General features: G+C 65.1%; 50 protein-coding genes and 1 other RNA gene (1 of these 51 cut by a window edge). 38 read left to right on the top strand and 13 right to left on the bottom strand.

Annotated elements, in window-relative coordinates:
* Positions 1-25: 25 nt before the first annotated feature.
* Together BRA471DRAFT_RS28380 and BRA471DRAFT_RS28375 are read left to right on the top strand one after the other, a co-directional pair.
* Entirely contained in the window at positions 26-808 is a 783-nt protein-coding gene (locus BRA471DRAFT_RS28380) for a DUF899 domain-containing protein (protein WP_035974356.1), read from the top strand.
* 5 nt (positions 809-813) lie between these two features.
* Positions 814-1,086 (top strand): hypothetical protein, encoded by a 273-nt coding sequence (locus tag BRA471DRAFT_RS28375; RefSeq protein WP_007613632.1) that lies wholly within the window; start codon positions 814-816, stop codon positions 1,084-1,086.
* A 31-nt stretch (positions 1,087-1,117) separates the two neighbouring features.
* Here the strand turns inward: BRA471DRAFT_RS28375 and BRA471DRAFT_RS28370 are convergent, their stop codons facing one another.
* Together BRA471DRAFT_RS28370 and BRA471DRAFT_RS28365 are read right to left on the bottom strand one after the other, a co-directional pair.
* The gene (locus tag BRA471DRAFT_RS28370; protein ID WP_007613630.1) at positions 1,118-1,537 is read right to left on the bottom strand and encodes a cytochrome c family protein; all 420 of its coding nucleotides are present in this window, start codon (positions 1,535-1,537) and stop codon (positions 1,118-1,120) included.
* Between the two features lie 111 nt (positions 1,538-1,648).
* Complete coding sequence (locus BRA471DRAFT_RS28365; protein ID WP_007613629.1) at positions 1,649-2,356, bottom strand: L,D-transpeptidase; 708 nt, start codon at positions 2,354-2,356, stop codon at positions 1,649-1,651.
* Positions 2,357-2,630: 274 nt separating this feature from the next.
* Between BRA471DRAFT_RS28365 and BRA471DRAFT_RS28360 the strand changes: the two genes are divergently transcribed.
* From BRA471DRAFT_RS28360 to BRA471DRAFT_RS28350, 3 genes are all read left to right on the top strand, one after another.
* Positions 2,631-3,683: a glycosyltransferase family 1 protein gene (locus BRA471DRAFT_RS28360; RefSeq protein ID WP_007613628.1), complete on the top strand. Its 1,053-nt coding sequence runs from the start codon at positions 2,631-2,633 to the stop codon at positions 3,681-3,683.
* Between the two features lie 35 nt (positions 3,684-3,718).
* Complete coding sequence (locus BRA471DRAFT_RS28355; RefSeq protein ID WP_007613627.1) at positions 3,719-4,408, top strand: methyltransferase domain-containing protein; 690 nt, start codon at positions 3,719-3,721, stop codon at positions 4,406-4,408.
* Positions 4,409-4,662: 254 nt separating this feature from the next.
* Positions 4,663-5,322: a hypothetical protein gene (locus tag BRA471DRAFT_RS28350; RefSeq protein WP_007613626.1), complete on the top strand. Its 660-nt coding sequence runs from the start codon at positions 4,663-4,665 to the stop codon at positions 5,320-5,322.
* A gap of 221 nt (positions 5,323-5,543) precedes the next feature.
* On the opposite strand, the gene BRA471DRAFT_RS28340 is transcribed toward BRA471DRAFT_RS28350, so the two are convergent.
* Positions 5,544-7,208 (bottom strand): aminotransferase class III-fold pyridoxal phosphate-dependent enzyme, encoded by a 1,665-nt coding sequence (locus tag BRA471DRAFT_RS28340; protein WP_007613625.1) that lies wholly within the window; start codon positions 7,206-7,208, stop codon positions 5,544-5,546.
* 35 nt (positions 7,209-7,243) lie between these two features.
* Here BRA471DRAFT_RS28340 and asd point away from each other — a divergent pair, with 35 nt between their 5' ends.
* Positions 7,244-8,107 (top strand): archaetidylserine decarboxylase, encoded by an 864-nt coding sequence (asd, locus tag BRA471DRAFT_RS28335; protein WP_007613624.1) that lies wholly within the window; start codon positions 7,244-7,246, stop codon positions 8,105-8,107.
* 67 nt (positions 8,108-8,174) lie between these two features.
* Positions 8,175-8,738 carry an NUDIX hydrolase gene (locus tag BRA471DRAFT_RS28330; protein ID WP_007613623.1) on the top strand — a complete coding sequence of 188 codons (564 nt, stop codon included), beginning with the start codon at positions 8,175-8,177 and terminating at the stop codon, positions 8,736-8,738.
* A 185-nt stretch (positions 8,739-8,923) separates the two neighbouring features.
* On the opposite strand, the gene BRA471DRAFT_RS28325 is transcribed toward BRA471DRAFT_RS28330, so the two are convergent.
* Both BRA471DRAFT_RS28325 and BRA471DRAFT_RS28320 read right to left on the bottom strand, forming a co-directional pair.
* Positions 8,924-10,393: a FecR domain-containing protein gene (locus tag BRA471DRAFT_RS28325; protein ID WP_035975200.1), complete on the bottom strand. Its 1,470-nt coding sequence runs from the start codon at positions 10,391-10,393 to the stop codon at positions 8,924-8,926.
* Positions 10,394-10,665: 272 nt separating this feature from the next.
* A complete protein-coding gene (locus BRA471DRAFT_RS28320) occupies positions 10,666-11,454 on the bottom strand; it encodes a DUF2147 domain-containing protein (RefSeq protein ID WP_007613621.1) in 789 nt (262 codons plus the stop codon).
* Between the two features lie 194 nt (positions 11,455-11,648).
* Here BRA471DRAFT_RS28320 and BRA471DRAFT_RS28315 point away from each other — a divergent pair, with 194 nt between their 5' ends.
* The 7 genes from BRA471DRAFT_RS28315 to BRA471DRAFT_RS28285 all read left to right on the top strand — a co-directional run bounded on the left by BRA471DRAFT_RS28315 (position 11,649) and on the right by BRA471DRAFT_RS28285 (position 19,707).
* Positions 11,649-12,497, top strand: a complete 849-nt coding sequence (locus tag BRA471DRAFT_RS28315; RefSeq protein ID WP_007613620.1) for a DUF2147 domain-containing protein — start codon at positions 11,649-11,651, stop codon at positions 12,495-12,497.
* 306 nt (positions 12,498-12,803) lie between these two features.
* Positions 12,804-13,994: an extensin family protein gene (locus BRA471DRAFT_RS28310; protein ID WP_007613618.1), complete on the top strand. Its 1,191-nt coding sequence runs from the start codon at positions 12,804-12,806 to the stop codon at positions 13,992-13,994.
* 320 nt (positions 13,995-14,314) lie between these two features.
* On the top strand, positions 14,315-15,613 hold the full coding sequence (locus tag BRA471DRAFT_RS28305) for a M20 family metallopeptidase (RefSeq protein WP_007613604.1): 1,299 nt from the start codon (positions 14,315-14,317) through the stop codon (positions 15,611-15,613).
* The gene (locus BRA471DRAFT_RS28300; RefSeq protein WP_007613602.1) at positions 15,610-16,449 is read left to right on the top strand and encodes an ABC transporter permease; all 840 of its coding nucleotides are present in this window, start codon (positions 15,610-15,612) and stop codon (positions 16,447-16,449) included. The genes BRA471DRAFT_RS28305 and BRA471DRAFT_RS28300 overlap by 4 nt, the downstream gene beginning before the upstream one ends.
* Before the next feature lie 29 nt (positions 16,450-16,478).
* On the top strand, positions 16,479-17,489 hold the full coding sequence (locus tag BRA471DRAFT_RS28295) for an ABC transporter substrate-binding protein (RefSeq protein WP_007613596.1): 1,011 nt from the start codon (positions 16,479-16,481) through the stop codon (positions 17,487-17,489).
* Between the two features lie 62 nt (positions 17,490-17,551).
* Complete coding sequence (locus tag BRA471DRAFT_RS28290) at positions 17,552-18,931, top strand: amidase family protein (protein WP_035975194.1); 1,380 nt, start codon at positions 17,552-17,554, stop codon at positions 18,929-18,931.
* A 47-nt stretch (positions 18,932-18,978) separates the two neighbouring features.
* Positions 18,979-19,707 (top strand): Crp/Fnr family transcriptional regulator, encoded by a 729-nt coding sequence (locus BRA471DRAFT_RS28285; protein ID WP_007613593.1) that lies wholly within the window; start codon positions 18,979-18,981, stop codon positions 19,705-19,707.
* 36 nt (positions 19,708-19,743) lie between these two features.
* Here BRA471DRAFT_RS28285 and BRA471DRAFT_RS28280 read toward each other — a convergent pair whose 3' ends face one another.
* From BRA471DRAFT_RS28280 to BRA471DRAFT_RS28265, 4 genes are all read right to left on the bottom strand, one after another.
* Entirely contained in the window at positions 19,744-20,121 is a 378-nt protein-coding gene (locus BRA471DRAFT_RS28280; RefSeq protein ID WP_007613591.1) for a response regulator, read from the bottom strand.
* 15 nt (positions 20,122-20,136) lie between these two features.
* A complete protein-coding gene (locus tag BRA471DRAFT_RS28275; protein WP_007613589.1) occupies positions 20,137-20,535 on the bottom strand; it encodes a response regulator in 399 nt (132 codons plus the stop codon).
* A gap of 555 nt (positions 20,536-21,090) precedes the next feature.
* Positions 21,091-21,426, bottom strand: coding sequence for a DUF6665 family protein (locus tag BRA471DRAFT_RS28270; protein ID WP_007613587.1), 336 nt, complete (start codon positions 21,424-21,426; stop codon positions 21,091-21,093).
* Positions 21,427-21,470: 44 nt separating this feature from the next.
* Positions 21,471-22,106, bottom strand: coding sequence for a TetR/AcrR family transcriptional regulator (locus tag BRA471DRAFT_RS28265; protein WP_007613585.1), 636 nt, complete (start codon positions 22,104-22,106; stop codon positions 21,471-21,473).
* Between the two features lie 196 nt (positions 22,107-22,302).
* On the opposite strand from BRA471DRAFT_RS28265, the gene BRA471DRAFT_RS28260 reads away from it, so the two are divergent.
* From BRA471DRAFT_RS28260 to BRA471DRAFT_RS28240, 5 genes are all read left to right on the top strand, one after another.
* Positions 22,303-23,622 carry an HlyD family secretion protein gene (locus BRA471DRAFT_RS28260; RefSeq protein ID WP_007613584.1) on the top strand — a complete coding sequence of 440 codons (1,320 nt, stop codon included), beginning with the start codon at positions 22,303-22,305 and terminating at the stop codon, positions 23,620-23,622.
* 210 nt (positions 23,623-23,832) lie between these two features.
* Complete coding sequence (locus tag BRA471DRAFT_RS28255; protein ID WP_007613582.1) at positions 23,833-25,419, top strand: DHA2 family efflux MFS transporter permease subunit; 1,587 nt, start codon at positions 23,833-23,835, stop codon at positions 25,417-25,419.
* A gap of 490 nt (positions 25,420-25,909) precedes the next feature.
* Positions 25,910-27,709 carry an ABC transporter ATP-binding protein gene (locus BRA471DRAFT_RS28250; RefSeq protein WP_007613580.1) on the top strand — a complete coding sequence of 600 codons (1,800 nt, stop codon included), beginning with the start codon at positions 25,910-25,912 and terminating at the stop codon, positions 27,707-27,709.
* 59 nt (positions 27,710-27,768) lie between these two features.
* A complete protein-coding gene (locus tag BRA471DRAFT_RS28245; RefSeq protein WP_007613578.1) occupies positions 27,769-29,175 on the top strand; it encodes an MATE family efflux transporter in 1,407 nt (468 codons plus the stop codon).
* Positions 29,176-29,264: 89 nt separating this feature from the next.
* Positions 29,265-30,533, top strand: a complete 1,269-nt coding sequence (locus BRA471DRAFT_RS28240) for an O-antigen ligase (RefSeq protein ID WP_007613570.1) — start codon at positions 29,265-29,267, stop codon at positions 30,531-30,533.
* Here BRA471DRAFT_RS28240 and BRA471DRAFT_RS28235 read toward each other — a convergent pair.
* Both BRA471DRAFT_RS28235 and BRA471DRAFT_RS28230 read right to left on the bottom strand, forming a co-directional pair.
* Positions 30,530-31,273, bottom strand: a complete 744-nt coding sequence (locus BRA471DRAFT_RS28235; RefSeq protein WP_035974350.1) for a sulfite exporter TauE/SafE family protein — start codon at positions 31,271-31,273, stop codon at positions 30,530-30,532. The genes BRA471DRAFT_RS28240 and BRA471DRAFT_RS28235 overlap by 4 nt on opposite strands.
* Before the next feature lie 275 nt (positions 31,274-31,548).
* Entirely contained in the window at positions 31,549-32,919 is a 1,371-nt protein-coding gene (locus BRA471DRAFT_RS28230) for a PLP-dependent aminotransferase family protein (protein ID WP_007613567.1), read from the bottom strand.
* A gap of 79 nt (positions 32,920-32,998) precedes the next feature.
* Between BRA471DRAFT_RS28230 and BRA471DRAFT_RS28225 the strand changes: the two genes are divergently transcribed.
* Together BRA471DRAFT_RS28225 and BRA471DRAFT_RS28220 are read left to right on the top strand one after the other, a co-directional pair.
* Positions 32,999-33,433 (top strand): DUF983 domain-containing protein, encoded by a 435-nt coding sequence (locus BRA471DRAFT_RS28225; RefSeq protein WP_007613565.1) that lies wholly within the window; start codon positions 32,999-33,001, stop codon positions 33,431-33,433.
* A 77-nt stretch (positions 33,434-33,510) separates the two neighbouring features.
* Entirely contained in the window at positions 33,511-34,224 is a 714-nt protein-coding gene (locus BRA471DRAFT_RS28220) for an alpha/beta fold hydrolase (protein WP_007613563.1), read from the top strand.
* Positions 34,225-34,387: 163 nt separating this feature from the next.
* Here the strand turns inward: BRA471DRAFT_RS28220 and rnpB are convergent.
* Positions 34,388-34,868: RNase P RNA component class A (gene rnpB / locus BRA471DRAFT_RS35860), an RNA gene on the bottom strand.
* Between the two features lie 149 nt (positions 34,869-35,017).
* Here rnpB and BRA471DRAFT_RS28215 point away from each other — a divergent pair.
* Together BRA471DRAFT_RS28215 and BRA471DRAFT_RS28210 are read left to right on the top strand one after the other, a co-directional pair.
* Positions 35,018-35,371, top strand: a complete 354-nt coding sequence (locus BRA471DRAFT_RS28215) for a YciI family protein (RefSeq protein ID WP_007600836.1) — start codon at positions 35,018-35,020, stop codon at positions 35,369-35,371.
* Positions 35,372-35,393: 22 nt separating this feature from the next.
* Positions 35,394-36,626, top strand: a complete 1,233-nt coding sequence (locus tag BRA471DRAFT_RS28210; RefSeq protein WP_007613553.1) for an RNA polymerase sigma factor — start codon at positions 35,394-35,396, stop codon at positions 36,624-36,626.
* Positions 36,627-36,740: 114 nt separating this feature from the next.
* Here the strand turns inward: BRA471DRAFT_RS28210 and BRA471DRAFT_RS28205 are convergent, their stop codons facing one another.
* Positions 36,741-37,523 (bottom strand): N-acetylmuramoyl-L-alanine amidase, encoded by a 783-nt coding sequence (locus tag BRA471DRAFT_RS28205; protein WP_035974348.1) that lies wholly within the window; start codon positions 37,521-37,523, stop codon positions 36,741-36,743.
* 525 nt (positions 37,524-38,048) lie between these two features.
* On the opposite strand from BRA471DRAFT_RS28205, the gene rsmH reads away from it, so the two are divergent.
* The 15 genes from rsmH to ftsZ form a co-directional block, all read left to right on the top strand.
* Positions 38,049-39,038, top strand: coding sequence for a 16S rRNA (cytosine(1402)-N(4))-methyltransferase RsmH (rsmH, locus tag BRA471DRAFT_RS28200; RefSeq protein WP_007613550.1), 990 nt, complete (start codon positions 38,049-38,051; stop codon positions 39,036-39,038).
* A gap of 3 nt (positions 39,039-39,041) precedes the next feature.
* Positions 39,042-39,434: a hypothetical protein gene (locus BRA471DRAFT_RS28195; protein WP_007613549.1), complete on the top strand. Its 393-nt coding sequence runs from the start codon at positions 39,042-39,044 to the stop codon at positions 39,432-39,434.
* Positions 39,431-41,185 carry a penicillin-binding protein 2 gene (locus BRA471DRAFT_RS28190; protein ID WP_007613547.1) on the top strand — a complete coding sequence of 585 codons (1,755 nt, stop codon included), beginning with the start codon at positions 39,431-39,433 and terminating at the stop codon, positions 41,183-41,185. Before BRA471DRAFT_RS28195 ends, BRA471DRAFT_RS28190 begins: the two co-directional genes overlap by 4 nt.
* An 84-nt stretch (positions 41,186-41,269) precedes the next feature.
* A complete protein-coding gene (locus BRA471DRAFT_RS28185) occupies positions 41,270-42,742 on the top strand; it encodes a UDP-N-acetylmuramoyl-L-alanyl-D-glutamate--2,6-diaminopimelate ligase (protein WP_007613545.1) in 1,473 nt (490 codons plus the stop codon).
* Positions 42,739-44,118, top strand: coding sequence for a UDP-N-acetylmuramoyl-tripeptide--D-alanyl-D-alanine ligase (murF, locus tag BRA471DRAFT_RS28180; RefSeq protein WP_007613542.1), 1,380 nt, complete (start codon positions 42,739-42,741; stop codon positions 44,116-44,118). Before BRA471DRAFT_RS28185 ends, murF begins: the two co-directional genes overlap by 4 nt.
* Positions 44,119-44,282: 164 nt before the next feature.
* Complete coding sequence (gene mraY / locus BRA471DRAFT_RS28175) at positions 44,283-45,386, top strand: phospho-N-acetylmuramoyl-pentapeptide-transferase (RefSeq protein ID WP_007600847.1); 1,104 nt, start codon at positions 44,283-44,285, stop codon at positions 45,384-45,386.
* 7 nt (positions 45,387-45,393) lie between these two features.
* The gene (gene murD, locus BRA471DRAFT_RS28170; protein WP_007613540.1) at positions 45,394-46,794 is read left to right on the top strand and encodes a UDP-N-acetylmuramoyl-L-alanine--D-glutamate ligase; all 1,401 of its coding nucleotides are present in this window, start codon (positions 45,394-45,396) and stop codon (positions 46,792-46,794) included.
* Between the two features lie 197 nt (positions 46,795-46,991).
* On the top strand, positions 46,992-48,143 hold the full coding sequence (gene ftsW / locus BRA471DRAFT_RS28165) for a putative lipid II flippase FtsW (protein WP_007613538.1): 1,152 nt from the start codon (positions 46,992-46,994) through the stop codon (positions 48,141-48,143).
* A 183-nt stretch (positions 48,144-48,326) separates the two neighbouring features.
* Positions 48,327-49,427 (top strand): undecaprenyldiphospho-muramoylpentapeptide beta-N-acetylglucosaminyltransferase, encoded by a 1,101-nt coding sequence (gene murG, locus BRA471DRAFT_RS28160; protein ID WP_035974346.1) that lies wholly within the window; start codon positions 48,327-48,329, stop codon positions 49,425-49,427.
* 122 nt (positions 49,428-49,549) lie between these two features.
* On the top strand, positions 49,550-50,953 hold the full coding sequence (gene murC, locus BRA471DRAFT_RS28155) for a UDP-N-acetylmuramate--L-alanine ligase (RefSeq protein WP_007613535.1): 1,404 nt from the start codon (positions 49,550-49,552) through the stop codon (positions 50,951-50,953).
* Between the two features lie 4 nt (positions 50,954-50,957).
* Positions 50,958-51,878, top strand: coding sequence for a UDP-N-acetylmuramate dehydrogenase (murB, locus tag BRA471DRAFT_RS28150; protein WP_007613533.1), 921 nt, complete (start codon positions 50,958-50,960; stop codon positions 51,876-51,878).
* A gap of 22 nt (positions 51,879-51,900) precedes the next feature.
* The gene (locus tag BRA471DRAFT_RS28145; RefSeq protein WP_007613532.1) at positions 51,901-52,887 is read left to right on the top strand and encodes a D-alanine--D-alanine ligase; all 987 of its coding nucleotides are present in this window, start codon (positions 51,901-51,903) and stop codon (positions 52,885-52,887) included.
* A 350-nt stretch (positions 52,888-53,237) separates the two neighbouring features.
* Positions 53,238-54,266: a cell division protein FtsQ/DivIB gene (locus BRA471DRAFT_RS28140; RefSeq protein ID WP_007613531.1), complete on the top strand. Its 1,029-nt coding sequence runs from the start codon at positions 53,238-53,240 to the stop codon at positions 54,264-54,266.
* Entirely contained in the window at positions 54,263-55,585 is a 1,323-nt protein-coding gene (ftsA, locus tag BRA471DRAFT_RS28135; protein ID WP_007613530.1) for a cell division protein FtsA, read from the top strand. The genes BRA471DRAFT_RS28140 and ftsA overlap by 4 nt, the downstream gene beginning before the upstream one ends.
* Positions 55,586-55,672: 87 nt before the next feature.
* Positions 55,673-56,543: the 5' end (the start) of a cell division protein FtsZ gene (gene ftsZ, locus BRA471DRAFT_RS28130; RefSeq protein ID WP_007613529.1), read on the top strand. The gene runs 935 nt beyond the window's last position; the window shows 871 of its 1,806 coding nt (coding positions 1-871); it begins with the start codon at positions 55,673-55,675; its stop codon lies off the right edge, out of view.

Genomic DNA, 56,543 nt, shown 5'->3' with positions numbered 1-56,543 from the left:
GCCGCCCGGGAAAAGTTGGAGAGCCATGATGACATCAGCTGACAACTCAGGAAATAACGGACAGGCCGCCATGCAAACACCGCCGGTGGTGTCGCCGCAGGACTGGGAGGCCGCCCGTCAGCAACTGCTCGTGAAGGAAAAGGCGCATACCCGTGCCCGCGACGCCCTGGCCGCCGAGCGCCGGCGCATGCCGTGGATGGAAGTCACCAAAACCTATGCGTTCGAGGGGCCCGGCGGCAAGGTCAGTCTGCACGACCTGTTCCAGGGCCGGCGGCAGCTGATCGTCTATCGCGCCTTCTTCGAACCGGGTGTGTTCGGCTGGCCGGATCACGCCTGCCGCGGCTGCTCGATGGTGGCCGACCAGGTCGCCGATGTCGCGCATCTGAACGCCCGCGATACCACGCTGGTGTTCGCCTCGCGCGCACCGCAGGCCGATATCAGCAGGCTGAAGCAGCGGATGGGCTGGACCATGCCATGGGTCACCGTCACGGACAGTTTCGATGCGGATTACGGCGTCGACGAATGGCACGGGACGAATGTGTTTTACCGCGACGGGACGCGCATCTTCCGCACCTACTTCGTCAAGAGCCGGGGCGACGAGCAGATGGGCGGTACCTGGAATTATCTCGACATCACACCGCTGGGACGGCAGGAGGTCTGGGAGGATTCACCGAAGGGCTATCCGCAGACGCCGACCTACAAATGGTGGAACTGGCACGACAGCTATACCGAAGGTGCCGCGCCCGACAAGAAATGGGTCGAGGTGTCGACCGCCGGAGAGAAGGCGCTGCGCGAGGCGGGCGGCTGAAGGACGTGACTAGTCCCGTCAACGCAACTGCCGGCGCGAGCCGCAACGGCGTGGTGGTCGCGCGCCACTTCGCCAGATGGTTGGGGCTAGCGGCGACGCCGACCTTCGCGATCATGGCCGTGCTGACGGCCATGCTTGATGGGCCGGCGGACATGCTGTGTGCCGCCGGGCATGGGGCGATGCTGGGCGGGATGGTGCCGATGTATCTCTTGATGAGTGCGTTTCATTCGGCGGCATGGCTGAGGCTGATGGCGGAGGGGCGGGGCGGCGCGCGGTGAGATGAATACGGCTCCGCCTCAGGCGGAGCCGTTACTGCGACCCCGCCGCCTGCAAATAAGCAACGATCCTGCCCGCTTCCTCCGCCGAGACGCCGCCATAAGGCTGCATCTTGTTGCCGGATACGACTTCGTCCGGCTTGACCATGAAGCGGGTGAGTTTGTCCTGGTCCCAGACGAAGCCGGCTTCTTTCATCGACGAGGAATAATTGTAGTCCAGCAGCGAGCCGGCCTTGCGTCCGACGATTTTGTTGAGGTTGGGGCCCAGACGATTGTCGCCCTCTTTCACGGAGTGGCAGGTGCGGCAGGAATTGTTGTAGGCCTGCTGGGCTGCGTCGTCGCTCGCCGGCTGCTGTGCGAGCGAGGCGGGCGCGAACAGCAGCAGCGTCAGTGCGCTGGCGCCAGCGATCGCACGCAGGCATGTGCCTTGCGGCGTTTGCGGACGTGATTGCATTTGCGCCTCCATCGGGGATCGCGCCGCAGCACGCGCGCGTCGGGATGCCGAGGGCCAACGAAAACGGCCCCGGTGGGTTCCGGGGCCGTTTGCGTCACAATGTCCTGTCGCTTACCGCGTCGCGGCGCCGAGATCCGCGCGGCGTTCCGTCATCGGCAGCACGATGACCTTGGTGCCGACGTTGACGCGGGAGTAGAGGTCCGCAACGTCGTCATTGGTCAGGCGGATGCAGCCGGAGGAGACGTGCTTGCCGATGGTGTCGGGGGCGTTGGTGCCGTGGATGCGATAGATGGTGCCGCCGAGATACATGGCGCGGGCGCCGAGCGGATTGCCGGGACCGCCGGCCATGTGGCGCGGCAGATAAGGCTGGCGGGCGATCATCTCCGGCGGCGGGGTCCAATCCGGCCACTCGGCCTTCTTTGTCACCGACTGCGTGCCGGACCAGGTGAAGCCGTCGCGGCCGACGCCGATGCCGTAGCGCATCGCCTGGCCGTTGCCGAGGACCAGATAGAGGTAGGTGTTGGGCGTATCGATGATGATGGTGCCGGGCGCCTCACGCGTCGCGTAGGAGACGGTCTGCCGACGGAAGCGGGCCGGCGTTTCGACAGCGTCCTGATCTTCGGACGGCGCGGCCTGATAGGGCGTGGCTTGATAAGGCTGATACGGCTGCGGCGCTGCGATCGGCGGCAGCGGTTGGAAGAAGGGGAAGAGCTGCACAGGCGCGGCCTTGGCCGGGCCGGTGAACGCGATCGCGGTGACAGCCACTGCGCCAAACGCAACGGCGCGCGAATAAGTCCTCAACGTCTCCAGATTGATCATTGGTCGCCCCTGTCTGCGCGGTGTTTCTTGGTCACCCCGGCACCGTTTCGGTGCTCTGTTGCGCAAATCACTAACGGAAAGAAGTTTCGGGACGTTTGCGCGGAAAACCGAAAACGGCTTCATGGCGGCAAGGATTGTTTCATGACGGTTTCGTGGCTGCGCAGACCCGTTAACGAACAAAACAGCGGGCCGACACTTCCATGACGTCACACGCCTGAAATATCCGTGGTTGATGGTCCAAAGCCGAGAATCATAAAAATCTCGGGATTTCCCCATGCGGGTATTAATCGCGACTGACGCCTGGCATCCGCAGGTCAACGGTGTGGTCCGGACGCTGACCTCGCTGGCTGGCGCGGCCAAGGCATTGGATGTCGAGATCGACTTCCTCACGCCGGACGGCTTTCGTTCGTGGCCGTTGCCGACCTATCCGGGGCTGCGCATTGCGCTGCCGAGCGGCAAGGAGATTGCGCGGCGGATCGAGAAGGCGGCGCCCGAGGCGCTGCACATCGCGACCGAAGGGCCGATCGGCTGGGCGGCGCGGGCTTATTGCCGTCGCAACCGGCTCGCCTTCACCACGTCCTACACCACGCGCTTTCCCGAATACGTCTCGGTGCGGACCGGCATCCCCGCGAGCGTCGGCTATGCCGTGCTGCGCCACTTCCATGATGCCGCCGCCATGACCATGGTGGCGACGCCCTCGCTGCGGCAGGAGCTCTCCGAGCGCGGCTTCAAGCGGCTCGGCTTCTGGACGCGCGGTGTCAACACCGAGCTGTTCCATCCCGACTCGCCGGCCAAGCTCGATCTGCCCGGGCCGATCTTCATGACGATGGGCCGCGTTGCGGTGGAGAAGAATCTCGAAGCGTTCCTCTCGCTCGACCTGCCCGGCACCAAGGTCGTCATCGGCGACGGACCGCAGAAGGCTGCGCTCGAAAAGAAATATCCGGACGTTGTGTTTCTCGGCGAGAAGAAGGGTGCGGATCTCACCGCGCATCTCGCCGCCGCCGACGTGTTCGTGTTTCCGAGCCTGACCGACACGTTCGGCGTGGTGCAGCTCGAAGCGCTCGCCTGCGGCACGCCGGTTGCGGCGTTTCCGGTAACGGGTCCGAAGGACGTCATCGCCGATCATCCGATCGGCGCGATCGACCACGATCTGCGCGCCGCGTGCCTGCGCGCGCTCACCATGTCGCGCGAGACTTGCCGCAATTTCGCGCTGGAGCGTTCCTGGGAAAACAGCGCGCGCCAGTTCGTCGGCAACCTCACCTCACTTCAGCCCAGTCGCGTCCTGCGCGCCTCGCCTCGCATGGCGCGGCGGCCGGTGCGCGGTTGACCCCAACGTTTCGAACCACAGCGAGAACCTCATCGATGGCTAAGATCATGAACCTTGACGGCACCCAGCAGCTCGACCTCACCCGTGGCACTGTCGAGCAGGCCTATGATCGCTGGGCGCCGGTCTACGACCTCGTGTTCGGAGGCGTGTTCGCCAAGGGCCGGCAGGCCGCGATCGCCGCCACGAACAAGATCGGCGGCCGGGTGCTCGAGGTCGGCGTCGGCACCGGCATCTCGCTGCCGCTCTACGCGCCGCATCTGCGCATCTTCGGCACCGACATCTCGGAGGCGATGCTCGACAAGGCGCGCCAGCGCGTCGCCGAGGGCAAACTGAACAACGTCGAAGGCCTCGCGGTGATGGACGCCGAGAAGCTCGAATTCCCCGATAGCTCCTTCGACGTCGTGATGGCGCAATACGTCGTCACCGCCGTGCCGAATCCGGAAGTCGCGCTGGACGAATTCGCCCGCGTGCTGCGCCCGGGCGGCGAGCTGATCATCCTGACGCGCGTCAGCGCCGATACCGGCATGCGCCGCTTCATCGAGCAGAAGCTGCAGCCGGTGGTGCGTCCGCTCGGCTTCCGCACCGCCGAGTTCGCCTGGTCGCGTTACGCCAAATGGCTGGCGGGTGCCGCCGGCATCGAGCTCGCCGAGCGCCGCCTGATTCCGCCGCTCGGTCATTTCTCGCTGGTGCGCTTCCGCAAGATCGACGTCGCCAAGGCGGCTTGAAGAAGGCGGCTTGACTGTTGCTCCTCATGGTGAGGAGGCGCGCAAGCGCCGTCTCGAATCATAGAGGCCCGGCTATCACCAGGCGGGCCTCGCCCTTCGAGACGCTTGCTTCGCAAGCTCCTCAGGACGAGGGGATAGAGCGTAACCCGTGCGTCACCGCGTCGCTGCACATCGTCACATGACAAAATGATGATGTCACACGGCCTACATCGAATCTCTGTAAATCCTGAACCCGAAAGCATTTGGGGGAGAGCATGATCAAGAACTATCTCGAGCAGCTGCGGATCCAGCGCTGGGACGACCATCGCTACTATCACCACAGCCGCATCAATCAGGCCCTGCACTTCGTCAGTGCGCTGAGCTTCCTGTTCGCCTATGTCTGGCTGTTCATCGATCCCATGGTATCGGCGCTGGTCGGCTGGCTGGTCTCGATGACCTCGCGCCAGGCCGGTCATTTCTTCTTCGAGCCGCACGGCTACGACCAGATCAACCAGGCGACGCACGAGCACAAGGAAGAGATCAAGGTCGGTTACAATCTTCAGCGCAAGGTGGTGCTGATGTCGATCTGGGCGCTGTCGCCGCTGGTGCTCGTCGTCGATCCCACGCTGTTCGGGCTGTTCACGCCCTGGGCGGGCGCGACCGACTTCATGCGGCAGGTCGCCAAGATCTGGCTCGTGGTCGGCGGCGGTGGCCTCCTGTTCCGCACGGTGCACCTGTTCTTCATCCGCGACGTCGAGACCGGCCTCGTCTGGATGACGAAGATCCTGACCGATCCCTTCCACGATTTGATGCTCTACCGCAACGCGCCGCTGGCGCTGATGCGTGGTGAGCTGATGGATCCCGGCCTGCACCTCAACCCCGAGCACACGCTGGGCCTGATCGGCGAGCCCACGCTCGAAGAGCAGCACGCCTGAACGCGCCGTTCTCACCAAGTCCTCCGATGTCTGATGGTTGCGTCATGCCCGGGCTCGTCCCGCCTGCGCGGCCGAAGCCGCTTCGGCGAGGCGAAGGCCCGGGCATCCACGTGTTGGAGCTCTCGCGCAGAAGCGCGTGGATGGCCGGGCATAGGCGAGCGGAAGCGACGCCGTCCTTCGGACGGCTGCGCCCGGCAACGACGCCATCGGCGGAGTTGGCCTCAGCGCCCGAAGCGCTTGGCCAGCATCTCTTTCAGGATCTGCCGCTTGATGGTCTTGTTGGTGAGGACGCCATCGTGCCACCAGAAGCCGTCGGCCTTCATCTTCTCGGCCGCGCGGACGAAACGCTCGGCGACCTCGGCGAAGTCGGCATCGGTGTAGTTCAGGCTGAAGATCAGCCGGCCGGTGCCGACCCAGCTCAGGGACAGGCCTTCGGCGCGCAGGTAATATTGCAGCATCCAGTTGTAACGGGACGGCGTGGTGTATTTCACCGTCCAGATCGACGAGAAGTTTGCGAACCGCACCGGCAGGTCGGCCTCCGTCATCATCCGGTTGAGCTTTTCCGCGCGCTCATTCCAGGTCTCATCCAACCCTTCATAGACGGCACGGAAGTTCGGGCTGGCGAGCCGGCTCAGAAACTCGTCCATCGCCGTCATGACGTAGGGATGCGAGTTGAAGGTGCCGCGGGCGAAGCAGACGTCGGCGGGACGATCGTCGCGGAAGCGGCGCATCAGCTCGCGTCTGCCGCAGACCACGCCGACCGGCAGGCCGCCGGCGAGGCTCTTGCCGTAGGTCACCATGTCGGCGCGCACGCCGAAATAGTCCTGCGCGCCGCCGGCGGCGAGACGGAAGCCGACGAAGACCTCGTCGAAGACCAGCACGATGCCGCGCTCGGTGCAGACGTCGCGCAGCTTCTTGAGCCATTCGGTGTAGGCGGCGCGGTCGAAATTGCCGCCGCGGGAGGAATCAACCAGCGAGGAATCGCCGGGCGCGTTGCCATTCGGATGCAGCCCCTGCAGCGGATTGACCAGCACGCAGGCGATGTCCTTGCGCGTCCGCAGCACGTGCAGCGTCTTCTCCGACATCTCGGCGAGGGTGTAGGTCTCGTGCGCGATGATCGGATTGCCGACGCCGGGCTGCACGTCGCCCCACCAGCCATGGTAGGCGCCGGCGAAACGAACGAGATGGGTGCGCCGGGTGTGATAGCGCGCAAGCCGCACCGCCTGCATCACGGCTTCGGTGCCGGACATGTGGAAGGACACTTCGTCGAGGCCCGAGATCTGGCACAGCCGCGCCACGTTATCGAGGATGACGGGGTGGTAGGGGCCGAGCACCGGTCCAAGCGCGTGCGCGCGCTTCTCGGAGCCCTCGATGCATTCCTTGTAGAAGTCGTTGCCGAAGATGTTGACGCCGTAGGACCCCGTGAGGTCATAGGAGGTGTTGCCGTCGACATCCGTGACGGTGACGCCGCGCGAGGACTCCACGAAGGTCGAGGTGCCCAAATGCTCGCGAACGAGACGCGAGAACTGGAACGGCACGCGGTAGGTCTCGGTGAAGTGCAGGTCGGAGATCTTTTCCGCCGCTTCCTTCGTCATCGCGCGGCCCTTGGGGTAGCGCTCGGCGTAGAGTCGCGCGAGACGGAAGAAGCCGTCCTTGCGCAGGCCTGCGATGTTCGCCGGCGCGCCGTCGCAGGCGAAGTACGCATCGCCTTCGAATTCGTAGAACGGAAGCAGCCTGGCCACGCGGCGCGACATCTTGGAGTGCCCGGCGAGCGAGCGGTGCTTGGCACGGGACAATGCGATCCGCGCCTTGATCTTCGGGAAGGCGGCGGCAGCGGACGCTGCGGCGGCCACGGACAGAGAAAGAATCGGGAGTGTCGTTTCCATGACAACAAGCGCTAATACTGCGAGCTGACAGATTCATGACAGTCAAAGCCCTCATCGCCTCTTTCACCCAGCAGGAAGACCTCAACTTCCTGTTGACCAACCGCATCCCCCGCGCCGCGCTGACCCGCTTCATGGGCTGGTTCTCCAAGATCGAGAACCCGCTGGTGCGGGACGGCTCCATCGCGCTGTGGAAGCTGTTCTCCGATCTCGATCTGTCGGAGGCGCGCAAGACCCATTTCAGGAGTCTGCACGACTGCTTCACCCGGGAGCTCAAGCCCGGCCTGCGGCCCTTTGATCCGGACCCCTCGATTGTCGCCAGTCCGTCCGACGGCATCGTCGGCGCTCACGGCCGGATCGCCGACACCGAGCTGTTCCAGGTCAAGGGCGCGCCGTACTCGCTGCTCGATCTGCTCGGCGATTCCGTGCTGGTCGACCAGCACCGCAACGGCTCCTTCGTCACGCTGCGGCTGACCTCGAGCATGTATCATCGCTTCCATGCGCCCTTTGACGCACATATCGAGCGCGTCACGCTGATCCATGGCGACGTCTGGAACGTCAACCCGATCGCGCTGAAGCGGGTTGAGCGTCTCTTCTGCAAGAACGAACGCGCGGTGATCCGCACGCGTCTATCAACTGGCGAAGCCGTGACGCTGGTCCCGGTCGCCGCGATCCTGGTCGCAAGCATCCGTCTGCATTTCCTCGACATGGTGCTGAATGCGCAGACCAGGGGGCCGGTCAATTTTCCCTGCGACGTCAACGTGAGCAAGGGCGAGGAGCTCGGCTGGTTCGAGCACGGCTCGACCATCATCATCCTTGCGCCCGGCGATTTCACCTTCTGCGACGGCATCGCCGAAGGCACGCGCATTCGCGCGGGTCAAGCGTTGCTGAGAAAAAACTAGCCTTCAATCCGCCGCGTCGGCCGCCTATATCGTCGGTGGGGACGTTTCTACGACTACGGATTGGGTGATGGCACGGGCGCCGGTCATGGCGGCGGGTGGTATTGTGCTGCGGCGGGGGGCGCCGCCGCTGGTCGCCGTCGTGCGCCAGCGCAAGCGCAACGAATGGGTTTTGCCCAAGGGCAAGCTCGACGACGGCGAGACGCCGAAGCAAGCCGCGCATCGCGAGGTGCTGGAAGAGACCGGTCACGAGGTCGCCATCCACGAATTTTTGGGCACGCTCGTCTATCAGTCGGGCGGACGTTCCAAGGTCGTACATTTCTGGCGGATGGAGGCCGGGGACGGTCCGGTCCGCAAGCTGATGAACGACATCAAGGCAGTCGACTGGCTGACGCTGGAAGACGCGCTCGCGCGCCTGTCGCGCGAGTACGAGCGTGTGTTCCTGACCCAGGTTGGCCCGATCGCGCTTGCGGCGGCGGGGCTTGCATCGTCGTCCGCGCCCGAGCCGACGCTGGCAATCAAGGAGGTCGACGCAGCTTTGCAGACACTGACACCGGCTGAAGCGGCCTCGGTGGGCGAGTTGCGGCACGGTCTGTTGCAGAAGATGAAAGCCTGGCTGCGCGGCGAGGCGTGAGTTCTCTTCACCTCGCCCGCTTGCGGGGAGAGGTCGGAATTCAAGCACAGCTTGAATTCCGGGTGAGGGGGATTCTCCGCGAGTCTCTCTGTCACTATTTTCGCGGAGGCAGCCCCTCACCCCAACCCTCTCCCCGCAAGAGCGGGGCGAGGGAGCGCACGGACATCGTCGGCGCACTTTGCGTTCTATCGCCGCTCCTTCTCCTTTGGAGCTGGCGCTGGCCTTCGCGGCGCTGCGGGGCGTTGTGCGGCGGGGAGACGTTGCTGGAATCCGCCCGGGCGCTGCAGGCCCGGCTGTTGAGCAGCGGGCGGCTGGCCGGGCTGCATGCCGGTGCGCGGCAGTTGCGGCTGCGGAGCGGGCTGCGGTTGCGTTCCGGCCGGCTGCGGCGGCGCGACTCCGCCGGGCTGCGTCGGAATCTGTCCACCGCGTCGCGGCGGGGTTTGCGGGGTGCCGTCAGGCTGCGTGCCTTGACCGGCGCGCGGTGGGCCCGCCGGACGTCCCGCGCCTTGCTTCTGGCCTTGTTGCTGTTGACCTTGACCCGCGCGCGGCGTCCCCGGTTGCACCGCGCCGCCTTGACCCTGTCCTTGGCCCTGCCGCTGCGGCGGCTGGGCGCCTTGACGGCCTGGCGCGCCCGGCTGCTGCTGGCCTGGACGGTTGTTCTGACCGGGCTGACCGTTCGGCCGCTGCGGCTGTTGCGGCTGTTGCGGCTGTTGTCCTGGCGCCGTGTTCGGCCGCAATTGTTGCTGTTGCGGCGGCTGGAACGGCCGCGGAATGCGCGGGCTCGCGGTCGGATTGGCGCGCCGGAAGTCGCGCTGCTCGGTGACGATCTGCCGGCCCGTGGTCTGCGCCAGATGCACCTGGCTGACGAAGCCGCGGTCGCGCGCGATCTGCTGTGCGGGAATCGTGATCGGCACCGCGGCAAAGCGCATAACGCCGGCAGCGGCGGCGCCCGGCCGGATCGCAAAACCGCTCGCGCCTTGCGTCAGCGCGCCGAGCCGCGTCCCGCTCGTGCGGTCGTCGACGTCGATGTGTCCGACCCGGCCGTCGGCGTCGGGATAGAGCTTGATGTTTACGTTGTTGGCGTTGTTCGCGGCCGCGCCTTCCGGCACGTCGACGACGCCCGTGGTGCCGCGAATGCCGAGCGTCGCCGTCGGCGTCGTGATCTTCATGTCGCCGGTCTTTGCCACCGCCGCCGCGACGAAGGCGACGGTGCCCTTGCCGATGTCGAAAATGCCTGCGTTGTGCTTGCCGCCGTCTTCATAGACGTAAGTGTCGATGGTGATCTTCGTGCTTGCGGAGAGGTTGAACGTGGTCGCGTCGTCGAAGGTGATACCGAGCGAGGAGTTCGACGAAGTCTGCACGACGTCGTTGAGATAGATGTCGTCGCGCACCCGCAGCGGATAGGAATTTTTGTCGCGGATCACGGTCGCGATGCCCGTCACCGTCGCGACGTTGCCGATCGGGTCGACGGCGGCGGGCTGCGCCTCGGTCGCGGGAGCGGGTGAAGCCGATGGCGTCGGCGAGGGGGCGGGCGACGGCTGCGCTTGTGGTTGCGCCTGCGCAAGCTCGATCGCATCGAATGCGAACGCAACGCTCGCGCCGGCCGGCAACGCCAGCAGCACAAGCGCGAACAAGAAGCGGCGCCAGGCCACGATAAAAGTCACGAGGAGGTCCCGGTGAGAAACGCGAGGCGAGATCGACCGATATCATCCTGATGCAGGTGAACGGCGGATGAATGTCTATCGCACGGCGGCGGTGAACGTTCAAACGGTACGCGATGCTAGCTTGTGGCCAAGCCTGCCCACCGTCATGGCCGGGCTTGTCCCGGCCATCCACGCCTTGAAGCGCGGGACTAAGAACGTGGATGCCCGGGACAAGCCCGGGCATGACGAAGAATGCGGATGTGTTGGAGACGACACCTTTGGCTTCAGCTCACGCGCTTCCAGGTCTGGCCGCCGCAGAACATGCCGCCGAAGGCGCAGCCCTGCACGCGCATTGCATTCGGGCCCTTCATCGCGATCGTCGAGTCGTAGTTGCGGCCGGAATCGGGATCGTGGATGCGGCCGCTCCACTTCGCGCCGTCGGGCTTCATGTTGATCAGGATGCGCTCGTTGGTCTTCGCGGCGTAGCCGCAGAGATTGACGCCGCACTGTTCGACGCGAACATTGCCCTTGTTCTCTTCGGTGGCCCAGACGCCGATCGGCGTGTTGGCAACTGCGACAGGCGCGGCGGGCACCGGGGCCGGAGCAACCGCGACCGGCGCGGGCGCAGCAGCGGGAGCCGGAGCGGGAGCTGCAGCGGGCGCGGTCTGTGTCGTGGCGTCGTAGCCGGCGGACGGAGCAGCGGCAACTGTCGTGCTTGGTGCCGCGATAGCGGGCGCTGCCGGTGCGTTCGCCTGCACGGGGGCCTGCTGCACGGGCTGCTGCTGCACCGGAGCCGGCGCGGGCTGCGCGGTCGTGGCCGGAGCCGGAGCCGGCGTGGTGTCGATGTCATCGTCCTTCGAGCCCAAGCCCTTGAGGTTGATGTTGTTCAGCTTGATCGGCTTGTCCGAGAGGCCCGGCGCCACGATGGTCACGCAATTGAGCGAGGCGCAGTTGCGCGGCGTCTCGATGCGGATGTGCTGGCCTTCGATCTGGAACGAGATCGCATTGCCGGCATGCGCGGCGGCGGTGGACGCGAGGAAGAGGGCAGTGGCGGCGATGGTGAGCTTGTTCATGACAACCTCCGAAGAATGTGTGGGTCCCGATGGACTGAAGTCGCGGGTGGGTGAAGCGTGGTTCGACCCTACGCCGGGCTGGTCGGACGTTCTGTGATAGACGTCACAACGGCTCGCCGCGGATGGGTGACGCAGCGCACATTCAGCCGCGATTCCATCCGGGTAAGCTCGTCGCCACACAGAGGGAGGCGCCGATGATGCGGCTTGTGACTTCGCTTGGCACATTGATCGCGCTGATGGCGATTGCGCCCGCAGCCGAGGCCGGCTCCTACGCGTTCTCGATCGGCGGTCATCGATTCCAGGTCGAGTCGCCCAGGAATTGCCGATCGGCTTCCTGTGTCTCGGTTTCCTCCCATCGCAGCTTTCGGCCGAACGTCGATACGACACCGGCGCCGACGCCGGTGCTTCCGCCGCCGCAGCCGCTCTATCCCGTGGCTCCGGTCAGGCCGGCGCAAGCCATTGTGGTCGCGCCTCCACCGGCGCCGGCGGCTCCTGTCCTTGCCGCAACGACGTCGCAGCCAATTGTCCCGCCGCAGGCCGCAAGCTCCAATCCGCCACGGGTCGAGCTACCGCGGATGGATCCGCCGAAGATCGTCGCGCTCGATCTGCCGCGCATGGAGGCGCCGGTCGTCGCGCCTAGGCCGGAGCTCGAGCAGGCCGTGGCGAGCCCGGAGCGCGGTGACGATGAGCAGGCCTATTTGCCGCTCGGCGAATGGGAGAGCGCAGGCGCCAAGGGCACGGTCCGCATCGAACGCTGTGGACCGGCACTGTGCGGCTTCGCGCTGACTGAAGCGTCGACCAGGGGTGAGAGCGTGCTTGTCAACATGAAGCCGAAAACGCACGACGTCTGGACCGGCAACATCTACAGCCGCTCGAGCGGCAGCACCTATTATGCGAGGATGACGCTGAAGAACTCCGGCAAGCTTCACGTCGAAGCCTGCGCACTGGGCCACTTCTGGTGTTCCGGCAACAACTGGACGCGCGCCGAAGAGCGGCCGGAGAAGCTGATCACGACGTCGCGGCAATGGAGCGCGCGGTCGTAAGGGAAGCGTTCGGTACCTCCGGCTGAAGCCGCTAGATCATGCCGAGCACGATGGCGCCGACAAAGGCCATGGCGAGGTACGCGATGATAACGCTCAGTCTCCCGGCGAACGTCATGAGGTCGCTCCCGCTGTCGCGCCGCCTTGCGCGAGAGCGTCATGGTTAACAGAAAGTCTCTTTTCGAAAAAGTCAGCCTTGCTGTCACTCGTCACCGGCAGGCGCTCCTGCCGGCGCGGGCTGACATGGTTAAAGAATACTGAAATCAACACGTTGAAGAGTCTTTAAGTAAATTCACCGAACGTGCGTGCATGACGCGCGGAGTTCGTTTGTATCTCGTCGGCTCCATCGTCCTTGTTTCGTTAGCGGGTTGCGGCCGCGGCTTCTTTCAGGCCGAACGTGAACCGTGGCGGGCCGAGGCCGAAGCCGCATGCCTGAAATCAGGCGCGGTGAAAGAGGGGCCGGATCTCGTCCGCATCGACCCGATCTCCGGGCCGGGCATGTGCGGCGCCGAGTTTCCGCTCAAGGTCGCCGCCCTCGGCGAAGGCTCGAGCAGTTACGGCTTTGCCGACGAGGAATTGCGACCGCCCGGGAACGTCGGCAGCCAGCCGCGCTGGCCGGTGACGCAGCCGCGATCGAATTACCCGCAAAGCCAGAGCTATCCGCAACGCTCGAACTATCCCGAGAGCGCGGTGCGACAGCCGTCCGGCTATGGCGCGCCGTCCGGCCCGGTGTCGTTGAACGCACCCGGCGTGGCGCAGCAGGAAGACGAGATCGATCTGCCGCCCGAGGGCACCGATGCGGTGGGCGCGTCGCGCTACATGAATGCGCCGAGCTATCCGGCGCGGCCGGCGCCGTACTCGCAGGCGCCCGCGCAGCAACCGCCGCCGCGTCTTGGTCCGGCACGGGGCGATCCCGTCACCGCCGTAGGCCCCGTTGCGATCAAGCCGGTTGCGACGCTGGCCTGTCCGATCGTCTCCGAGCTCGACCGCTGGCTCGCCGACACCGTGCAGCCCTCGGCGATGCGCTGGTTCGGCACCCGCGTCGCGGAGATCAAGCAGATCTCCGCCTATTCTTGCCGCGGCATGAACGGCAATTCGCACGCCCATATTTCCGAGCACGCCTTCGGCAATGCGCTCGACATCGCCGCCTTCGTGCTCGCCGACGGCCGCCGCGTTACCGTGAAGGATGGCTGGCGTGGCATGCCGGAAGAGCAGGGCTTCCTGCGCGACGTGCAGTCGGGCGCGTGCGTGCATTTCACCACGGTGCTGGCGCCGGGCTCGAACGTCTATCATTACGATCACATCCACGTCGATCTGATGCGCCGCGCCAGCCGCCGACTGATCTGCCAGCCCGCCGCCGTCTCCGGCGAAGAGGTCGCCGCGCGGGCGGGCGGGCGCAATCCTTATGCGAATGCGCGCGATCCCTCCGTGACCGGCTCGCTGGGTACGCGCAAGAGCATGGCGCGAAAACACGAAGAGGACGAGTACGCCGACGATTGAGGCTTGCGCACGATGCGTAGCCTGGATGGAGCGAAGCGCAATCCAGGGACGGCGTTCCCGCATTCCGCTTCGCTCCATGCGGACTACGACCCCACGCCGGCCGGCCTCGCGCTGAGCCCTGCCTGTTCAGCGGACGCCGCGTCTTCGGCAGAGCGCATCTCGGACGCAAAAATTTGCGCACACGCAAATCTCGCCTAAGCCATTGAAGTCAGAAAGACAATTGTGCTGCCGCGGGCGTTTTCGGCAGTTGGCACAGTCGCTGCAATGAGGAGGCTGCCACGAAGCGGCGCTGCCGGCGCCGTGAGCCAGCGGATCCCGTCATGCAGATGCCTGTCACCCCTCCTTATTCGGATCTCGAACAGCGCGTGCTGTCGCGCATCACGGAGGAGCGCTGGCTTGAACTCGCGTCCGAGCTGATCCGCACCGGCCAGCCCCGTTCCGGCAATCCGCTGGATCCCGATTTGCCGCCCGCCGAAGAAGAGGCGATCTCGATGCTGGTCGCGGGCAAGCTCGAAGCGCTCGGCATGGAGGTCACCAAGCACAGCGCGCAGCCGCACCGGCCGAACGTGCTCGGCGTGCTGAAGGGACGGGACGGCGGCCCCTCGCTCATTCTCAACGACCATCTCGACACCTATCCGGCGGTCGAGCCCGAGAAATGGCACATGACGGATTTCGATCCGTTCAAGGCGACGCGCCACGGCGATCTGCTCTATGCGCGCGGCACGTCCGACACGCGCGGAAACCTCGCTGCATCCTTGCTCGCAGTGCAGGCCCTGACCGAAGCGGGTGTGAAGTTCGATGGCACCTTGATGTGCTGCTACACCGTCGATGAGGAGCGGAACGGCACCGAAGGCTCCATCTACATGCTGAACAAGGTCGGCCTGACCGCCGACTACGAGATCACCGCCGAGCCAACCGCCTGGGGCGACGTCAACACGGACTGGGGCATGAACCTGTCGGTGGCCAATTCCGGCCACTGCCTGATCGAGCTCACCGTTCACGGGATCAAGTCGCACATCTGGCGACCGGACATCAGCGTCAACGCCATCATGGAAGCGGCGAAGCTGTTGCCGAAACTGAAGGACATGGCGTTCACGCATGTCCCCAGCAAGTTCATGGGACACACGCCGCCCTGCTGCGCCGTGGTGCGTATTCGGTCCGGCCTGCCCGGCGAGATGCAGTTCTCGCCGGATGCCTGCACCATCACGCTCGCTGTGGTCGGCATCGTGCCCGGCATGACGCTATCGAGCGTGATTGGGGACATCGAGCGTCTCGGACGGGAGACTTTTGCGGGTGTGAACGACGTCAAGGTCGAGGTGCGCCAGGTGCCCGGCTCGCTGTTCGTCAACGCGACCGAACCGGTGCCGGTCGAGGAGGAGCCCTGCCGCTCGTTGCGGGCGGTTTACCGGCGTCTGATGGGCCGCGAGCCCGGGGTCAACCGCAAGAACGCCTTCAACGACACGATCCGCTTCCGCGAAGCCGGCATCAATGCGGTGACGTTCGGTCCCGGAGAAGACGGCTGGGCCGTGGACAACGAGAACATCTCGATCACCAAGTCGGTGATGGCGACGCGGATCTACGCGCTGACCATCATGCAGATCCTGGGAGTGCGGACATGAGCGTCGAGGCGACCCACATGACGATTCCAATCTCGCCGGATCGCACGCGACGCGGCAGCTTGCGGCTGCGGCTTCCGAAGGTCTCGCGATCGGTGCTGCTCTCGACGCTGACAGTCGCCGTGCTGCTGGCCGGCTGGGCCATCGTCACGGAGATGGGCTGGGCCAACGAGCTGTTCCTGCCGAAGCCGCAGGCGGTCTGGGCCGCGTTCGTCAAGACGATGACGAAGGGATATCAAGGCGCGACGCTGCTTCAGCATCTCGGCGCAAGCCTCTATCGTATCCTCACGGCTTTCACGCTGGCCTGCCTGATCGGCATCCCGCTCGGCGTCCTCATGGGCGTGTCGCGCAACGCACGCGCGCTGCTCAATCCGTTGATCGAGTTTTACCGGCCCCTGCCGCCGCTCGGCCTCTATACGCTGCTGGTGATGTGGCTCGGCATCGGTGAGAGCTCGAAGCTGTCGCTGCTGTTTCTTGCCGGTTTGCCGGGCATCGTCATCTCGACGATCCAGGCCGTCACCAGCGTGGACCCGGTCTATGTGCGCGCCGCCCAGTCGCTCGGCGCGACCCGGCGCCACCTGCTCTTCCACGTCTATTTGCCGGCGGCGGGACCGCTGATTCTCGCCGGCATGCGCATCTCGCTCGGATTCACCTACACCGTTCTCGTCGCCGCCGAAATCGTCGCGGCCTCCGCCGGCATCGGCTGGATGATCTGGGACGCCGCAAAATTCCTGCTCTCCGACGTCGTGATCATGGGGCTGATCGTGCTCGGTCTCACCGGCGTCGTGCTCGACCTCATGATGCGCGGCATCGCGAAACTGTTGATGCCGTGGGCCTGAATTCAATTCTAATCGTAGGGGAGACCTCCATGATGAAGAGACTGATTGCGACGCTCGCGGTTACCACGTTGGCGCTCACGGCCGCAGTCCGCGCCGAGGACAAGCCGGCGAAGGTGACCGTCGGCTATCTGAACCTCGTCAATGCCCAGCTGGTCACCAAGCATCTTGGCCTGCTCGCCAAGGAGATGCCGGGCGTCGACATTAAATACGTCAAGATCGGCGGCGGCGGCGACATGCTGCGCGCGATCGCCGGCAACGACGTCGATTTCGGCGGCCTCGGGAATCCGCCGACCGCGATCGGCGCGACGCGCGCCCTGCCGATCAAGGGCATCCTGGTGATCAACATGCTCGACTACGTCGAGTCACTGGTGGTTCGCACCGACAAGAACATCACCTCGCTCAAGGACCTCAAGGGCAAAACGGTGGCGGCGCCGTTCGGCTCCACGACACACTACCTCCTGCTCCAGGCGCTCAAGGACGAGGGTGTCGATCCCGCCTCGATGAAGATTCTGGACCTCGCGCCGTCGGACATCGCGGCGGCCTGGCTTCGCGGCGACATCGACGCGGCCTGGTTCTGGGAATCGAATCTCGGCAAGGCTGTGAAGAACGGCGGCAAGATCCTCGTCACCTCGGGCGAGATGGCCAAGCGCGGCTACCCGACCTGGGACATCGGCGTCGTCATGAACGCGTTCGCGGAAAAGTATCCGTCCTACGTCGACAAGTTCATCAAGGCCGAATGCGAAGGCATCGATTTCTGGCTGAAGAACCCGGAGAAGACGGCCGAGATCATCGCGGAAGAGCTTTCGCTTCCGATCGAGGACGCGCAGCGAATGATGAAGGGCACCGGGATGGTCCCCTGCAACAAGCAGCTCACGGAGGAGTATCTCGGCACATCCGCGAAAAAGGGCAAGTTCGTCGACACGCTGATCTCGACCGCCGATTTCCTGGTGAAGCAGGAGCGCCTGCCGAAGCTGCTGCCGCGCGCCGACTTCGAAGCCTTCATCCAGCCCGCATATCTGGAGAAGGTGATCGGCCGCTAGGGTCGGTGCCGGCGGGCTTGTCCCGCCGGCACATTGCCAATTCCCGCAAGCACGTGACCGACATGAATCTCGCACCTCGCCACCTCCGTGCCGCCTACCGCAGCGGGGAGCTCAAGCCGTCCGACGTCGCCGCGCATGTGTTGTCGCGCCTCGAGGATGCCGACCAGAGCGGCGTCTGGATCTCGACGGCAAATCCCGACGGCGTCATGGCAAAGGCCCGCGCGCTCGATGCGCGCATTGGCGAGATCGGCGAGCTGCCGCTCTATGGCCTCGTGTTCTCGGTCAAGGATTGTATCGATGTGGCCGGCGAGCAGACCACCTCGGCCTGCCCGGAATTCGCCTACACCGCGAAAGATACGAGCCCGGTCGTCGCCGACGCCATCGCCGCCGGCGCGATCTATCTCGGCAAAACCAATATGGACCAGTTCGCGACCGGCCTCGTCGGCGTGCGCTCGCCCTATGGCATCGCCCGCAACCCGCACAATCCGGACTACATCCCCGGCGGCTCCAGTTCGGGCGCCGCGGTGTCGGTCGCGACAGGCACCTCGTCCTTTGCGTTCGGCACCGATACCGGCGGATCGGGCAGGGTGCCGGCGTCCTATTGTGGCGTGACCGGCTTCAAGCCGGCGCCCGGCGCCTTCAGTCAGCGCGGCATGGTCTACGCCTGCCGCAGTTTTGATACCGTCTCGCTCTACACGCGCGATCCGCGCGATGGTCACGACGTCTATCGCGTGTTGGCGCGGCGCGATGCCGAGGATTGTTTTTCGCCGGTGGATTTCGCCGGATGGACGGAGCAGGCATCTCCGGCGCGGCCCCTCAACATCGCAACGCCGCGTCCGGATCAGCTCAGCTTCTTCGGCAATGCAGAGACGGAGGCGCTGTTCGGCGATGGGCTGCGCAAGCTGCGGCAGCTCGATCTGTCGGTCGCATCGGTCGATTTCGCGCCGTTCATTTCGGTCAACGATTTAATGTTTTTCGGACCTTTCCTCGCCGAGCGGGACGTCTCGGTCGGCGCATTCCTCGACGCCAACCCGGACGCGGGCGTGAAGATCGTCCGCGACCTCGTCATCGGCAGCCGGAAGTTCACGGCGGCCGACGCCTATCGTGCGCTCTACAAGGTCAAGGAGGTCCAGCGATCGCTGCGCGATTTCTGGCAAGATCACGATGCGCTGGTCGTGCCGACGGTCGGCACCGTGCTGAGCATCGATGACGTCGCGCGCGATCCGCTGACGGCCAATTTCAACAACGGCTATTACACCAATTACGCCAACCCGCTGGGCCTGGCCGCCATCGCCGTTCCGAACGCCGTCACCGCAGCCGGCGTGCCCTATGGCGTCACGTTCCTGGCACCGGCCGGCCGGGAGCGCCTGCTCACCGATCTGGCTTGCGCTTTCACGGAGGCTGCGGCCGAGCCAGAACATCTGCGCCGCGTTGCAATCTGAGCGGAGACCTCCTAGCCTTCGAGCCGTCACTCGAAGGGAGACCGATCGTGGAGCGCAGCGATGCGCATGAGGTGGCCGATCCAGCTGAGCCGCGCGCCGAACTGTCACGGCCCGGGACCGGACGTTATGTGCTGAAGGCGTTGGACAAGCCCGATCTGGAGCTGGTGATGCGAACCGGCAGGCTCGCGACCTACCAGAACCGCGAATATCTGCTGCGGGAGGGCGAGCCCGCAAACGGCGTCCACATCATCCTGAACGGGATCGTCGAAAGCACCCATGCCGGCACGCAGGGGCGCGAACTGATGCTGTCGACTTGGGAGGCAGGCGACTTCGTCGGCGCGCCCTATATCCTCGGCGATCATCGCCACAGCTGGTCGGCCCGCGCACTCGGGCGGGTCGAGGCACTGCATCTCGACCAGGACGCGGTGCGCCGGTTGATCGCGCAGTCGCCGTCGTTCGCCATCGCGCTGATCGAGTGCCTCGGCTTCAAGGGCGAGACCTATTCGATGCTGGCGCAGACGCTGGCGGGACAGAAGGCGGCGGAACGGTTGGTGCTGCTGCTGGTCAAGCTGTGCGAGAACGCAGCCCAGGACGAGAGCGGCCCGATCTCGCTCGGCCGCATCACGCAGGCCAATCTCGCGCGCATGATCGGCGCGACGCGCCAGTCGATCAGCCTGATCCTCAGCCGCCTCCAGGACGACGGCATCATCTGGACCGGCCCGACCAAGATGGTCGTCAACGATCTCGCCGCGCTCCGCAAGCAGGTGACCGACTAGGCGTGTACTCATACGATACCAGGCCGGCGCAATCGGCTAGATCGGCCCCAGGCTTTTGCTCGGCACTTGCGACATTGCTGCATCAATGGCGGTTTGCAACTCTGCCAACAAGCAAGGCTTTGTCACAACTGGAGTGCCCCTGAATGCATCCGGCACTCCCGACGATCCGTATCCGCTCACGAAGAAAAACGGCTTGCCTCGTCCCGCAAGTGCCGAGGCGATTGGCTCGATGGTGTCGCCGCCGAGATTGATGTCCAGGATCGCGAGATCGAACTCAGCATCCGTCGCTAGAACGGCACCTTTGGCGACGTTACCCGCTTCCGCAACAACTGAATGACCCGCCTCTTCAATCATCTCAACCAACATCATTCGGATGAGGGCTTCATCTTCGATGAGGAGAACTGAAGCAGACACGGATATCGCCGTTTCTCAGGCGGGACCCGTCTGCTGCGAGACCGCGTTCAGGAGCTGAGAAACAGCCGAAACGACTTGCGCAGGCGCAAATGGTTTCTGAAGCAGAATGCTGTTTGGTACACCGAGTACCGGCCACTTATCGGCCGCGCCGCCTGTCATGTAAACCACGGGAAAGTGCGGGTCGATCTCACGGGCGGCTCTCGCGACTTCCCAGCCGTCAAGGCGACCCAGCAGATTGACGTCGGTGACGAGAGCTCGGTAGGGCTGACCACCCTTCAGAAGCGTGACGGCTTCCTCGCCCGTTTTCACGGTCGCGATTTGAAAGCCTCCCTCCGAGAGAGCCTCTTCGACGATAAGTTGGATCGTATCCTCGTCTTCGATCAACAGAATGGATGGAAGTTCCGTGGTGTTCACATCTTCCCCCTGCTTCACCCGCAACGTTACAAAGTGCACACAAGGGTCTTTGTTCCATTCACGGAACGCGAAAAGCGAACCAATTCAAGCGACACCCGGCACTCAGACTAGTACGTGCCATTCCGCCTGCGGCACCAATTTCTCTTCGAAATTTAATGCAGGAACATTCCTGACATTGCCAAGTTTTCCCGATACCCTTCCCCAAGGGTGACCCCAATGGCCCCAGCTCAATGCCCCCCAAGCCCCCCGCGAGCTGGGGCCTATTTTTCCCTGCACTTGAGCTGATGCCGGGAAGAACAGCCACTTCTTAAGTTGAGGATTATTCGCGACCACGCCTCGACGACGTGTTGCCGACACACGGAGGACCTCAGCTGGCCTAGCCCCGAGTTGAGGTCCTTTTATCAGGCTCGTGCACTGTTATACCGAACTCGGAACGAATATTCGGCCCTTGAATCATTCCAAGTCAGCTAAGTGTCGGATGCCCCATCGTGTGGCGCTTCAACCAGCAGCTCACTGAGTGCACGCCCTAGCGCCGGGCGCCGTAGCAAATCATTTTCACGCCGACTTGGACGGTGCCGGGACCAGGCCCATGCACAGCTGCACCTCGGCCGGGACATTGTAGGTCCGCATGATGTGGCGGCTGTCGCGCAGGCCGGTCGCCTCACGCTGCACCACGAACATCCAGAGTGCGTGGCCGGCTTCTAGCACCAGCTTGCGCCTGGCCGGCTGCATCGCGGCCGGCACCTCGGGGAGGGCATGGGCGGCGTCGAACTCGCGCAAGCGCGCGAGCGCCTGTTCGAGCGTGCGGCCCATCCGTCCGAGCGCGGAGGCCTGTTCCTGGACAATTTCGTAATGGAGAATATCGACCGGCGGGCGAAGATCACGGGACATGAGCCCCAATATAGGACCGACGGAACGGCGTGCAACGCGTGCCGTTACTTCGCCCGATACGCCGCCAGGAACATCCGCGTCGCGCTGTCGACGACTTCGCTCATGCGCTCTTCCGACGGTGCGGGTGCAGCCTGGAAGACGAAGGGCAGGAACAGCGAGGCCTTGCACAGTTCCATGAATTGCGACGCCGCCAAATCGCAATCGTCGATCGCGAGATCGCCGGTGGCGACCTGGGCCTTGAGATAGTCGGAGAGGCGGTTGATGGACTTGTCCAGCACCCGCGCATAGTAGCGGCGGCCGAGATCGGGCATGCGCTCGGCGATCGCCATCACGGTGCGGATCGCCGATCCGCCGCCGGGCCGGCACAGCAGACGGTTGTAGGCCCGGCCGAAATCCTTCAGCGTGGTTTCAACATCGCGTGCCGGATCGAAATTGAACGCGACCTGCCCGTGCTGGAGCGCCTCCTGCTCGAGGATGGCTTCGAACAGCGCGCATTTGTCCGCGAAGTAGACGTAAAGCGTCCCCTTCGAGACCTGCGCCGCGCGGGCGATCTCGCCCATGCTGGCACCGTCAAACCCGAGATCCATGAACACCTTGCGGGCTCCGTCCAGGATCTGGCGGCGTTTGGAGCTGTCCTCCTCCTGGATGACGTGCAGATGTTCGCGGCCGGCTACAACCATTGGTTCAGGGTCTCGGCAAGTTTTTGCATCGGTCCAGGATCATGAAACCGAAATAAAGGATTCGGGCCAGTAGGGTCCAACCGGGAATATTATCTATATTGACCGAACCGTTCGGTCAATGATATTTGGGATAGGCGAGAGGGAACCGGCCGTACGGCGGTTGTCCCTCTTCGCGCTTTTTTTTGGGGAGGCCTTCATGGCCGTAGTGAGAGACCAGGCTGCGCGCGTCCTTCGCCCGGACGCCGTGGAGACGCCGGCGCCCGCGGGTGGTGACGCTGCCACCGAGACGTCTGTGGCTCTCGCCGAGCAGTTGCGCTCTCATGTGGCTGAGGAAACCAAGCGCCGCCCCAGCGAGGCGCCGGAGACGCCCGTGACCGACAAGCCGGCCGCAGCCCCAGACGCGCCCGCCGCCGCCGGCGCGCCGAAGTCCGGCAAGCGCAAATTCGTGATGATGGGAGTAGGGCTGCTTCTGGCGCTCGCGGCCGCGAGCTATGCCGGCTATTACACGCTGGTCGGCCGCTTCTACGTCGCGACCGACGACGCCTATGTCCGCGCCAACAACACCATGCTGGGCGCGCGCGTTGCCGGCCACGTCTCCTCGATCCTCGCCGGCGACAACACGACGGTGCGCGCCGGCGACATCGTCTTCCGTATCGACGACGGCGACTACAAGATCGCGGTCGACGCCGCCGCGACCAGGATCGCGACCCAGCAGGCCACCATCGATCGCATCGGCCGCCAGGTCGCGGCGCTCGACAGCCAGGTCGCACAGGCCAAGGCGCAGCTCGTCTCCGCCGAAGCCGGCCTCAAGCGCGCCGACCTCGATTATGAGCGCCAGCAGGCGCTGAGCAACAAGGGGTTTGCCTCGCGCGCCACCTTCGAGAGCTCCGAAGCCGGACGCGACCAGGGCGCCGCCGCGGTCAAGGCTGCGCAGGCCGCCTACGATGTCGCGCTCAGCAATGTCGACGTCGCCAAGGCGCAGCAGGCCGAAGCGCAGGCGCAGCTCGCCGAGCTCAAGACCACGCTGGCCAAGGCCGAGCGTGATCTCGCCTTCACCGCGGTGCGCGCGCCGGTCGACGGCACGTTCTCGAACCGCCTCGTCAGTGCCGGCGATTTCGTCGCGGTGGGCCAGCGGCTCGGCAACGTGGTGCCGCTCGATAACGTCTATATCGACGCCAATTTCAAGGAGACCCAGCTCAAGCGCATCCGCCCCGGCCAGCCGGTGACGATCAAGGTCGACGCCTACGGCATGCGCAAGTTCTCCGGCGTCGTCGACAGCATCGCGGCGGGCTCGGGCTCGGTATTCACGCTGCTGCCGCCTGACAACGCCACCGGCAACTTCACCAAGATCGTGCAGCGCGTGCCGGTCCGCATCCGCGTGCCGAAGTCGGTCGCGAAGCAAAACCTGCTCCGAGCCGGGATGTCGGTCACTGCGACGGTCGACACTAACAAGGGCGCGACCGACGCCGACAGCGAGGTCGATCTCGACGACGCCACCATGATCCATCCCCAGTAGGATTGCTGGCGATGGCGCTTGGCAGCACTCCAGCCCCGAACGACGCTGCGCTCCCTCTCCCGCCTGCGGGAGAGGGTTGGGGAGAGGGTGTCTCCGCAACGGGACAATCCCCAAGCGGAGAGAGCCCTCACCCGGCGCTCCGCGCCGACCTCTCCCGCAAGCGGGAGAGGTGCACCAACCCCGCGGCTTGCAGCGATCAGAGCTGACACCATGGCGAACGCCACGACCGCTTCACCTGCCATGATGGCGGACCCCGCTTCGGAGCGCATCGCGCCGAAGCGGCTGTTCGCTTTCATCATCATGGTGTTCGGGATGTTCATGTCGATCCTGGACATCCAGATCGTCTCGGCATCCCTGAGTGAAATCCAGGCCGGCCTGTCGGCAAGCTCCAGCGAGGTCTCCTGGGTCCAGACCGCCTATCTGATCGCCGAAGTGATCGCGATTCCGCTGTCGGGATTTCTGTCGCGCGCCTTCGGCACGCGGCTATTGTTCGCGATCTCGGCGGCCGGCTTTACCGCATCGAGCCTGCTCTGCGGCTTCGCCACCACCATCGAGGAGATGATCCTCTGGCGCGCGCTGCAAGGTTTTCTCGGCGCCGGCATGATCCCGACGGTGTTCGCCTCGGCCTATACCGTTTTCCCACGCACCAAATTCCATATCGTCGGTCCCATCATCGGGCTCGTCGCGACGCTGGCGCCGACCATCGGACCGACCGTCGGCGGCTACATCACCGACCTGATGTCCTGGAATTGGCTGTTCTTCATCAACATCGTGCCCGGCATCGGTATCACCATCGGCGTGCTGGCGCTGGTCGATTTCGACGAGCCGCATTTCGAATTGCTCGATCGTTTCGACTGGTGGGGGCTGCTGTTCATGGCCGGCTTCCTGGGCACGCTGGAATACGTGCTGGAGGAGGGCCCGCAATATGAATGGATGCAGGACCCCTCGGTCGCGATCTGCGCCTGGATCTGCGGCATCTCGGCGATCGCCTTCTTCTGGCGCGTCTTCACCGCGGCCGAGCCGATCGTCAATCTACGCACTTTTTCCAACCGCAATTTCGCGATCGGCTGCGTCCTTCAGTTCTGCATCGGCATCGGCCTCTACGGCCTGACCTACATCTATCCGCGCTATCTCGCCGAAGTGCGCGGCTATAGCGCGCTGATGATCGGCGAGACCATGTTCGTCTCGGGAATCACCATGTTCCTGGTCGCGCCGGTGGTCGGCCGCCTCATGGCAAAGTACGACATGCGCTACATGATCGCGTTCGGGCTCGTCGTGTTCGCGCTCGGCTCCTACCAGATGACCTGGATCACGCGCGACTACGATTTCTACGAGCTGTTGATTCCGCAGATCCTGCGCGGCATCGGCATGATGTTCGCGATGGTGCCGACCAACAACATCGCGCTCGGTACGCTTGCGCCGGACCGGGTGAAGAACGCCTCGGGCCTCTTCAACCTGATGCGCAATCTCGGTGGCGCCGTTGGTCTCGCCGTCATCAACACCGTGCTCAACGACCGCACCGACCTGCACATCACGCGCCTGCAGGAGCGCGTGACCTGGGGCAACGCGACCGCGACCGAAACCCTGACCATGTTCATGCAGAAGTTTCAGGGGCTTGGCGATTCCACGCTGATGGCGATGAAGCAGCTCAGCCAACTCGTGCATCGTCAGGCCGTGGTGATGGGCTTCGGCGATGCCTTCTTCATCCTGACGCTGTTCTATCTCGGCCTCACCCTGCTCGTCACATTGTTGAAGAGGCCAGCCTCGCCGTTCGGCGCCAGCGGCGACGCGCATTAAGCCAGCCACTCATTCGGTGTCATCGCCCGCGAAGGCAGGCGATCCAGTATTCCGAGAAGGCTGTGATGGAGCCGAGGCGCCGCGGCGTACTGGATGCCCGCCTTCGCGGGCATGACGGTGGAGATTGAGCCGGCGGCGACGCGGGCCAAGGCACCTCGCACCAATTTGCAACACTCGTGCGTGATCTCGCGCGAGCCCCGTTGCAAATCACCAATGACACATCTATAAAGCGCAGCTCATTCCATCGAACCGGGAGGATTTGCATGATTTCGTCGCATTCGCAGATCGCACGCCCGCGCTCGATGATGTTCTGGCTCGGTATGTGCTCGGCCTCCTAGAGGCCTCTTCCGCCAGCTTCGATTGGGCTTTCAGTCCCGATCGCTTCGCTTCCCAGATCAAAGCCAACTTTAAGTGACGCCGTCTCGGCCCTCGCGGCCGGCCTGCGTCCATCAATGGAGCCGGCCCGCGCCATAAGCGGCCGGATGATGCCATGACCGCTCTGTCAAAACGGCCCGCGGCGATACGCGTGGTGCTGCCATTCGTGTTCCGGCACTGGCTGAAGCAGCCGGGGCGTACCCTCATCGTCGCCGGCGGCTTGCTGGGTGCGACCATCGCCGACCTGTTCATGCCGGTCTTCTCCGGCCATCTGGTCGACGCCCTGACCCGCGGCCCGTCCGATCCCGCCGCACGGCACGCGGCGCTGATGGCCCTGGGCGGTATCGTGGCGCTGGGCGCGGCGTCCGTGGTGCTGCGGCTGACCGGCCTCCAGGCCATCGTGCCGTTCTCGCTGAAGATCATGTCCGAGGTCGCGCAGGAAGCCTTCATGCGCGTGCAACGCTTCTCGACCGACTGGCACGCCAACTCCTTCGCGGGATCCACGGTGCGCAAGGTCACCCGCGGCATGTGGGCGCTCGACCTGTTGAACGACACCATCTTGATGGCGCTGGCGCCGTCGCTGCTGGTGCTGATCGGTTCGATGATCCTGCTCGGCCTGCACTGGGCCTCGCTTGGCGCGGTGATCGCGCTGGGCGCGCTGGCCTATGTCACGATGACGGTGCTGTTCTCGATGCGCTACATCGCGCCGGCCGCGCGAATCTCCAATGCCTGGGACACCAAGGTCGGCGGCACGCTTGCGGATGCGCTGACCTGCAACGCGGTGGTGAAGTCCTTCGGCGCGGAGGCGCGCGAGGATGCGCGGCTTGCCCGGGTCGTCAACCGCTGGCGCGTGCGCGTGCGGCGGACGTGGCTGCGCTACAACTACACCAATCTGGCGCAGCTCTCGGTGCTGCTGGCCCTGCGCGCCTCCGTGATCGGCGGCGCCGTGCTGCTGTGGATGTCGGGGCGGGCCTCGCCCGGCGACGTCACCTATGTGCTGACGAGCTACTATGTCATCCATGCCTATTTGCGCGACGTCGGAATGCACATCAACAACCTGCAGCGTTCGGTCAACGACATGGAAGAGCTGGTGGCGATCCACGACGAGCCGATTGGGATTGCGGACGCGCTGGACGCGCGGCCGATCGCGATCCAGCGCGGCGAGCTCGTGTTCGACGACGTCACGTTCCACTATGGCGGCCATCACGCGCCGCTCTATGACGGACTGTCGGTCACGATCCGCGCCGGTGAACGAGTCGGTCTCGTCGGCCGCTCCGGCTCCGGCAAGACCACCTTCGTCAAGCTGGTGCAGCGGCTCTACGACGTTACCGGCGGCCGCGTTCTGATCGATGGGCAGGACATCGCCAAGGCCACGCAGCATTCGCTGCGCAGCCAGATCGCGATCGTGCAGCAGGACCCGATCCTGTTTCACCGCTCGCTCGCCGAGAACATCGCCTATGGCCGGCCCGGCGCCAGCCTGGAGGCGATCGAGCAGGCGGCACGGCTGGCCAACGCGCACGACTTCATCGTGCGGCTGCCCAAGGGCTACGGCACGCTGGTCGGCGAGCGCGGCGTCAAGCTCTCCGGCGGCGAGCGGCAGCGTGTGGCGCTGGCGCGCGCCTTCCTCGCCGATGCGCCGGTGCTGATCCTGGACGAAGCGACCTCGAGCCTCGATTCGGAATCCGAGGCGCTGATCCAGCAGGCGATGGAGCGGCTGATGCGAGGCCGGACCTCGATCGTGATCGCGCATCGGCTGTCGACGGTGAAGAGCCTCGATCGCATCCTGGTGTTCGACCGCGGCGAGATCGTCGAGCAAGGCACGCATGCCAGGCTCGCGTCCAAACCTGGCGGCATCTATCGCGGCCTGTTCGAGCGCCAGGTGGTGGAGCTCGGACAGATCGCAGCAGCGGAATGAGTGGTGCGCGGTCGGTGGGACGAAAGTTCCGCCGTCGCGCCGCCAGAGGATGGAATGACATGAAGGACCTGACACGCGGCTCCATCGTGAGCCACATCCTGAGCATGGCGCCCCCGATCGTGGTTGGCATGATCACGATCATGATCTGCCAGCTGGTCGACCTGTACTTTGTGTCGGGACTGGGCGATGCGGCAATCGCGGGCGTCGCCGCGGCCGGCAATGCCGGCTTTCTCGTCAATGCGCTGATGCAGGTGCTCGGCGTCGGCACGGTGGCGCTGATGGCGCACGCCGTGGGGCGCAAGGATCGCGGCGACGCCAACCTCGTCTTCAACCAGTCGGTCCTCCTATCGGTGCTGTTCGGGCTCCTGACCCTGGTCGCGGGCTTCGCATTGTCGCGTCCGTATATGCGCGCGGTCGCGGCCGATGAGGCCACGGTCGAAGCCGGCGCGGTTTATCTGCTCTGGTTCATGCCGGCTTTGGCGCTGCAGTTTGCGTCGCAGGTCATGGCGTCTGCGTTGCGGGCGACGGGCATCGTGCGACCGAGCATGGTGGTTCAAGCGCTTGCAGTGGCCATCAACATCGCGCTGGCGCCGGTCTTGATCTCGGGTTGGGGCACCGGGCACGCGCTCGGTGTTGCCGGAGCGGGCCTCGCAAGCTCGATTGCCGTCTTCATCGGTGTGCTTATGCTGCTGGTGTATTTCCTGAAACTGGAACGCTATGTCGCCTTTAATCCCGCGCAATGGCGGCCGCAGCTTCGAGAGTGGAGGAGGATCCTCAATGTCGGCCTGCCTGCAGGCGGTGAGTTCGCGATGGTCTTCATCATCATGGCCGTGGGCTATTACGTGCTGAGCGTTTTCGGCTCGGCGGCACAGGCCGGATTTGGCATCGGGACGCGTCTCCTCGGCCTGATGCAGATGCCGGCGCTTGCCATCGCCCTTGCCGCAGGGCCGATCGCCGGCCAGAATTTCGGCGCCGGCAATGGAGCGCGCGTGAGGGAGACCTTTGTCAAGGCGGCGCTTGTCGCGACCGCCGTGATGATTGTTTTCTTGATCCCGGCGCAGCTCGTGCCTGGTCTATTGCTTACCGGCTTCTCGAAGGATCAGGAGACGATGGCGGTTGCGTCGCTTTTTCTGCGCATCGTCTCGCTCAACATGGTGGCGCAGGGGCTGATCTTCACCTGCTCCAGCCTGTTTCAGGGGCTCGGCAACACCAAGCCGGTGTTGTTGACCTCGGCAACGCGGGTCCTCACCTATTCCCTGCCGTCGATCTGGCTCTCGACGTGGCCGGGCTTCCGGATGGAGCATGTCTGGTACCTGTCGATCGCGACGACCACGCTGCAGGCCGCCCTGAGCTTGTGGCTGTTGCGCCGCGAGTTCAGAAAGCGCCTTTCGCTGCCGGCACAGGAGAAGGTTGCGGGGTCAGAAAGTCCCGAGACGATAGCGCCTCTCGCCCGCGAGCCTGCGTAGCGACAGATTGAGCAGCGCCCGCGCTTGTCCCCGCCCCACCGCTCCGGCAAACTTGCGGCGCCGTGGGGATGGCGGCTGCAAGGGGCCAAATGACCGAGGTGTTGAACGAGCGGCGGCCCAATTCCTGGCTCTCCGCGATCTGGGCGGCACGCTATCGCACGCCGGCCCGCTTCGTCGCGCTGATCGCGCTGCTGCTGCCGTGGACCACGACCGGGCTCATTTTCGCGCTCATTCCCTGGCTGATCGCGTTCGCGTTCGTCGATCTCCGCGAATTTCCCCGTTCGTTGCTTCGGCCGGTCAGCCTGCTGCCGATTGTGCTGGTCGCGCTCGCCGCCATCGGCGCGCTCTGGTCGGATGCGCCGTGGCCTGATCGAATCCATGCGATCGGCCCGGCGGCGAAGCTGCTGGTGATTCCGCTTCTGATCTACCAGTTCGAGCGCTGGCCGTTTGGCGGCTGGGTGTTTTCCGCGTTCCTGGTGTCCTGCACGGCGCTGATGCTCTATTCCTTCGCCGTCGCCGTCGATCCCGCACTGTCGCTGAAACTCTATCTGTCGCGCGGGCCTTACAAGGTCGAAAGCGGGATCGCTGTGCGCAATTATATCGACCAGAGCCAGGAGTTCGCACTCTGTGCGATCGCGCTGGCCTACCCGATCGTGGCGCTGCTGCGAGAGGGCCGTTACCGCATCGCGGCGCTGTTCGTGGCGCTCGCGATCGGCTTCCTCGCCAACATGATGTTCGTCGTGGTCTCGCGGACGGCGCTGGTGACGCTGCCGATCCTGATCGTGGTCTTCGCCCTCTTGCATCTGCGCCGCCGCACCGCGCTGCTCGCCGCGGGCGTGATGGGGATGTTGGCCGTGCTGCTGTGGACCGTCTCGCCGCATCTGCGCGCGACGCTCGCCAAGTTCAGCGGAGACTACGAAGTCAGCATCGTCGGCAACGACGTCAGCGGCATGGGGTCCCGACTGGAGTTCTGGCGCAAATCGCTGGCGTTCACCGCGGACGCGCCGCTGCTTGGTCACGGCACCGGCGCGATCCGCGGCCTGTTCGAGCGCGCGGCTGCCGGCGAGAGCGGGGTTCGGGCGGAAATCGTCGGTGATCCCCACAACCAGACGCTCAATGTCGCCGTCCAGTGGGGCGCGTTGGGCGTCCTGGTCCTCTACGCGCTCTGGTTCGCGCATCTCTCGCTGTTTCGCGGAGAGGGTCTGGCTTGCTGGGTCGGCCTCCTGGTCGTGGTGCAGAACATGCTGTCCTCGCTGCTCAATTCGCATCTGTTCGATTTCGCCGAGGGCTGGATCTACGTGCTTGGCGTCGGAATTGCCGGCGGCATGGCGCTCGCCGCGAAGACGATACGGAGTTAGTGCGTGCCCAAACTGTTCCAGACGAGGCCGAGGCCCGACAGGAACAAGAGACCGAGCACGACATCGCCGAAATGCTTGTCGCTCAGCGCGTGATAGACGCGCGCGCCGGCCCATGCGCCGATCAGCGTGCCCGGAAATGCGATCACCGCGAGCCAGACCACCTTGAACGCGACGAGGCCCGAGGCGGTCTGCAACACCAAAGCGGCGGCGAGCACGGTGAAATTGAAGAGCTGGAAGATGCCGCGCCGCTCGTGCTTGTTCCAGCCGCGGATGTTCGCCCACAGGATCGGCAGCGGCCCGGACAGTCCGGCAAGGCCACCCAATATGCCGCCAGCAAAACCGATCGCGCCGTCGGCAATGCGGCCGCCGAAGGTGAGGGCGAGCGGCTGCTTGTTGAGATAGAGAGCGGTCGAAAACACCAGGATCAGCACGCCGACGCTCAGTTTGAACACTTTTGGATCGGCGGAGGCGACCAGCATGGTGCCCAGCGGCACGCCGATCAGTCCTCCGATCAGGAACGGCCAGACCAGCGCGAGATCGAAACTTTTCCACATCGACGGCAGCGTCGAGCTCTGCGCGATCACCGAGCAGATCAGCACCAGGGGCACCGCGAGCGAGGGCGGCAGTACATAGAGCCAGATGCCGAGTGCCATCAGCGCCGTGCCGAAACCGGCAAGGCCCGAGACGAAGCCCCCGGCCAGTGCGCCGAGCAGCAGCAGCGCGTAGGTGAGCATTTCCAACAGATTGTCCCTGTCGCCTGGGCGATCCCGAACTGTTGATCGCCATTGCTCGCATAGCACAGCTGCGGCCGTGCAGGTCAATTTCAAAACCGTACGCAAGCGTGATCCTCAGCAGCGCTGCGGTCGATCGGCCAGTCTCCCGAATGAGACTATGGAGAAGGATGATGACCCGCACGAAGATTGCCGTCGCGCCGAGCGAAGCCTATGCGGCCTATCCGTCCCCGTCGCACCAATCCTGCGCTCGCGGCATCGCCGTCAGCATCGATAAGTATTTGCTAGACGATCTGTCTGCTGTCGGCGGGCCTGTGCAGCGCGCTCACGAGGATGCGCAGCGCTTCCGTCAATTCCGCCCTGTTGCGCGCCGCGCCAAGCGAGACGCGTGCCGCATGCGGCAGCGTTCCGTCGACGGTGAAGGCCTCGCCGGCGACGACTGCCAGTCCATTCCGCAGCAGATGCGCCGCGACGTCGGCACGGCCCTCCGGCAGCCGCAGCCAAAGATGGTGAGCGGCGGGCTTGGCCTGGAACTCAAAGCCTTTCAGCGCCCGTTGCGCGAGCTGCTGGCGGCCGATCGCCTCGCTCCGGATGGCGGTGATGATGCGGTCGGCAATGCCGGTCTCGATCCAATGCGTCACCAGCGCGACCATTAGCGGCGCCGGCATCTGCACCGTTGCCTGCAAAGAGTTGCGCATCTCCCGCTGCGAGCTGCTGTCGGGCGTCGTCAGATAGGCGACCCGCAGCGCCGGCGCGATGCATTTCGACAGCGTGGTCGCAAGATAAGTCCGTTCCGGAATGAGATTGGCGATCGGCGATGCCGACCGATCGAGCAGCCCGTAGGCGTCGTCCTCGATCAGAATAGTATCGGCATCGTTGATGATCTTGGCGATGGCGCTGCGCCGCTCGGGGAGCAGCGTCGCGGTGGTCGGATTGTGCAGCGTCGGAATGAGATAGACCGCTTTCGGCTTATGCGTGCGGCAAGCCTTTGCCAGCGCGTCGGGCAGGATGCCGCCGTCATCCATGGCGACGCCGACAAGCTTGACGCCGAGCCGCGCGGCGGCGGCCCTGATGCCGGGAAAGGTGAGGGCTTCCGTCAGCACGACGTCACCTGGACGCGCAAGATGTGCGAGCAGGTTGAACAGGATCGTCTGCGCGCCGGGAAAGATCACGAGCCTGTCGGCATGCGCATGTGGCACGCGTGCGCGCATCCAACGCGCCGCGACCTCGCGCTCGTGTGCGCTGCCGCCGGGCGGCTGGTAGTTGAGATGCGCCGTCAGGCCCGATTGCGCGCGGATGGCTTCCATCCCGGCGATGATGCGCTCGTCGAGCTGCGCTTCGAGTGGCTGCGGCGGCACGTTCATCGAGAGGTCGATCGCGACGGGATGCGGCAGATCGCCCGCGCGGCGCGCGCTGGTCTCCGACACGAACGACCCCTGGCCGACCCGGGCTTCCATGATGCCGCGGCGCCGCGCCTCGGTGTAGGCGCGCGTCACCGTGGTGAGGTCGATGCCGAGCGCCTTTGCCAGCGCCCGCTGCGTCGGCAATTGCTGCCCGCGGACCAGCCGGCCTGCGGCGATATCGGCCTCCATGGCCTCGACGATGCGCTGATAGCGCGGCCCGCTCAGCTCCGAGATTGTAGGGGTCCAATCCATGCAATTAGCGCCCATATCCTTTGAATGTATGGATGCAAGATAGTATTGTATGGATCAATAAAAAGGAAGAGGTGGGGTCATGGCGACCGGTTCAGTCTCTCTGGCAAAAGCGATGTGGCGCGGATTTCGGGGCAAGTGCCCGAACTGCGGCGAAGGGCATGCATTCGGCCGTTTCCTGAAGGTGGCGGATACCTGCGACCATTGCGGCGAGGAGCTGTTCCACCAGCGCGCCGACGATTTTCCGGCCTATCTCGTGATGGTCGTCGTCGGCCATCTCGTGGTCCCTGCGATCCTCGCGATCGAAACCGCCTATGCGCCGGCCGTTTGGCTGCAACTGGCGGTGTGGCTGCCGGTGACCTTGTTCGCTTCGCTCGCGCTGCTGCAGCCGACCAAGGGTGCCATCGTCGGGCTGCAATGGCAGATCGGCATGCACGGTTTTGAGCCGGGCAAGCTGCGGCGCGAAGCTGGTCAGGGTGCACCCGTTTTCGTGAAGGTGAACACGCGCGCGGCATGACTTAAAGAGCCATAGCGTTTACATCGCGGGGTCGCCCGCTACACTCCATCGTACAAACAAGAATGATGGAAACGCCGATGGCCGCACGCTCAAAAACCTTCCTGCTCTGTCACGGCGCGTGGTCCGGCGGATGGGCCTGGAAGAAGATGCATCCGCTGATGGCGCAGGCCGGCCATCGTCTGATTGCGCCGACCTATACCGGGCTCGGCGAGCGCGCGCATCTGGCCAGTCCCGCGATCGATCTCGACACGCACATCCAGGACATTCTCAACGTCATCAGGTTTGAGGACCTCGAGGACATCGTGCTGCTCGGCCATAGCTATGGCGGCATGGTCGCCACCGGCGTCGCCGATCGCGCGCGCGAGCGGGTGACGCAATTGATCTATCTCGACGCCTTCGTGCCGCGTGACGGCCAGTCGCTATTCGATCTCAATGAGGGCGGGCGCGAGCCGATGCGCAAGGCAGCAAGCTCTGGCGACGGCTACCGCATCCCGCCGAACCCGCCGCCGCCGGATACGCCGCAGGCCGATCTCGACTGGCTCAACGCGCGCCGGATCAACATGCCGATCAAATGTTTCGAGACGAGGCTGAAGCTCGAACATGGCGAGCCGGCGATGCCGCGCAGCTACATCTATTGCACGCGCATTCCGCCGGGCGACGTGTTCGGGCAGTTCGCCCGGCGCACCAAGAGCGAGGATGGCTGGCGCACTTTCGATCTCGACGCCAGTCACGCGCCGAACGTGACAGCGCCGGAGGCGCTGATGGCGGTGTTGGAGAAGATCGTCGGCTAACTCACAGTGGTCATTCCGGGGCGTGCGCAGCACGAGCCCGGAATCCATTCCTCTACAGACTCTGTGGCTTGATGGATTCCGGGTTCTCGCTTCGCGAGCCCCGGAATGACGGCGCCAAATGGTGAGGGGCTCGATGCGGTCAGCATAGAGCCCCTCGTTGCAAGATATCAGCCGGCCTGTAAGCCGGGTTCTGTAGGGCACCGTCCGCTTGCGCGAACGATACGTGACGGCCATTCCTCTGGGACCATGTTTGCACATGGCCTCGAGCAACCTACCCGGACGGCGGGCCTGACATCGCCCCGCGGCGTTATCGCTTTCGCGAACAGCCCGCTATGCCGTCCCTATTCGGTTTTGCTCCCGGTGGGGTTTACCATGCCGGCTCCGTTGCCGCAGCCGCGGTGCGCTCTTACCGCACCTTTTCACCCTTACCCGTCTACGCAGCTGACGCTGCTACGACGTGGCAAGCCTTGCGGGCCTGCCTCGCCGAAGCCCCGAAGGGGCGAAGGCGGGCGGTTCGTTCTCTGTGGCACTTTCCCTGGGGTCGCCCCCGCCGGACGTTATCCGGCACCGTATGTCAAGGGAGCCCGGACTTTCCTCCCCGGCGGCCTTTCGGCACTTGCCGGAGCGGCCGTCCGGCCGACTGACGGCTTACGCATGAAGCATTTGTGTCGGTTCCGCAAGCCGATATCGCCATGCGCGGTTCGCCCGAAATAATTTATCCTGAAGATGTCGTTGGGCGCGTGTCCCGTTCGACTGGATGTCGGCAATCCAGCCGTGCAACAGGAGTTAGGCGATGCAGTATTTGCTGATGATCTACCAGAACGAAGCCGAGTACGCGAATATGCGTCCGGCTGCCGGCCAACAGATGACGGCGGAATATCAGACCTTCACGCAAGGCATCATCCAGAGCGGCAATTTCAAGGCTGGCGACCGTTTGCAGCCGACCACGACCGCGACGACGGTCCGCGTGCGCGATGGCAAGACGCTGACGACCGATGGCCCGTTTGCCGAAACGCGCGAGCAGCTCGGCGGCTATTACCTCGTGGAGGCCAAGGATCTCGATACTGCGATCGAGATCGCGTCGCGGATTCCGTCGGCGCGCATCGGCTCGATCGAGGTGCGGCCGATCTGGGTCTACGACAAGTGATGGCGCAGCCGCACATCGTCACATGACACTGTCCGAGATCGACAAGATCTTCCGCGACGAGGCGGGGCGGGCGCTGGCCACGCTGATCCGCCTCGTCGGCGATTTCGATCTCGCCGAGGACGCACTCCAGGACGCCTTTGCGGTGGCACTGGAGCGCTGGCCGGCGTGCGAGTTCCCCGACAATCCGCGCGCCTGGCTGGTCAATGTCGCCAGGCACAAGGCGATCGACCGTATCAGGCGCCAGGCCGTCTTCCGCGGCAAGGAGCAGGCGCTCGTGCACGAGCTCGAGCTGAACGCGCAAGCGACCGCCGAGCCGCCGGCAATGCTCGACGACGATATGCTGCGGCTGATCTTCACCTGCTGCCATCCTGCATTTGCGCCCGAAGTCCAGGTCGCGCTGACGCTGCGCACCGTCTGCGGGCTCTCCACGGCGCAGGTCGCGCGCGCGTTCCTCGTCACTGAGGAGGCAATGGGGCAGCGCCTCGTCCGCGCCAAGCAGAAGATCAGGCTCGCCGGCATTCCCTATGAGGTCCCCGAGCGCGGCACGCTGGTGCAGCGGCTCGACGGTGTGCTTGCCGTGATCTATCTCGTCTTCACCGAAGGCTATGTGGCGACATCGGGTGCGGATTTGATGCGGCCCGATCTTGCGGCCGAGGCCATCCGGCTTGGCCGCTTGCTCGACCGGCTGCTACCCGATCGCGCGGGGATCAAGGGCCTGCTGGCGCTGATGCTGCTGCACGATGCGCGCCGCGCAGGGCGCCAGACCGCCGCGGGCGACATCGTGCTGCTGGAAGAGCAGGATCGCTCGCGGTGGGACCGTGCACAGATCGAGGAAGGTCTGCGTCTGGTGGACGACGCACTGCGCGTGCCCGGCCCGCCACAGCCCTATGGAGTACAAGCTGCGATCGCTGCGTTGCATGCGCGTGCGCCGAGCTATGAGCAGACAGACTGGCCGCAGATTGCCGGGCTCTATGAAGTGCTGCTGCGGATCAATCCGTCACCGGTGATCGAGCTGAATCACGCAGCGGCAATGTCGATGGTCGATGGTCCCGCACGCGCGCTCGATCTCGTGGATGCGATTACGGCGCGGGGCGGGCTTCATGGCTACGAGCTGTTGCCGGCGGTGCGGGCGGATTTGTTGCGGCGGCTCGGCCGGAAGGAGGAGGCGCGCGAGGCCTATCGCGCGGCGACGGAGGCGACGCAGCTCGAGCCGCTGCAACGACTTTATGCGCGAAGGATGAGGGAGATGAACTGAATTCCGTCATGGCCGGGCTTGTCCCGGCCATCCACGTTCTTCCTGTGCGACAAAGACGTGGATGCCCGGGACAAGCCCGGGCATGACGGAGCAAGACGTTCTCGAAGACGTCAACTATTTCGACGCGACCGCCGTTCCCTCCGCCGGCAAGCTTCCCAACAGCGCCTGCAAGGTCGACAGCGTCGAGTGATCCGCGACCCCATCCAGTCGCGCCGGGCGGAAATGGCGCTGGAAAGCGGTGACGACTTCCATGGTCGCGGCGTCGTATTTGCCGGTGAGGGGAACGCCGTAGCCGTATCGGGCGAGCGCCTGCTGCAGGCTCAGCACCTCGTCGCTGATGGTGCCGAGCATCAGGCTCTCGCCGCGCACCACCGGCGCGGGCGTGACCCAGTGGCCGACACCGGAATTGGCGAGCGAATGCCACGGAAATTTTTCGCCGGGATCTTTCTTGCGCGCGGGCGCCACATCGGAATGGCCGAGCACCCGGTGCGCGGGCACCTTGCGGCGGAGCATGATGCCGCGGCACAGTGCGATCACGGCGGCGATCTGGCGCAGCGGAAACTCCGGATAGCCCCAATCGTGGCCGCGATTGACGATCTCGATCCCGATCGAGCAGGAATTGATGTCGTCCTCGCCGGACCAGGACGAGACGCCGGCATGCCAGGCGCGCCTGGCCTCCGGCACGCATTGCACGATGCGGCCGTCTTCCAGCACGACGTAATGTGCCGACACCTCGGTGCCCGCGGAGCAGAGCCGCGCCAGCGCACCTTCGACGTCGGGCATGCCGGTGTAATGCAGCACGATCATATCGGGCTGCCGGCCCTTGTTACGGTCGCCATGGTTCGGTGAGGGGATGATGTCGGAGACGATCGAGGAGTCCGGCTCGAACGTCCGCATGCTCGCGGCGGCCTTGGGAACCGGGAGAACACGTTGACGCTTCGAATCAGATCCAGACGGCGTGGACGAACCGGACGACATAGACAGCTCGAGATAGAGAGAGTGTGTGGGCCAAGCCCTTCTCTTTACTATTCCTTTACCCTCGCTCGTGCGCAATCGCGCGACGCGGTTAACGGATGCATTTTGGCGCATGTGTGTGGATGAAGCATCACCGCCGCGTCAGCTTTTCGACTTGTCGCGAGCCGATCAACGCTTTCTTAACGCTAAGGGCCGTTACTGAGAGATGAAGAGCCGACCCGCGTCCGGAGGCGGCCAAAGCGTATTTTGGCTCGAAATCCCATGGCTGCCCGACAAGTTCCAAGGGGAATACTGGGTTGGTGGCCCGGGACGACCGGGCACGGTAACCATGTTGGACGGGGGTTGGGTCGTGGAACCGCCGCGACGCGGAATCATTCGAGGCGCTATGAGCTTGTTCGTCCCCGATCTCACCTGGGAGTCCGGCGGGGCGATTGGCAGGCCTGGCGCATGAGTTCGGCTCCGCACATCCCCGTTCTTGGCCGTGAGGCCATCGACCACCTCGCCCCGCGCGAAGGCGGCCTATACATCGACGCGACGTTTGGCGCCGGCGGCTACAGCCGTGCGATTCTTGACGTGCCGGGAACCCGGGTGATTGCCATCGATCGCGATCGTACTGCGATCGAGGGCGGCGCCGAGCTGGTCGAACGCTCGGCGGGCCGGCTGACGCTCGTTGAAGATCGCTTCTCCAACCTCGCCGAAATCTGCGCGGCTCAACGCGTCGATGACGTCGTCGGCGTCGTGATGGATGTCGGGGTGTCCTCGATGCAGCTCGACCAGGCCGGCCGCGGCTTCTCGTTCCGCCTCGATGGTCCGCTCGACATGCGGATGGGGCAGGCAGGCCCGACTGCGGCCGATGTCGTGGCGCGCGCATCGGAAGGCGATCTCGCCGATATCATCTATCTCCTCGGCGAAGAGCGGCAGTCGCGTCGCATCGCCCGCGCCATCGTCGCGGACCGTCAGGAGACGCCGTTCACCACCACGCGCGCGCTCGCCGATCTCGTCGGCAGGGTGGTTCGTTCCAAGCCTGGGGATATTCACCCGGCGACGCGGACGTTCCAGGCCCTGCGCATCTTCGTCAACGAAGAGCTCGAGGAACTCCAGAACGCACTCATCGCTGCCGAGCGTGTGCTCAAGCCCGGTGGTCGCCTCGTGGTCGTCTCGTTCCATTCGCTGGAAGATCGCATCGTCAAGAATTTTCTCGCCGAGCGTAGCAAGACGGGTGGCGGCTCACGCCATCTGCCGGAAGTGTCTCAGGCGGTGCCGAGCTTTCAGCTGCTGACGCGGCGGCCGGTGATTGCAGGCGAAAACGAAGTCGCGCATAACCCGCGCGCGCGGTCGGCAAAACTGCGCGCCGGCGAGCGCACCTCGGCGCCCGCGCATGACGATCGCGAGCAATCGTCCTGGCCAAAACTCTCCGACGTCATGAGAGGTGGCTAGCGCATGCGCTTCATCCACCTCCTCGTCATCGGCGCGCTGATCTTCGCGGCGGCCTATGTCTATAGGATCAAGATGGACTCCACGGCGCGCACCGAAAAGGTGCTGCGGCTGCATGCGGAGATCCGCGAGCAGCGCGATGCGATCGCGGCGCTGCGCTCCGAATGGGCCAAGCTCGATGCGCCCCAGCGCCTGCAAGGCCTGTCCGATCGGCATCTGCAGCTCAAGCCGGTCAACGGCACGCAATATGATTCACTGAAGAATTTGCCCGAGCGTCCGCCGCGCATGTTCAGGCCGGGCGAGCCGGATCCGATCGGCGCCATGCTCAACACCATCGAAGCCGCCAGCGATCCCGATAATGTGACGGGCTCCGTGCCTCAGCCCGAGGACAAGCCATGAGTGCTGTGACCCCGGCCAAACCGGCAGAAAAGCCGACCGAGCCTTGGCGGCAGCGGCTGATCCGCAGCCTGCTGTACGGGCGCAACGTCGATCGCGCGGCCAAGGCGCGGGCGCGTGTCGGCCTGGCGATGCTCGCCTTCGGCGCGGTTTACGCCCTGATCGGCGGCCGGCTCGTGATGTTCGCGATCGGCGCCGACGCGCACGGCGCGCGCCGCGCCGCGGCGCAGGAGGTGGTCGCGACCGCGCGGCCCGACATCGTCGATCGCAATGGTGCGATCCTCGCGACCGACGTCAAGGCGTCGAGCCTGTTCGGCGAGCCGCGCCGCATCATCGACAAGGACGAGGCGATCGAGCTTCTGACCGCCACTGTGCCCGACCTCGACGAGGCCGAGGTGCGCGAGCGCCTGAAGACGCGCAAGGGATTCGTCTGGCTCAAGCGCGAGATTACGGCGAAGCAACAGCAGGACATCCACAAGCTCGGCATTCCCGGCATCGGCTTCCTGCGCGAGAACAAGCGCGTCTATCCGACCGGCAACGAGGTCGCCCACGTCATCGGTCTGGTCAACATCGACAACCAGGGCATCGCCGGCATGGAGAAGTGGCTCGACAATCAGGGGCTCGCCGATCTCCATCGCGCGGGCTTTGCCACCGACCGGCTGCAAAAACCGATCGAGCTCTCGGTCGATCTGCGCGTCGAGCACGCACTGCGTGACGAGCTGCTGAAGGCCAAGGAGAAATACCACACCAAGGCCGCCTCCGGCATCGTCTCCAACGTCAAGACCGGCGAGATCGTGGCGATGGTCTCCCTTCCGGACTTCGATCCCAACAGTCCGAAGGAGGCGCACGACCCCGACCGCATCAATCGCCTGACCACCGGCGTCTACGAAATGGGATCGACCTTCAAGGCATTCACGCTGGCGATGGCGCTGGATTCAGGCAAGATCAATTTGAATTCGTCGTGGGACGCGCGCGGAAACCTGCACTACGGCAAGTTCACCATTCACGACAGCCACGCGCTTGGACGCTTCATCAACACCAAGGAAGTGTTCACCTATTCGTCCAATATCGGCGCGGCGCGGATCGCGCTCAGCCAGGGCGTCGAGGCCCACAAGGCGTTCCTTGCCAAGATGGGACAGTTGACGCGGCTGCGCACCGAGCTGCCGGAGAGCGCGGCTCCCCTGGTGCCGCGACGCTGGGGCGAGCTGAACACGGTGACCATCGCGTTCGGCCAGGGCATGTCGGTGGCGCCGCTCCAGGCGGTGATGGGCATCAACGCGCTGGTGAACGGCGGCTATCTGATTCCGCCAACCTTCATGAAACGGACCGAATCCGAAGCGGCGGCGATGGCCAAGCGCGTCATCAAGACGGAGACCAGCGACAAGATGCGGTTCCTGATGCGGCTCAATGCCGAAATCGGCACCGCCAAGACCGCTGACGTCAAGGGTTACTATGTCGGCGGCAAGACCGGCACGTCCGAGAAAGTCATCAACGGCCGCTATGCCAAAAAGCGGGTGCTCAACTCCTTCACCGCGATCATGCCGTGCGATGATCCGAAATATCAGATCCTGATCATGCTGGACGAGCCCCAGGCGATTCCCGAAACGAAGGGTTTCATCACCTCGGGCTGGAACGCGGTGCCGACCGGCGGCAAGGTGATCGAGCGGATCGCGCCGCTTTTGGGCGTCGAACCGCGGTTCGATCTGCCGCCGTCCGAGCGCCTTATTCTTGCAGCATCCAGGACAACCCAGTAATCAACCGGGTGGGCCGTTGCCGCTGCTGAGTCGGGATTTCCCTGGAGATTCGGCGATCCGGTCCGGCATGTCGACTGGAAGACCATGAAGCTGCGCGACCTCCTCGATCAGGACGTTCAGGGCAATGACGCCGCAATCGAGCCCGCCGTCGCGGCGCTCGACGTGACCGGCGTTGCCCTCGACAGCCGCGCGGTCAAGCCGGGTCATCTCTTTTTCGCACTTGCGGGCAGCAAGACCGACGGTGCGCGCTTCATCGATGCCGCGATTGCCGCGGGCGCGGTGGCGGTCGTTGGCGAGCATGTGCCTGATGGCTGCAAGGTGCCGTTCATCTCAGTCGCCAATCCGCGCCGCGCGCTGGCGCTGGCCGCGGCAAGATTCTATCCCGCGCAGCCCGCGACAATTGCGGCGGTGACCGGCACCAGCGGCAAGACCTCGGTCGCCGCATTCACCCGGCAGATCTGGGACCGGCTCGGGCACGCATCCGCCAGCATCGGAACCATCGGCCTGGTCTCGCCGAAGCGCACCGTCTACGGCTCGCTGACGACGCCCGATCCGATTGCGCTGCACCGACAGTTGGACGAGATCGCGCGCGAAGGCGTCACGCATCTCGCCTTCGAGGCCTCTTCTCACGGGCTCGACCAATATCGCCTCGACGGCGTGCGCGTGTCCGCCGGCGGCTTCACCAATCTCTCGCGCGACCACATGGATTATCACCCGACCGTCGCGCATTATCTCGCGGCCAAGCTCAGGCTGTTCCGCGAACTTGTCCCGCCGGGGGGCGCGGCCGTGATCTCGGCCGATCATGATTGCTCGGCGGAGGCGATCAGTGCTGCGAATTCGCGCGGCTTGCGCGTGATGGCGGTCGGTCGCAACGGCGACGGGGTAGGCGAGGGCATTCGTCTCGCCGGTGCGGAGGTCGAGGGGTTTTCGCAAATGCTCGCGCTCGAACATCGCGGCAAGCGGTATGCGATCCGGCTGCCGCTGGTCGGCGAATTCCAGATCGAGAATGCGCTGGTGTCGGCCGGTCTCGCCATCGGCACCGGCAGCGACGCCGCAAACGTGTTCGCGAGCCTCGAACGTCTCGAAGGCGCCAAAGGCCGGTTGGAGCGCGTCGGCGAGCGCAACGGCGCGCCGATCTTCGTCGACTACGCGCACAAGCCCGATGCGCTGGCCAAGGCGCTGCAGGCGCTGCGTCCCTACGCCAGGCGCAGGCTGGTCGTCGTGTTCGGTGCCGGCGGCGACCGCGATGCCGGCAAGCGTCCGATCATGGGCGAGATCGCGGCTGGCAACGCCGACGGTGTCATCGTCACCGACGACAATCCGCGCAGCGAGAAGCCGGAATCCATCCGCGCCGAAATCCTCGCCGCCGCCAAGGGCGCCCGCGAAATCGGCGACCGGGCCGCGGCGATCCGCACCGCGATCGCGGAATTGGAAGATGGCGATGCGCTGCTCATCGCCGGCAAGGGGCACGAGATCGGGCAGATCGTCGGCGGAGAGGTTTTGCCCTTCAGTGATCACGAGGCGGTCGCCGCCGCACTAGCGTCGAGGATTGCATGAGCGCGCCCATATGGACGGTGGCCGAAGTGGCGCGCGCGCTGGGCGTTGCCGGATCATTCCCGGACACGCCGATCGACTTCGTCACCCAGGACAGCCGGCTGGTGAAACCGGGCAGCCTGTTCGTCGCGCTGAGCGGCACGCCGAGCGGGGGCTTCATCTCGGCCTTCGCCAGCGCGCGTGACGGCTGGGAGTTCGCGGACAAGGCGGAAGCTTCCGGCGCGGTCGCGATGATCGTGCCGCACGAGATCGCGGGCGTCCGCATTCCGCAGATCGTCGTCAAGGACACGCTGATCGACGGTCTCTGGGGGCTTGCGCGCGCGGCACGCGCGCGCTTCAACGGCCCGGTGATCGGGCTCACCGGCAGTGCAGGCAAGACCAGCACCAAGGAATTCCTCGCGGCCTACCCCAATGCCTATGCCAGCCCGTCGAGCTTCAACAATTTCTGGGGCGTGCCGCTGACGCTGTGCAATGCGCGGCCGGATGCAAGTCTCTGGGTCGTCGAGATGGGCATGAACCAGGCCGGGGAGATCGCGCGGCTCAGCGAACTGACGCGGCCGACGGTCGCGCTCGTCGTCAACGTCCAGCCGGTGCATCTGGAGAAGCTCGGCTCGCTCGAAGCCATCCGCCGCGAGAAGGTGTCGATCGCACTCGGCCTGCCCGCGGAAGGTGTGCTGGTGCTGCCCGCCGGGATCAAGGCGCCGGACTGGAAGGGCAAGGTCATCCGCTTTGGCGACAAAGCCGAGGTGCACGAGGTCGCGCACGCGCCGCATGGCGACAGCTGGCAGGTCGTGGCCGCGCTCGGCAAGAAGGAGATCGCGTTCAGCCTGACGCCGGGCGCGCCGCACCGCGTCCAGAACGCGCTCGCCGCGCTTGCATCGATCCGTGCGGCCAACCTCGATGCGGCCACGCTTGCGATCAAGCTCGACCGCGTCGGCATCATGACCGGCCGCGGCGTCGAGCAGGCGGTCGGCGGCGTCACCGTGATCGACGACAGCTTCAACGGCAATCCCGCCAGCGTGGCTGCCGCGCTGCAAAGCCTGCAGGCGCGCAACACGACCGGCGGCCGCCGCATTGCGGTACTCGGCGACATGCTGGAGCTCGGCGACGGCGCGCCGGCCTATCACACCGACCTCGCCGGGCATCTCGACGGCATCGACGGCGTCTATTGCGTCGGGCCCCTGATGCGTCACCTGTTCGAAGTGCTTCCAGCCGGCAAGGGCCTCGGCTGGCACGACGACCCCGTTACGCTGAAGCCGGGCGAGGTCGCAAATCTGCTGAGGGCAGGCGATGTCGTGGTTGTCAAGGGCAGCAAGAAGATGTTCTGGGTCAACAAGTTTGTGCCGGGCCTAGTGGCCGCCTTGCAGGCAAGGGCGTAAACTGCTTGGAAGGCGCTGTTCCCGAATCCCACCCTTTCCGGCGCGAAGCCGTTCGTTTTCTTTAGAGGTCGCCCGACCCCATGATGAAGACCAGCGAATGCGCGTGAGGCAGGTTGACAAGGCCAAGATCAAGGCGCGTGCAAAGGCACCATAGGACCGTCTGAATGTTTTACTGGTTGATCGAGCTCTCCAACACATTTCCGGGCTTCGGTGCCGTTCGCACCTTCCTGAACGTCTTCCGTTACATCACCTTCCGCACCGGCGGCGCCGTCGTCACCGGCGCGCTGTTCGTGTTCCTGTTCGGGCCCTGGATCATCGACCATCTGCGCATCCGCCAAGGCAAGGGCCAGCCGATCCGGGCCGATGGTCCGCAATCGCACCTCGCCAAGAAAGGCACGCCCACCATGGGCGGCCTGATGATCCTGTCCGGCCTCACGGTCGGCACGGTGCTGTGGGCCAATCCGCTTAACCCTTACGTCTGGATCGTGCTGGCGGTGACGCTCGGTTTCGGCTTCGTCGGCTTCTATGACGATTATCTCAAGGTGACCAAGCAGACCACGACCGGCTTCGGCAGCAAGCTCCGCCTGCTGATCGAGGCGGCGATCGCGCTTGTGGCCTGCTACGCGCTGGTGCGGCTGAACCGAGATCCCGCATCGACCGCGCTGACGATTCCTTTCCTGAAGGACACCGTGCTGCATTTCGGCTGGTTCTTCGTCGTGTTCGGCGCCTTCGTCATCGTCGGCGCCGGCAACGCGGTGAACCTCACCGACGGTCTCGACGGCCTTGCCATCGTGCCCGTGATGATCGCGACCGCGAGCTTTGCGATGATCGCCTATCTCGCCGGCAACGCGGTGTTCGCCGATTATCTCCAGATCAAATATGTCGCCGGCACCGGCGAACTCGCCGTGCTCTGCGGCGCGCTGCTGGGCGCGGGCCTCGGCTTCCTCTGGTTCAACGCGCCGCCGGCCTCGATCTTCATGGGCGACACCGGCTCGCTCGCGCTCGGCGGCATGCTGGGTGCGATCGCGGTCGCGGTGAAGCACGAGATCGTGCTCGCGGTGATCGGCGGCCTGTTCGTGCTGGAGGCGGTCTCCGTCATCGTGCAGGTGGTGTCGTTCAAGATGACGGGAAAACGCATCTTCCGGATGGCGCCGATCCATCACCATTTCGAGCAGCTCGGCTGGACCGAGCCGCAGATCGTGATCCGGTTCTGGATCATCTCGGTGATGCTGGCGCTCGCCGGCTTGTCGACGCTGAAGCTGCGGTGACCGGTCGATGATCCCCGTCACGTCCTTTGCCGGCAAGACGGTCGCGGTGTTCGGCCTCGGCGGCTCGGGACTCGCGTCCTGTCACGCGTTGAAAGCGGGCGGCGCCGAGGTGATCGCCGCGGACGACAATGCCGAGAACGTCGCCAAGGCCGCGCAAGCAGGCTTCATCACGGCTGATTTGCGCAACGTCTCATGGGCGAATTTCGCCGCGCTGGTGCTCGCGCCCGGCGTGCCGCTGACCCACCCGGTGCCGCATTGGAGCGTGCTGAAGGCGCGCGAGGCCGCTATCGAGGTGATCGGCGACATCGAGCTGTTCTGCCGCGAACGGCGCCGCCACGCACCGGATGCGCCGTTCGTCGCCATCACCGGCACGAATGGTAAATCGACGACGACGGCGCTGATCGCGCATCTGACCAAGGTCGCCGGCTATGACACCCAGATGGGTGGTAATATCGGCACCGCGATCCTGTCGCTGGAGCCGCCGCGCATGGGTCGCGTCCACGTCATCGAGATGTCGTCCTACCAGATCGACCTCACGCCCTCGCTCGACCCCTCCGTCGGCATTCTGCTCAATGTCAGCGAGGACCACATCGATCGGCACGGCACCATCGCGCATTACGCCGCGGTGAAGGAGCGTCTCGTTGCCGGTGTGCAGGCCGGCGGCACCGCCATCGTCGGCGTCGACGACGGTTTTTGCCGCGATATCGCCGACCGGCTCGATCGCGCCGGCAAGAATGTGGTGCGCATCTCGGTCAGGAATCCGCTGGCCAGCGGCATCCATGTCGAGCATGGCAATATCGTGCGCAATTCGGGTGGCGCGCGCAGTGAAATCGCGGCACTCGGGGGCATCGGTTCTCTGCGCGGCCTGCACAATGCGCAGAATGCGGCCTGTGCCGCCGCCGCCGCACTCGCGATGGGCATCGATCTCGATGTCTTGCAGAACGGCCTGCGCAGCTTTCCGGGCCTCGCGCACCGCATGGAGCAGGTCGGCCGCCGCGGCAACGTGCTGTTCGTCAACGACTCCAAGGGCACCAATGCCGATGCCACGGCGCATGCGCTGTCGTCCTTTTCGGACATCTTCTGGATCGCCGGCGGCAAGCCGAAGGCCGGCGGAATCACCGGCCTCACCGGCTACTTCCCGCGCATCCGAAAGGCCTATTTGATTGGAGAGGCGGCGCGGGAATTTTCCGGCACGCTCGGTACGCAAGTGCCGCACGAGATCAGCCAGACTCTCGACGTCGCGGTCGAGCAAGCCGCGCGCGATGCGGAGGCGTCGGGCATCACTGACGCGGTCGTCCTGCTGTCACCCGCCTGCGCCTCCTTCGACCAGTATCGCAACTTCGAAATCCGCGGCACCAGGTTCGGCGAGCTGGTGCAGGCGCTGCCGGGCGTGAAGCCGGTGGTGTAGCGAGTTTCTCGTGTCCCGGACGCGCGTAGCGCGAGCCGGAACCCAGAAGTGACAATGGGCCCCGGCTCTGCAGCGCACCGCGAGGGCGCTGCGCTGCGTCCGGGGCACGAGACCCTTCAAAACTTGAACAGCTCCTTAACCCCCCGGTAACCAACCTCGGCGACCAATGGACCGACCTCTGTCCGAAAGCGGCCGCCATGCTCTCCCGTGAAGAACGCACCCCCTTTTCCGAGTGGTGGTGGACCGTCGACAAGCCGCTGATGGGGGCCATCCTGGCACTGATGCTGACCGGCGTGATCCTGTCGCTGGCAGCGAGCCCGCCGGTTGCGACCCGGATCGGGCTCGATCCTTTCCACTTCTTCAGCCGCCACGTGCTGTTCCTCCTCCCGTCCTGCATCGTGCTGCTCGGGGTGTCGTTCCTGTCGCCGCGGGCGATCCGCCGCTCGGCCCTGATCATCTTCGCGGCCAGCATCATTCTGATCGTGTTGACGCTCGCGATCGGCCCCGAGGTGAAGGGCTCGCGGCGCTGGATCACGCTGATCGGCGTCAATATCCAGGCCTCCGAAATCGCAAAGCCGTCGTTCGTCGTCATCGCCGCCTGGCTGTTTGCGGAATCGACCAAGCGGCCAGAGATGCCGGCGACCTCGATGGCGCTCGCGCTGCTCCTGATGCTGGTCTCGCTTCTCGTCATGGAGCCCGACTTCGGCCAGACCATGCTGATCCTGATGGTGTGGGGCTCGCTGTTCTTCATCGCGGGCATGCGGATGATCTGGGTGTTCGGGCTCGCCGGCCTGGGCGCCGCCGGGCTGTTCAGCGCCTATCTTTTTGTTCCCCACGTCGCTGGTCGCATCAAGCGCTTCATGAATCCGGCTTCGGGCGACACCTTCCAGGTCGATACCGCCATGGAGGCCTTCTACAATGGCGGCTGGTTCGGGCTCGGACCGGGCGAGGGTATCGCCAAGCGCAGCCTGCCGGACAGCCACACCGACTTCGTGTTCGCGGTTGCCGCCGAAGAGTTCGGCATCATCCTGTGCCTCGCGATGCTGGCACTGTTTGCTTTTGTCGTCATCCGCACGCTGTCGCGCGCCTATGCCAACGAGGACATGTTCTCGCGCTTCGCTGCTTCGGGTCTTGCGATCCTCTTCGGCGTGCAGGCCGCGATCAACATGTCGGTCAATCTCCAGCTCATCCCGGCCAAGGGCATGACGCTGCCCTTCATCTCCTATGGCGGCTCCTCGATCGTGTCGCTGGCCTATGGTGTCGGCATGATGCTCGCGCTGACGCGGCTGCGCCCGCGCACCGAGGTCGAGGCGAGCGGCCACGCCGAGGCGATGCGCACCTACGCGTGATCGCGTGTGCCGGACAAGCGCAGCGAAGCGGAGCGCAGAGCCGGGACCCAGAATGTCGCAGCAATGGGCCCCGGTTCAGCAGCGCACCACGCCGCCAAGGGCGGCGCGTTGCACTGCTCCCGGGGCACGAGCATTGTGTGGGCGGCTCGCAATGACGGGGGAGACACTGTAAAACTCCTCGCCATGGACACCTCCCCCCTGATTCTTCTCGCCGCGGGCGGCACCGGCGGCCATCTGTTTCCGGCCGAGGCGCTCGGCGTCGAGCTGATCCGGCGCGGATACCGGGTCCGCCTCGTCACCGACGAGCGCGCGCTGCGCTACAGCGGGCTGTTCACCAAGGACATGATCGACGTCGTATCGAGCGAGACCGCGCGCGGACGCAATCCGCTGCAACTCGCTTATGCCGGCCTGACGCTGGCGGCCGGCACGCTGTCCGCCTACAGCCTGATCAAGCGATTGAAGCCGGTCGCCGTCGTCGGCTTCGGCGGCTATCCGACGCTGCCGCCGCTGGTCGCGGCAAGATTCGCCGGCGTGCCCGGCATCATCCACGACGCCAATGCCGTGCTCGGTCGCGCCAACCGATTCCTGTCGAGCCGCGTTCGCGCCATCGCGACGTCGTTGCCTGGCGTGCTCGACCGCGATCCGGCGCTATCGGGCAAGACAACGACGGTCGGCACGCCGATGCGCCCCGCAATCCTCGCCGCAGCTGGCGTGCCATATGCTGCGCCTGAAGTGAACGGCCCGCTGCGGCTGCTCGTCGTTGGCGGCAGCCAGGGCGCGCGCATCATGGCCGACATCGTGCCGGGCGCGATCGAGCGCCTCGAGCCTGCACTGTGGAGCCGGCTCGTCCTCACCCAACAGGTGCGCGACGAGGACATGGCGCGCGTTCGTGCGGTCTACGACAGGCTGAAGGTCAAGACCGAGCTTGCGCCGTTTTTCACCGATCTGCCGGCACGGCTCGCCTCCAACCATCTGGTGGTGTCGCGCTCAGGCGCCGGCACCGTGGCCGAACTCGCCGCGATCGGGCGGCCCTCGATCCTGGTGCCGCTGCCGGGCGCGATCGACCAGGACCAGTTCGCCAATGCCGGCGTGCTGGCCAAGGTCGACGGTGCGATCCGCATTCCGCAAACCGAGTTTTCCTCCGATCGTCTCGCTGCCGAGATATCCGCCTTCGCCGCCGAGCCCGCGCGTCTTGCCGCCATGGCGCAGGCCGCCCGTGGCGCCGGCCGGCTCGACGCAGCGGAGCGGCTGGCCGATCTGGTAGCCAAAATCGCGGGAATCTGACGCGAAAAAGCCCTTGTCTTCGCCTTCTAAAGCGGGGCATCCAATAGGAAAGGCGCGCGGCTGATTTGCCGTGACCTTCGCCAGATGCCGCCTTTTCAGGTGGTGAGGTCAGGGAACAGAGCATGAGACTGCCGCGCGAGATCGGACCCATCCACTTCGTCGGGATCGGCGGGATCGGCATGAGCGGCATCGCCGAGGTGCTGCTCAATCTCGGCTATTCCGTGCAGGGTTCGGACGCCTCCGACAATTACAATCTCGACCGTCTGCGCAAGAACGGTGCGAGGGTCTCGGTCGGCCACAAGGCGGAGAACGTCGACGGGGCCGAGGTCGTCGTGGTCTCCACCGCGATCAAGCGCGACAATCCGGAACTGACCGCGGCGCGCGAACGGCGCATTCCGGTGGTGCGCCGCGCCGAGATGCTGGCCGAGTTGATGCGGCTGAAGAGCTGCGTCGCCATCGCCGGCACGCACGGCAAGACCACCACGACCACGATGGTCGCGACGCTGCTCGACGCCGGCGGTCTCGATCCCACCGTGATCAATGGCGGCATCATCAACGCCTACGGCTCCAACGCGCGGCTTGGCGCCGGCGACTGGATGGTGGTCGAAGCCGACGAGAGCGACGGCACGTTCCTGAAGTTGCCGACCGAGGTCGCGATCGTCACCAATGTCGATCCCGAGCATCTCGATCACTTCAAGACCTTCGAGGCTGTGCAGGACGCGTTCCGCCATTTCGTCGAGAACCTGCCATTCTATGGCTTCGCCGTGATGTGCATCGATCATCCCGTGGTGCAGACCCTTGTCGGCAAGATCGAGGATCGGCGCATCATCACCTACGGCGAGAATCCGCAGGCCGATGTGCGCTTCGTCGACCTCACCCCGATGGGCGGCGGTTCGAAGTTCAAGGTTGCCTTCCGCGATCGCAAGACGGGCACCGTGCACGAGATCGCCGATCTCATGCTGCCGATGCCGGGACGGCACAATGCCTCCAACGCGACCGCTGCGATTGCGGTGGCGCGCGAACTCGGCGTGTCGGACGAGGCGATCCGCAAGGCGATCGCCGGCTTCGGCGGCGTCAAGCGCCGCTTCACCAAGACCGGCGAGTGGAACGGCGTCACCGTCATCGACGACTACGGCCATCATCCGGTCGAGATCGCGGCGGTGCTGAAGGCGGCGCGGGAATCCACCAGCGGCAAGATTGTCGCCGTCGTGCAGCCGCATCGCTACACCCGGCTGCAGTCGCTGTTCGAGGAATTCTGCACCTGTTTCAATGATGCGGATGCGGTGATCGTCGCCGAGGTCTACGCCGCAGGCGAGGCGCCGATCGAGGGCATCGACCGCGACCATTTCGCCGCGGGTCTGCGCGCCCACGGCCACCGCGAGGTGATCCCGCTGCCGGCTACGTCCGATCTCGCCGGTATCGTCAAGGGCGTGGCGAAGTCGGGCGATCTCGTCGTGTGCCTAGGGGCCGGCAACATCACGCAATGGGCGTATGCCTTGCCGGATGAGTTGAAGGCGCTGGGGTAGGGCAGTGGGCTTCCCCGACATCACACCCGACCTCAAAGCCGCGATGCCCGATCTTCGTGGCCGGCTGCTGGCGAACCAGTCGCTCGCCGAGCTCACCTGGTTTCGCGTCGGTGGTCCCGCGCAGGTGCTGTTCACGCCGGCGGACGAGGACGATCTCGCCTACTTCCTCGCGCATCTCGCAGGCGACATTCCCGTCTATGTCGTTGGCGTCGGCTCCAACCTGATCGTACGCGACGGCGGCATTGCCGGCGTGGTGGTCCGTCTGGCGCCGCGCGCGTTCGGCGAGGCGAGCGCGAGCGGCGACGTGGTCACCGCGGGCGCGGCCGCGCTCGATAAGCGCGTGGCGGAAGTCGCCGCGTCGGCCAATATCGGCGGGCTCGAATTCTATTTCGGCATTCCCGGCACGATCGGCGGCGCGCTGCGCATGAATGCGGGCGCGAATGGCGGCGAGACCCGGGACGTGTTGATCGAGGCGCGAGGCGTCGGGCGCGACGGCACGAAGCACATCTTCTCCAACGCCGACATGAAGTTCGTCTACCGCAACAGCGGCGTCGATCCCTCCATCATCTTCACCTCCGCGCGCTTCCGCGGCGAGATCAGGGATGCCGACGCGATCCGCGCGCGCATGGCGGAAGTGCAGACCCATCGCGAGACCGCGCAGCCGATCCGCGAAAAGACCGGCGGCTCGACCTTCAAGAATCCGCCCGGCCATTCCGCCTGGAAGCTGGTCGATGCCGCCGGCTGCCGCGGTTTGCGCGTCGGCGGCGCCGAGGTCTCCGAGATGCACTGCAATTTCCTGATCAACACGGGCAATGCCACCGCGCACGACATCGAGACGCTGGGCGAGACCGTCCGTGAACGGGTGAAGGCAAATTCCGGAATTGAGCTACACTGGGAAATCAAGCGGATCGGAATTCCCGGCTAATTTGGACAAGCGACGAGAAAACATGCGCATCACCATCCTCTTCGGCGGCTCCAACCGCGAACGTCTGGTTTCGGTCGCTTCAGCCCAGGCGCTGCATCAGGCGCTGCCCGAGGCCGATCTCTGGTGGTGGGACGTCGAGGACAAGGTACATGTCGTGCAGTCAAAGCAGCTGCTCGAACATACCCGTCCGTTCGAGGACGAATTCAAGCCGGGCACGTCAGGCATTCCGCTGGAGCAGGCGCTCGACCAGGCCAGGGCGGAGAACCGCGTGCTGGTGCTCGGCCTGCACGGCGGGCGTGCCGAGAACGGCGAGTTGCAGGTGATGTGCGAAGCGCGCGGCGTGCCGTTCACCGGATCGGGCTCGGCCTCCTCGCATCTCGCGTTCGACAAGTTCGCGGCCAAGCATTTCGCCGCGCTCGGCGGCGTGTCGCCGCCGGCCAACATTGCGCTCGACCAGATCGACGAGGCCTTCGCCGAATTCGGCCGGCTGATCGCAAAGCCCGCGAAGGATGGCTCGAGCTACGGCCTGATCTTCGTCAACGCCAGGCAGGATCTCGTCGCCGTCCGCAATGCCGCCAAGCACGAAGAGTACGTGATCGAGCCCTACATCGCCGGCGTCGAGGCGACCTGCGGCGTGCTGGAGCGCCCGGATGGCTCGATCATCTCGCTGCCCCCGATCGAGATCATTCCCGGCGAGGGCAGTTTCGACTACGCGGCGAAGTACCTCTTGAAGTCGACCCAGGAGATCTGTCCCGGCCGCTTCGCGCCCGAAATCACCGCCGCGCTGAAGCAGCAGGCGATGCTGGCGCACCGGGCGATGTCCTGTACCGGCTATTCCCGTTCGGACTTCATCGTCTCGGACAAGGGGCTGGTCTATCTCGAAACCAACACGCTGCCCGGCCTGACCAAGTCCTCGCTCTACCCCAAGGCGCTGAAGGCCGAGGGCATCGCGTTCGTCGACTTCCTGCGCGGCCTGGTCGAGCTCGCTGTGGCCGGTGTGCGAAAATAATTAGGACTGGTTAACGACCGAACTGGCGAAACGGCCGGTTTTGGAACCCAAAACCGGTAAAATGCCGGATATTGCGGCATAAATGCCTCACAGGCCTGGGCAAAAAGCTCACGTCGTTAACGAACTTTACCTTTTGTTTACCAGGACGTCCGAAGGTTAACGCTGGCGGCGCATATGACGCTTTGGCTGCCGGCGCGTGGACCGTTGCGGGTGTTGTCAGCCCTAGCGAACGCTCTGAAGGGGAGAGGTTTTCTTCTGCTGAAGACCAGCACCCGGCCCGGTAAGTCCGAGACGTCATGTTCGCCAGGACCCGCGCGATGTCGCGGGCAAACTGTTGACGAGCTCGTGCAATGGATGGAGCAGGAAGCCTCACTCGGTCGCTTTTCAGATCGCTGAGGCCCCAAGCTGACCTGAAGGCGGCCGCTATCGGAGCGGTCGTGCTTCTGCGCGAGTGGGTGCAGGACAAGCGCCAGGAAAGAGTTCACGGCGCGCGTGCTGCCGCCAAGGAAAAGATCAGGGCCAAAGCCGTTATCGAGCGCGAGCCGCCGCCGCGGCTGGTTGCGCTTGTCGAGCGCTATCTGCCGCGCCGGATCGGGATCAGCATGACGGTGCTGCTCCTGATCGGAAGCTGCGGCTTCGGTATCGTCAAGGGCGGCCATCTCCAGGATTTCATCACGGCGGTCAACGACACCCGTAACGCGCTGGCCAATTCCGCCGGCTTCCGCATCACCTCCGTCGTGATCAACGGCCGCAAGCAGCTCAGCCAGGACGAGATCCTCGCGATCGGCGGCGTCAGCGGCCGATCCTCGCTGCTGTTCCTCGACGCCGACGCCGTGCGCGACAAGCTCAAGGCCAATCCCTGGATCGCGGATGCGACCGTGCTGAAGCTCTATCCGGGCCAGCTCATGATAGAGCTCACCGAGCGCAAGGCGTTCGCGCTGTGGCAGGAGGCCGGCCGGCTCTCCGTCATCTCCGATGACGGCGCCGTGCTCGAACCCTACGTCTCGCGCCGCTTCCTGTCGCTGCCGCTCGTGGTCGGCAAGGGCGCCGAGACGCAGGCCCGCGACTTCCTCGCGTTGCTGGCGCGCTATCCGCAGGTCAATTCCATCACCAAGGCCGCGATCTTCGTCGGGGAGCGGCGCTGGAACCTGAGGCTCAAGGACGGCCTCGACATCCGGCTGCCCGAACAGGACGTCGGCAACGCGCTTGCGATGCTGTCCAGGCTCGACAAGGAGGACAGGCTGTTCTCCCGCGACATCGTCGCGGTCGACCTGCGCCTGCCCGATCGGCTGGTGGTGCAGCTGTCCGAGGATGCCGCCAAGGCGCGCGACGATTTGTTCAAGGACAAGAAGAAGAAAAAGGCCGGGGACGCTGCATGACCGGTCTTGATCGCACCCAGACACCGAAGACACGCCCGATGCCGCACAAGCGCGGCGGCCTCGTCGCCTGCCTCGACATCGGCACCAGCAAGATCGCCTGCATGATCGCGCGGCTGAAGCCGTCGGCGCCGAGCGAAGCCTTGCGCGACCGGACCCATGCGGTGGAGCTGATCGGCTACAGCCAGATCCAGTCGCGCGGCATGAAGGCCGGCGCCGTGATCGATCTCGGCGAATGCGAGCAGGCGGTGCGACAGGCCGTCGGGCTCGCGGAAAAAATGGCCAAGGTGCGGGTCGAGTCCGTGCTGCTGTCGGTCTCCGGCGGCCGGCTCTCCGGTCAGCTGGTCGAGGCTGCGGCCGACATCCGCGGCGGCGCCGTGACGCCGGCCGATGTCAGCCGCGTCACCTCTACCGGCATGCGCCACGCCACCGGCGAAGGCCGCACCGTGCTGCACGCGCTGCCGGTCGGCTACACGCTCGACGGCGTCAAAGGCATCCGCGACCCCCGCGGCATGGTTGCGCATCAGTTCGGCATCGACATGAACGTCGTCACCTGCGACGCCACCGTGGCGCGGAACCTGATGCTGGCGGTCGAACGCTGCCACATCAACGTCGAAGCCATGGCGGCGAGCCCCTATGTGGCAGGCCTGTCCGTGCTGACCGACGACGAAGCCGATCTCGGCGCTGCCGTCGTCGAGATGGGCGCAGGCACCACCACGATCGCGGTCTTTTCCGGCGGCCGCTTCGTTCATGCCGCGGGTTTTGCGGTCGGCGGGCAACACATCACGATGGATCTGGCGCGCGGACTCTCCGCGACCATTGCCGATGCCGAGCGAATCAAGACGTTATACGGGACCGTCATCACCGGCGGATCGGACTCGCGTGAGCTGATGTCTGTACCGACAGCCGGTGACGAGCAGGATCTGCCGCAGATCGTCTCCCGCGCTACCATCGCCAACATTGTCAAACATCGTGCCGAGGAAGTCTTCGAAATGGTTCGGGACAAGCTGAAGGATTCGCCCTTCGCCTCGGAGCCCAACGGCCGCGTCGTGCTCTCGGGTGGGGCTTCACAGCTCACCGGTCTCGTCGAGCTCGGAACGCAGATTCTCGGCCGGCCCGTGCGGGTCGGACGTCCGCTCGGTTTCGGCCGGCTGCCCAACGAGGCGAAGAACGCCGCCTTCGCGGTGCCGGCCGGACTGCTCGTCTACCCGCAATATGTTCACCACGAACATGTCGAACCGCGGCATACGCGGCAGCAGGTCAGGACGGGGACCGGCGGGTATTTCGGAAAGGTCGGACGATGGCTACGCGAGGGCTTCTGATGACTCCTTCCCGCAATATTCGATTTTCACCAACTCCCGCGGCCGCCGGCCGGGGCGAACCCACGCGCGCGTGATCGAGAGGCAAACATGACCATCAGCATCAATGTTCCTGATATTCACGAACTGAAGCCCCGCATCACCGTGTTCGGCGTCGGCGGAGCCGGTGGTAACGCCGTCAACAACATGATCACGGCGGGCCTGCAGGGCGTCGACTTCGTGGTCGCCAACACCGACGCGCAGGCGCTGACGATGTCGAAGGCGCAGCGCATCGTGCAGATGGGCACGGCCGCCACGCAAGGGTTGGGCGCAGGTTCGCAGCCGGTCGTCGGCGCGGCCGCGGCCGAAGAAGTCATGGACGAACTCCGCGATCATCTCTCGGGCGCCAACATGGTGTTCGTCACAGCCGGCATGGGCGGCGGCACCGGTACCGGTGCGGCTCCCGTGATCGCCAAGATCGCGCGCGAGATGGGCATCCTCACTGTCGGCGTCGTGACCAAGCCGTTCCACTTCGAGGGCGGCCGCCGCATGCGCACCGCGGAAGCGGGTATCAACGAGCTGCACAAGGTCGTCGATACGCTGCTGATCATCCCGAACCAGAATCTGTTCCGGGTCGCCAACGAGAAGACCACCTTCGCCGACGCCTTCGCGATGGCCGACCAGGTGCTCTATTCGGGCGTTGCCTGCATCACCGACCTGATGGTCAAGGAAGGCCTGATCAATCTCGACTTCGCCGACGTCCGCGCCGTCATGCGCGAGATGGGCAAGGCGATGATGGGCACGGGCGAAGCCTCCGGCGACAAGCGCGCGCTGACCGCCGCCGAAGCCGCGATCGCCAACCCGCTGATCGACGATAGCTCGATGAAGGGAGCCAAGGGCCTCCTGATCTCCATCACCGGCGGCAAGGATCTCACTTTGTTCGAGGTCGACGAAGCTGCGACCCGCATCCGCGAGGAAGTCG

Source organism: Bradyrhizobium sp. WSM471, from assembly GCF_000244915.1.
Taxonomy (GTDB): Bacteria; Pseudomonadota; Alphaproteobacteria; order Rhizobiales; family Xanthobacteraceae; genus Bradyrhizobium.
This window is presented reverse-complemented; position numbering and strand designations above follow the sequence as displayed.

What these genes read in the sequence shown, in the direction of transcription:
- BRA471DRAFT_RS28340 (WP_007613625.1), bottom strand. Translation starts at nt 7,208, where the DNA reads ATGGAAACGACACTCCCGATTCTTTCTCTGTCCGTGGCCGCCGCAGCG.
- BRA471DRAFT_RS28380 (WP_035974356.1), top strand. Translation starts at nt 26, where the DNA reads ATGATGACATCAGCTGACAACTCAGGAAATAACGGACAGGCCGCCATG.
- BRA471DRAFT_RS28240 (WP_007613570.1), top strand. Translation starts at nt 29,265, where the DNA reads ATGACCGAGGTGTTGAACGAGCGGCGGCCCAATTCCTGGCTCTCCGCG.
- BRA471DRAFT_RS28215 (WP_007600836.1), top strand. Translation starts at nt 35,018, where the DNA reads ATGCAGTATTTGCTGATGATCTACCAGAACGAAGCCGAGTACGCGAAT.
- BRA471DRAFT_RS28250 (WP_007613580.1), top strand. Translation starts at nt 25,910, where the DNA reads ATGACCGCTCTGTCAAAACGGCCCGCGGCGATACGCGTGGTGCTGCCA.
- BRA471DRAFT_RS28190 (WP_007613547.1), top strand. Translation starts at nt 39,431, where the DNA reads ATGAGTGCTGTGACCCCGGCCAAACCGGCAGAAAAGCCGACCGAGCCT.
- murG (WP_035974346.1), top strand. Translation starts at nt 48,327, where the DNA reads ATGGACACCTCCCCCCTGATTCTTCTCGCCGCGGGCGGCACCGGCGGC.
- BRA471DRAFT_RS28360 (WP_007613628.1), top strand. Translation starts at nt 2,631, where the DNA reads ATGCGGGTATTAATCGCGACTGACGCCTGGCATCCGCAGGTCAACGGT.
- BRA471DRAFT_RS28350 (WP_007613626.1), top strand. Translation starts at nt 4,663, where the DNA reads ATGATCAAGAACTATCTCGAGCAGCTGCGGATCCAGCGCTGGGACGAC.
- murC (WP_007613535.1), top strand. Translation starts at nt 49,550, where the DNA reads ATGAGACTGCCGCGCGAGATCGGACCCATCCACTTCGTCGGGATCGGC.
- BRA471DRAFT_RS28290 (WP_035975194.1), top strand. Translation starts at nt 17,552, where the DNA reads ATGAATCTCGCACCTCGCCACCTCCGTGCCGCCTACCGCAGCGGGGAG.
- BRA471DRAFT_RS28295 (WP_007613596.1), top strand. Translation starts at nt 16,479, where the DNA reads ATGATGAAGAGACTGATTGCGACGCTCGCGGTTACCACGTTGGCGCTC.
- BRA471DRAFT_RS28205 (WP_035974348.1), bottom strand. Translation starts at nt 37,523, where the DNA reads ATGCGGACGTTCGAGCCGGACTCCTCGATCGTCTCCGACATCATCCCC.
- BRA471DRAFT_RS28185 (WP_007613545.1), top strand. Translation starts at nt 41,270, where the DNA reads ATGAAGCTGCGCGACCTCCTCGATCAGGACGTTCAGGGCAATGACGCC.
- BRA471DRAFT_RS28270 (WP_007613587.1), bottom strand. Translation starts at nt 21,426, where the DNA reads ATGTCCCGTGATCTTCGCCCGCCGGTCGATATTCTCCATTACGAAATT.
- BRA471DRAFT_RS28230 (WP_007613567.1), bottom strand. Translation starts at nt 32,919, where the DNA reads ATGGATTGGACCCCTACAATCTCGGAGCTGAGCGGGCCGCGCTATCAG.
- mraY (WP_007600847.1), top strand. Translation starts at nt 44,283, where the DNA reads ATGTTTTACTGGTTGATCGAGCTCTCCAACACATTTCCGGGCTTCGGT.
- BRA471DRAFT_RS28370 (WP_007613630.1), bottom strand. Translation starts at nt 1,537, where the DNA reads ATGCAATCACGTCCGCAAACGCCGCAAGGCACATGCCTGCGTGCGATC.
- BRA471DRAFT_RS28315 (WP_007613620.1), top strand. Translation starts at nt 11,649, where the DNA reads ATGATGCGGCTTGTGACTTCGCTTGGCACATTGATCGCGCTGATGGCG.
- BRA471DRAFT_RS28260 (WP_007613584.1), top strand. Translation starts at nt 22,303, where the DNA reads ATGGCCGTAGTGAGAGACCAGGCTGCGCGCGTCCTTCGCCCGGACGCC.
- BRA471DRAFT_RS28140 (WP_007613531.1), top strand. Translation starts at nt 53,238, where the DNA reads ATGGATGGAGCAGGAAGCCTCACTCGGTCGCTTTTCAGATCGCTGAGG.
- BRA471DRAFT_RS28310 (WP_007613618.1), top strand. Translation starts at nt 12,804, where the DNA reads ATGACGCGCGGAGTTCGTTTGTATCTCGTCGGCTCCATCGTCCTTGTT.
- BRA471DRAFT_RS28245 (WP_007613578.1), top strand. Translation starts at nt 27,769, where the DNA reads ATGAAGGACCTGACACGCGGCTCCATCGTGAGCCACATCCTGAGCATG.
- BRA471DRAFT_RS28365 (WP_007613629.1), bottom strand. Translation starts at nt 2,356, where the DNA reads ATGATCAATCTGGAGACGTTGAGGACTTATTCGCGCGCCGTTGCGTTT.
- BRA471DRAFT_RS28320 (WP_007613621.1), bottom strand. Translation starts at nt 11,454, where the DNA reads ATGAACAAGCTCACCATCGCCGCCACTGCCCTCTTCCTCGCGTCCACC.
- asd (WP_007613624.1), top strand. Translation starts at nt 7,244, where the DNA reads ATGACAGTCAAAGCCCTCATCGCCTCTTTCACCCAGCAGGAAGACCTC.
- BRA471DRAFT_RS28210 (WP_007613553.1), top strand. Translation starts at nt 35,394, where the DNA reads ATGACACTGTCCGAGATCGACAAGATCTTCCGCGACGAGGCGGGGCGG.
- BRA471DRAFT_RS28330 (WP_007613623.1), top strand. Translation starts at nt 8,175, where the DNA reads ATGGCACGGGCGCCGGTCATGGCGGCGGGTGGTATTGTGCTGCGGCGG.
- BRA471DRAFT_RS28220 (WP_007613563.1), top strand. Translation starts at nt 33,511, where the DNA reads ATGGCCGCACGCTCAAAAACCTTCCTGCTCTGTCACGGCGCGTGGTCC.
- murF (WP_007613542.1), top strand. Translation starts at nt 42,739, where the DNA reads ATGAGCGCGCCCATATGGACGGTGGCCGAAGTGGCGCGCGCGCTGGGC.
- BRA471DRAFT_RS28145 (WP_007613532.1), top strand. Translation starts at nt 51,901, where the DNA reads ATGCGCATCACCATCCTCTTCGGCGGCTCCAACCGCGAACGTCTGGTT.
- BRA471DRAFT_RS28355 (WP_007613627.1), top strand. Translation starts at nt 3,719, where the DNA reads ATGGCTAAGATCATGAACCTTGACGGCACCCAGCAGCTCGACCTCACC.
- BRA471DRAFT_RS28225 (WP_007613565.1), top strand. Translation starts at nt 32,999, where the DNA reads ATGGCGACCGGTTCAGTCTCTCTGGCAAAAGCGATGTGGCGCGGATTT.
- BRA471DRAFT_RS28265 (WP_007613585.1), bottom strand. Translation starts at nt 22,106, where the DNA reads ATGGTTGTAGCCGGCCGCGAACATCTGCACGTCATCCAGGAGGAGGAC.
- ftsW (WP_007613538.1), top strand. Translation starts at nt 46,992, where the DNA reads ATGCTCTCCCGTGAAGAACGCACCCCCTTTTCCGAGTGGTGGTGGACC.
- ftsA (WP_007613530.1), top strand. Translation starts at nt 54,263, where the DNA reads ATGACCGGTCTTGATCGCACCCAGACACCGAAGACACGCCCGATGCCG.
- BRA471DRAFT_RS28300 (WP_007613602.1), top strand. Translation starts at nt 15,610, where the DNA reads ATGAGCGTCGAGGCGACCCACATGACGATTCCAATCTCGCCGGATCGC.
- rsmH (WP_007613550.1), top strand. Translation starts at nt 38,049, where the DNA reads ATGAGTTCGGCTCCGCACATCCCCGTTCTTGGCCGTGAGGCCATCGAC.
- BRA471DRAFT_RS28195 (WP_007613549.1), top strand. Translation starts at nt 39,042, where the DNA reads ATGCGCTTCATCCACCTCCTCGTCATCGGCGCGCTGATCTTCGCGGCG.
- BRA471DRAFT_RS28305 (WP_007613604.1), top strand. Translation starts at nt 14,315, where the DNA reads ATGCAGATGCCTGTCACCCCTCCTTATTCGGATCTCGAACAGCGCGTG.
- BRA471DRAFT_RS28255 (WP_007613582.1), top strand. Translation starts at nt 23,833, where the DNA reads ATGGCGAACGCCACGACCGCTTCACCTGCCATGATGGCGGACCCCGCT.
- murD (WP_007613540.1), top strand. Translation starts at nt 45,394, where the DNA reads ATGATCCCCGTCACGTCCTTTGCCGGCAAGACGGTCGCGGTGTTCGGC.